Source organism: Nocardia puris (genome assembly GCF_036051655.1).
Taxonomy (GTDB): domain Bacteria; phylum Actinomycetota; class Actinomycetes; order Mycobacteriales; family Mycobacteriaceae; genus Nocardia; species Nocardia puris.
Genome location: NZ_CP107943.1, coordinates 2,691,416 through 2,749,086, shown reverse-complemented (window position 1 = coordinate 2,749,086; position 57,671 = coordinate 2,691,416). Strand labels below are relative to the sequence as shown.

Annotated in this window: 34 protein-coding genes (2 of these 34 running past the window's edge); 14 read left to right on the top strand and 20 right to left on the bottom strand. The window is 69.5% G+C overall.

The features are described 5' to 3' along the window. Both OHB21_RS12210 and OHB21_RS12205 read right to left on the bottom strand, forming a co-directional pair. Positions 1-25,823: the 5' portion of a non-ribosomal peptide synthase/polyketide synthase gene (locus OHB21_RS12210; protein ID WP_195142369.1), read on the bottom strand. Its footprint begins 11,170 nt before the window's first position; only the first 25,823 of its 36,993 coding nucleotides appear in the window; it begins with the start codon at positions 25,821-25,823; its stop codon lies beyond the left edge, outside the window. Positions 25,824-26,406: 583 nt separating this feature from the next. Further along, positions 26,407-27,639: an IS256 family transposase gene (locus OHB21_RS12205; protein WP_054811708.1), complete on the bottom strand. Its 1,233-nt coding sequence runs from the start codon at positions 27,637-27,639 to the stop codon at positions 26,407-26,409. A 431-nt stretch (positions 27,640-28,070) separates the two neighbouring features. Between OHB21_RS12205 and OHB21_RS12200 the strand changes: the two genes are divergently transcribed. Further along, on the top strand, positions 28,071-28,301 hold the full coding sequence (locus tag OHB21_RS12200; protein WP_067513232.1) for a ribbon-helix-helix domain-containing protein: 231 nt from the start codon (positions 28,071-28,073) through the stop codon (positions 28,299-28,301). After that, positions 28,298-28,741, top strand: a complete 444-nt coding sequence (locus OHB21_RS12195; protein ID WP_198161881.1) for a PIN domain-containing protein — start codon at positions 28,298-28,300, stop codon at positions 28,739-28,741. Before OHB21_RS12200 ends, OHB21_RS12195 begins: the two co-directional genes overlap by 4 nt. Before the next feature lie 17 nt (positions 28,742-28,758). Here the strand turns inward: OHB21_RS12195 and OHB21_RS12190 are convergent, their stop codons facing one another. The 4 genes from OHB21_RS12190 to OHB21_RS12175 form a co-directional block, all read right to left on the bottom strand. Beyond that, on the bottom strand, positions 28,759-29,019 hold the full coding sequence (locus OHB21_RS12190) for a hypothetical protein (RefSeq protein ID WP_195142117.1): 261 nt from the start codon (positions 29,017-29,019) through the stop codon (positions 28,759-28,761). 181 nt (positions 29,020-29,200) lie between these two features. After that, positions 29,201-29,788 carry a DUF3558 domain-containing protein gene (locus OHB21_RS12185; RefSeq protein WP_067513230.1) on the bottom strand — a complete coding sequence of 196 codons (588 nt, stop codon included), beginning with the start codon at positions 29,786-29,788 and terminating at the stop codon, positions 29,201-29,203. A gap of 82 nt (positions 29,789-29,870) precedes the next feature. After that, positions 29,871-30,119, bottom strand: coding sequence for a type I restriction enzyme endonuclease domain-containing protein (locus OHB21_RS12180; RefSeq protein WP_067513228.1), 249 nt, complete (start codon positions 30,117-30,119; stop codon positions 29,871-29,873). A gap of 240 nt (positions 30,120-30,359) precedes the next feature. Beyond that, positions 30,360-30,638 (bottom strand): hypothetical protein, encoded by a 279-nt coding sequence (locus OHB21_RS12175; RefSeq protein ID WP_195124678.1) that lies wholly within the window; start codon positions 30,636-30,638, stop codon positions 30,360-30,362. Positions 30,639-30,770: 132 nt separating this feature from the next. Here OHB21_RS12175 and OHB21_RS12170 point away from each other — a divergent pair, with 132 nt between their 5' ends. Beyond that, positions 30,771-31,403, top strand: a complete 633-nt coding sequence (locus tag OHB21_RS12170; RefSeq protein ID WP_067513224.1) for an SMI1/KNR4 family protein — start codon at positions 30,771-30,773, stop codon at positions 31,401-31,403. Positions 31,404-31,581: 178 nt separating this feature from the next. Then, entirely contained in the window at positions 31,582-31,968 is a 387-nt protein-coding gene (locus tag OHB21_RS12165; protein WP_195142116.1) for a hypothetical protein, read from the top strand. Between the two features lie 11 nt (positions 31,969-31,979). Here OHB21_RS12165 and cobM read toward each other — a convergent pair whose 3' ends face one another. Together cobM and OHB21_RS12155 are read right to left on the bottom strand one after the other, a co-directional pair. Next, complete coding sequence (gene cobM / locus OHB21_RS12160) at positions 31,980-32,726, bottom strand: precorrin-4 C(11)-methyltransferase (protein ID WP_067513220.1); 747 nt, start codon at positions 32,724-32,726, stop codon at positions 31,980-31,982. A gap of 61 nt (positions 32,727-32,787) precedes the next feature. Continuing rightward, positions 32,788-33,213, bottom strand: coding sequence for a PPOX class F420-dependent oxidoreductase (locus OHB21_RS12155; RefSeq protein ID WP_067513218.1), 426 nt, complete (start codon positions 33,211-33,213; stop codon positions 32,788-32,790). 120 nt (positions 33,214-33,333) lie between these two features. Between OHB21_RS12155 and OHB21_RS12150 the strand changes: the two genes are divergently transcribed. Continuing rightward, positions 33,334-34,194: a haloalkane dehalogenase gene (locus OHB21_RS12150; RefSeq protein ID WP_067513216.1), complete on the top strand. Its 861-nt coding sequence runs from the start codon at positions 33,334-33,336 to the stop codon at positions 34,192-34,194. Between the two features lie 35 nt (positions 34,195-34,229). Here OHB21_RS12150 and OHB21_RS12145 read toward each other — a convergent pair whose 3' ends face one another. After that, positions 34,230-35,462: a type II toxin-antitoxin system HipA family toxin gene (locus OHB21_RS12145; RefSeq protein WP_195142115.1), complete on the bottom strand. Its 1,233-nt coding sequence runs from the start codon at positions 35,460-35,462 to the stop codon at positions 34,230-34,232. Next, on the bottom strand, positions 35,455-35,694 hold the full coding sequence (locus OHB21_RS12140; protein WP_067513212.1) for a helix-turn-helix domain-containing protein: 240 nt from the start codon (positions 35,692-35,694) through the stop codon (positions 35,455-35,457). Before OHB21_RS12140 ends, OHB21_RS12145 begins: the two co-directional genes overlap by 8 nt. Here OHB21_RS12140 and OHB21_RS12135 point away from each other — a divergent pair. Beyond that, positions 35,648-36,652, top strand: coding sequence for an NAD-dependent epimerase/dehydratase family protein (locus OHB21_RS12135; protein WP_328438714.1), 1,005 nt, complete (start codon positions 35,648-35,650; stop codon positions 36,650-36,652). The two genes, OHB21_RS12140 and OHB21_RS12135, sit on opposite strands and share 47 nt — an antisense overlap. Position 36,653: 1 nt before the next feature. Here OHB21_RS12135 and OHB21_RS12130 read toward each other — a convergent pair whose 3' ends face one another. After that, complete coding sequence (locus OHB21_RS12130; RefSeq protein WP_195142113.1) at positions 36,654-37,247, bottom strand: SACE_7040 family transcriptional regulator; 594 nt, start codon at positions 37,245-37,247, stop codon at positions 36,654-36,656. A gap of 89 nt (positions 37,248-37,336) precedes the next feature. On the opposite strand from OHB21_RS12130, the gene OHB21_RS12125 reads away from it, so the two are divergent. The 8 genes from OHB21_RS12125 (at position 37,337) to OHB21_RS12090 (ending at position 48,357) form a co-directional block, all read left to right on the top strand. Then, a complete protein-coding gene (locus OHB21_RS12125) occupies positions 37,337-38,932 on the top strand; it encodes a carboxyl transferase domain-containing protein (RefSeq protein ID WP_195142112.1) in 1,596 nt (531 codons plus the stop codon). Positions 38,933-38,937: 5 nt separating this feature from the next. After that, on the top strand, positions 38,938-41,235 hold the full coding sequence (locus OHB21_RS12120; RefSeq protein WP_113975156.1) for an acetyl/propionyl/methylcrotonyl-CoA carboxylase subunit alpha: 2,298 nt from the start codon (positions 38,938-38,940) through the stop codon (positions 41,233-41,235). After that, the gene (locus OHB21_RS12115) at positions 41,232-42,392 is read left to right on the top strand and encodes an acyl-CoA dehydrogenase family protein (protein WP_067513204.1); all 1,161 of its coding nucleotides are present in this window, start codon (positions 41,232-41,234) and stop codon (positions 42,390-42,392) included. Before OHB21_RS12120 ends, OHB21_RS12115 begins: the two co-directional genes overlap by 4 nt. Next, on the top strand, positions 42,389-42,877 hold the full coding sequence (locus OHB21_RS12110; protein WP_067513202.1) for a MaoC family dehydratase: 489 nt from the start codon (positions 42,389-42,391) through the stop codon (positions 42,875-42,877). Before OHB21_RS12115 ends, OHB21_RS12110 begins: the two co-directional genes overlap by 4 nt. Then, a complete protein-coding gene (locus OHB21_RS12105; protein WP_328438709.1) occupies positions 42,874-43,689 on the top strand; it encodes an HpcH/HpaI aldolase/citrate lyase family protein in 816 nt (271 codons plus the stop codon). The genes OHB21_RS12110 and OHB21_RS12105 overlap by 4 nt, the downstream gene beginning before the upstream one ends. A gap of 23 nt (positions 43,690-43,712) precedes the next feature. After that, entirely contained in the window at positions 43,713-45,647 is a 1,935-nt protein-coding gene (locus OHB21_RS12100) for an acetoacetate--CoA ligase (protein ID WP_328438707.1), read from the top strand. 82 nt (positions 45,648-45,729) lie between these two features. Continuing rightward, positions 45,730-46,977 carry a TetR/AcrR family transcriptional regulator gene (locus tag OHB21_RS12095; protein WP_195124671.1) on the top strand — a complete coding sequence of 416 codons (1,248 nt, stop codon included), beginning with the start codon at positions 45,730-45,732 and terminating at the stop codon, positions 46,975-46,977. Between the two features lie 144 nt (positions 46,978-47,121). Next, positions 47,122-48,357 (top strand): TetR/AcrR family transcriptional regulator, encoded by a 1,236-nt coding sequence (locus tag OHB21_RS12090; RefSeq protein WP_067513196.1) that lies wholly within the window; start codon positions 47,122-47,124, stop codon positions 48,355-48,357. 8 nt (positions 48,358-48,365) lie between these two features. Here the strand turns inward: OHB21_RS12090 and OHB21_RS12085 are convergent, their stop codons facing one another. The 9 genes in view from OHB21_RS12085 to OHB21_RS12045 are tightly spaced (at most 27 nt apart) and all read right to left on the bottom strand, a layout consistent with a single transcriptional unit that may run on beyond the window. Beyond that, positions 48,366-49,184 (bottom strand): hypothetical protein, encoded by an 819-nt coding sequence (locus OHB21_RS12085; RefSeq protein WP_228815330.1) that lies wholly within the window; start codon positions 49,182-49,184, stop codon positions 48,366-48,368. Between the two features lie 27 nt (positions 49,185-49,211). Then, positions 49,212-50,390 carry an MCE family protein gene (locus OHB21_RS12080; RefSeq protein ID WP_067513194.1) on the bottom strand — a complete coding sequence of 393 codons (1,179 nt, stop codon included), beginning with the start codon at positions 50,388-50,390 and terminating at the stop codon, positions 49,212-49,214. Beyond that, positions 50,387-51,496 (bottom strand): MCE family protein, encoded by a 1,110-nt coding sequence (locus OHB21_RS12075; RefSeq protein ID WP_084538075.1) that lies wholly within the window; start codon positions 51,494-51,496, stop codon positions 50,387-50,389. Before OHB21_RS12075 ends, OHB21_RS12080 begins: the two co-directional genes overlap by 4 nt. Beyond that, a complete protein-coding gene (locus tag OHB21_RS12070; protein WP_195142110.1) occupies positions 51,493-52,599 on the bottom strand; it encodes an MCE family protein in 1,107 nt (368 codons plus the stop codon). The genes OHB21_RS12075 and OHB21_RS12070 overlap by 4 nt, the downstream gene beginning before the upstream one ends. Further along, positions 52,590-53,603, bottom strand: coding sequence for an MCE family protein (locus OHB21_RS12065; protein ID WP_067513233.1), 1,014 nt, complete (start codon positions 53,601-53,603; stop codon positions 52,590-52,592). Before OHB21_RS12065 ends, OHB21_RS12070 begins: the two co-directional genes overlap by 10 nt. Further along, the gene (locus OHB21_RS12060; protein ID WP_067513189.1) at positions 53,600-54,622 is read right to left on the bottom strand and encodes an MCE family protein; all 1,023 of its coding nucleotides are present in this window, start codon (positions 54,620-54,622) and stop codon (positions 53,600-53,602) included. Before OHB21_RS12060 ends, OHB21_RS12065 begins: the two co-directional genes overlap by 4 nt. Positions 54,623-54,624: 2 nt before the next feature. After that, positions 54,625-56,070, bottom strand: a complete 1,446-nt coding sequence (locus tag OHB21_RS12055) for an MCE family protein (protein WP_195142109.1) — start codon at positions 56,068-56,070, stop codon at positions 54,625-54,627. Between the two features lie 9 nt (positions 56,071-56,079). Then, positions 56,080-56,943 carry an ABC transporter permease gene (locus OHB21_RS12050; protein WP_067513185.1) on the bottom strand — a complete coding sequence of 288 codons (864 nt, stop codon included), beginning with the start codon at positions 56,941-56,943 and terminating at the stop codon, positions 56,080-56,082. Beyond that, on the bottom strand, positions 56,944-57,671 hold the 3' portion of the coding sequence (locus tag OHB21_RS12045) for an MlaE family ABC transporter permease (protein WP_067513183.1). Its footprint extends 142 nt past the window's final position; 728 of the gene's 870 nt are visible here — the last part of the coding sequence; its start codon lies off the right edge, out of view — the gene reads right to left on this strand; its stop codon occupies positions 56,944-56,946.

Genomic DNA, 57,671 nt, shown 5'->3' with positions numbered 1-57,671 from the left:
CCCGTCGAACCCGACGTGAAGATCACGTACGCCGTATTCGACGGACGCAGCGGCGCAACACGATCCGCATCGCTCAGCGCCTCGTCCGCGTAGCCCGAAACGTCCAGCGTGTCGATCTCCAGCGCCGCGACGGAACCGGTGTCGAACTCGTCCCGCGAGGTGGTCAGCACTACGACCGGCTGCGCCAGATCCAGCACATAGTGAGTGCGCTCGGCCGGATGATCCGGATCCAGCGGCACATACGCACCACCGGCAACCGACACCGCGTACATACCCACAACCAGATCCAACGAGCGACGCATACCCAACGCCACCAGCGAATCCGGACCAACACCCAACGAAACCAAATGCCGGGCAAGACGATTCACCCGCGAGGCGAACTCACCATAAGTCAGCGTGGCGAAGCCACTCGATGAGGGGCGGTGGTCGGGCGACGGGTGGGCGAGACCCGTCCCCTCGAACGTCAACGCCTCAGCATCAGGTGTCCGCGCGACCTGCGCCTCGAACAACGACACCAACGTCGCCGACGCATCCACCGCATGCCCGGTCGCATTCCAGCCCTCGACGACAGAGGACCGCTCGGCGGCGTCCAGCAACTCCACGTCACCGACCACCACGCCCGGATCGGCCACCACCGCGGACAGCATCCGCACCAGGCGATCCGCGAACGACGACACTGTGCTCGCGTCGAACAGGTCCGTCGCGTAGGCGAATTCGGCACTCATGCCCTGCGGCGCCCCGTCGGCGTCCATGTCCTCCACCAGGATCAGCTGGAGGTCGAACTTGGCCAGTGGAACCGCCATGTCGACGCCGGAGACCGTTAGGCCCGGCAGTTCGAAGGTGTTCGGCGCGGTGTTCTGGAAGGTCAGCGCCACCTGGAACAGCGGGTGCCTGCCCGGCGAGCGCACCGGGTCGAGCACCTCGACCAGCCGCTCGAACGGCACGTCGGCGTGGCCGAAGGCGTCCACGTCCACGCGGCGCACCGCGCGCAGCAGGTCGGTGAAGGTCTCGCCGGGTGCCACCTGGGTGCGCAGCACCAGGGTGTTGACGAACATGCCGATCAGGTCGTCGAGCGCCCGCTCGCCGCGGCCCGCGATGGGTGTGCCGATGGCGATGTCCTCGGTACCCGACAGGCGCGCCAGCAGCGCGGCGAACGCGGCGTGCACCACCATGAACAGCGTCGAATTGTGTTCCTGCGCCAGCTCGCGCAGCGCCGCGTGCACCTCGGCGGGCACGGTGAAGGTCACCGTGTCGCCCCGGTTGGACGCGGTCGCCGGGCGCGGCCGGTCGGCGGGCAGGTCCATCTGCTCCACCAGCCCGGCCAGCTCGCGCCGCCAGAAGTCCAGCTGCCCGGAGATCAGCGACTCCGGATCGTCCTCGGCGCCCAGCACCGCGCGCTGCCACAGCGCGTAGTCGGCGTACTGCACGTCCAGCGGGCGCCACGCGGGCTCCTCGCCGTCCACGCGGGCGCCGTAGGCGATCATCACATCCCTGGTCAGCGGGCCCATGGAGAAGCCGTCGGCCGAGATGTGGTGCACCACCAGCGCGAGCACGTGCTCGGTGGGGCTGATCTCGAACAGCCTGGCGCGGAAGGGCACCTCGGCGGTGACGTCGAACGCGGTCAGCACCACCTCGGAAAGGCGTTGCGGCAGTTCGGCTTCGGTGGTGTCGATCGGGCTCAGGTCCGGGATCACCTGTGCCGTGGGCACGATCCGCTGGAAGCCGACGCCGTCGATCTCCGGGTAGTAGGTGCGCAGCGACTCGTGCCTGGCGAGCACGTCGGCGACCGCGATCTGCAACGCCTGCCGGTCCAGCAGGCCCGACAGCCGCACCGCGGCGGGGATGTTGTCGGCCGCGGCCGACGCGGCGAACCGCTCGCCGCCGCCCATGTTGAAGCGGTTCAGGAACCACATGCGCTGCTGCGCCAGCGAGAGCGGGATCCGCTCCGGGCGGCGCTGCGGCACCAGAGCCGCCTTGCCGCCCGCGCCCGCCTTGGACTCGGTGCGCGCCGCGAGCGCCGCCACCGTGGACGCCTCGAACAGTTCGCGCACGCCGAGGTCGGTCTCCAGCGCGACCGAGAGCCGCGCCGCCACCTGGGTGGCGCTGAGCGAGTTGCCGCCCAGGGCGAAGAAGTCGTCGTCCAGGCCGACCCGGTCCAGGCCGAGCACGTCGGCGAAGGTGCGCGCGACGATCTCCTCCACCGGCGTGGTGGGCGCGCGGAACACCGCGGCCTCGAACACCGGCGCGGGCAGCGCCTTGCGGTCCAGCTTGCCGGAGGCGTTGAGCGGGAACTCCGCCAGCGTCATCACCAGCGCGGGCACCATGTAGGCGGGCAGCTGCCTGGCCAGGTCCTCGCGCACCAGCTCGCCGTCCACCTGCGCGCCCGGCGCGGGCACCACGTAGGCCACCAGCTGATCGCCGGTGTGCTGATCGGAGCGCACCACCACGACCGACTGCGCGACCTCGTCCAGCGCCGTCAGCGCCGACTCGATCTCGCCCAGCTCGATCCGCAGACCGCGCAGCTTCACCTGGAAGTCCGTGCGGCCCAAGTACTCCAGCTCACCATCGGCGGTCCACGCCACCAGGTCGCCGGTGCGGTACATGCGGGTTCCGTCGCCGAACGGATCGGCCACGAACCGGTCCGAGGTCAGATCGGGCCGCGCCACGTAACCGCGCGCCAGCTGGGCGCCCGCCAGGTACAGCTCGCCCGCGACACCCACCGGCGCGGGACGCAGACGCGAATCCAGCACGTACACCTGGGTGTTGAACACCGGGGCGCCGATCGGCACCGTATCGGTGTCGGCCTCGGTCACCTCGTGATAGGTGACGTCGACCGCGGCCTCGGTCGGGCCGTACAGGTTGTGCAGGCGCGCGCCGGTCAGCTCGCGCAACCGGTGCGCGGGCTTCGGCGGCAACGCCTCACCGGAGGCGAAGACCATGCGCAGCGCCGTGCAGCGCGCCGCGGCGCCGTCGGCCACGAACACCGCCAGCATGGACGGCACGAAGTGCGTGACGCTGACCCGCTCGGCCGCGATCACGTCGGCCAGGTACGCCGGATCGCGATGCCCGTCGGGCTTGGCGACGACCAGGCGCGCGCCGATCTGCAAGGGCCAGAAGAACTCCCACACCGACACGTCGAACGTGGCCGGGGTCTTCTGCAACACCACATCGTCGGTGGTCAGACCGTACTCCGACTGCATCCACACCAGACGGTTCACGATCGCCGAATGCGACACAGCCACACCCTTCGGCCGACCCGTCGAACCCGACGTGAAGATCACGTACGCGGTATTCGACGGACGCAGCGGCACACGGCGATCCGCGTCGGTGACCGGCGTGTCCGGCAGGCCGGAGAGGTCGAGCAGATCGATGCGCACCTGCGCGGTGTCGATGTCCAGATCGTCCCCGGAGGTGAGCACGCACACCGGATCCGCCGTCGCCAGAATGTATTCCGTGCGCTCGGCCGGGTGATCCGGGTCCAGCGGCACGTACGCGCCGCCGGCCACGGCGACGGCGTACATGCCGATCACCAGGTCCAGCGACCGGCGCATACCGAGCGCCACCGAGGTCTCCGGGCCCACACCGCGATCGATGAGCCAGCGCGCCAACCGGTAGACCTCTGCCGAGAACTCCGCGTACGTAAGGCTGGTGCCGTCGAAGGTGAGCGCGGTCGCCTCCGGTGTCGCGGCGACCTGCGCCTCGAACATCGAGACCAGCGTCGCCGCGTCGTCCACCTCGTGCGCGGTGTCGTTCCAGCCGCGCACGAGCAGTTCGCGTTCGGCGGTGTCGACGAGCGCGATATCGCCCACGGCCACACCGGGTTCCGCGGTGACGGCGGTCAGCACCCGCACGAGCCGGTCGGCGATGCGGCGCACGGTCTGCTCGTCGAACAGGTCGCGCAGGTAGCCCGCGCGGATGCGCAGCCGCGAATCCAGCTGCGCGATCAGCGTCAGCGGGTAGTGCGTGGCGTCGGCCGCGTCCAGTCCCGCCAGCGCCATCCCGTCGATATCGGCGGCCTGGGACTTGATGCCCTCGGCGTCCACCGGATACGACTCGAACACCACCAGGGTGTCGAACAGCGCGCCCACCCCGGCCGCCGACTGGATGTCGGCCAGGCCCACGTAGTGGTGGTCGAGCAGATCGGCCTGCTCGCCCTGGGTGCGCACGAGCAGCTCGCGCGCGGACTCCGACGGACCGAAGCGCACCCGCACCGGCACGGTGTTGATGAACAGGCCCACCATCGATTCCACGCCGGACAACTGCGCGGGACGACCCGAGACCGTGGTGCCGAACAGCACGTCGTCGGTGCCGGTCATGCGGCCGACGAGGATGCCCCACGCCACCTGGAGCACCGTGTTCGGGGTGACGCCGAGCGAACTCGCCAGCTCGGTGAGCCGCGCGGTGGCGGCCTCGTCCAGCTCGAACAGGTACTCCCCCGACAGCGCGGTGATCTCGCGGCCCGCGTCGGGGCGCGCGAGCAGGGTGGGTTCGCCCACGCCGCGCAGCGCGTCGGCCCACGCGGCCACCGAGGCCGAATGATCCTGGCGCGCCGTCCATTCCAGGAAGTGACGGTAGGAGCGCACGGCGGGCAGCGCCGACGGGTCGGCGTGCGTCGCGTACAGCACCAGCAGGTCGCGCATGAGCAGCGGCATCGACCAGCCGTCGAGCAGGATGTGGTGGTTGGCCACCACGAACCGCCACTCGTCGGCCGCCACTTGGATCAGCGTGAAGCGGATCAGCGGCGGCGCGGCGAGATCGAAGCGCCGCAACCGGTCCGCCTCGATGAGGTCGTCGGCCGCACCGGTCTCGGAGCGGTCGTACTCGGCCCACGCCACGCGCACGCCGTCCAGCACGACCTGCACGGGGCTGCCGTCGTGGTCGCTGACGAACGCGGTGCGCAGATTCTCGTAGCGGTCCACCAGCGCCTGCGCGGCGGCGCGCAGCCGGGCCGCGTCGACCCGTCCGGTGAGCGTGAGCACCGCCTGCGCGGTGTAGACGTCCACCGAGCTCGCGGCCAGGCGGGCGTGGAACAGCAGGCCCGCCTGGAGCGCCGAGAGCGGCCACACGTCAGACAGCGCCGGGAACTGCCGCTCCCAGCCGTCTATATCGCGCTGCGTCGCGCGCACCAGGGCGAAGTCGGACGGGGTGTGCCCGCCCGCGCCGGTCGAATTGGCGTGCCGGGCAACCGCTTCCAGCGCCGTGGTCCACAGGTTCGCGAATTCGCGCACCTCGTCGCCGGAGAGCAGGGTGGCCGGGTAGCCGATATTGGCGGTGAGCTTGTCGCCCACCACGATGGCGTTCACGTCCAGCGGGGCCATGGCGGGCATATCGGCGTCGTACGCGCCGGCCAGCGCGCCGAGTTCACCGGCCGGGGTCCAGCCGTAGCCGCGCAGCGCCTCGGGCACATCGCTGTCGGAGACGCGGCCCAGGTAGTTGAAACTCACCTGGCCGGGCAGCCGCTCGGGCAGTTCGCCCGCGGTGCGCGGGTTCAGGTAGCGCAGCAGGCCGTAGCCGATGCCCTTGTCCGGCACCGCGAGCAGCTGCTCCTTGACCGCCTTCACGGCCTTGCCGAGCGCCGGTCCGCCCGCGAGGGCGGCGTCCACGTCCACGCCGGTGAGGTCCAAGCGCACCGGGAAGATGGCGGTGAACCAGCCGACGGTGCGCGAGAGGTCGGCGCCGGGCACCACGTCTTCCTCGCGGCCGTGGCCTTCCAGGCGCACCAGCAGCGCGTCATCGGGGCGGGCGCCGGTCCTGGCGGCGCGCCACTTCGCGGTGGCCAGGGCCAGCGCGGTGAGCAGGCCGTCGTTCACACCGCCGTGGAACAGGGCGGGCACGGTGGTCAGCAGGGCCTTGGTGACCTCGGCGGACACCTCGACCTTCACCTTCTCCACGGTCCGCGAGGTGTCGACCGCCGGGTCCATCGGGCGCGCGGTGAGCAGCGGGTCGGGGGTGTCGACCACGGCGTGCCAATGGTCGAGTTCAGCGGTGCGCCCGGCACTTTCGGCCTCGCGGGCCAGCGCGTGCGACCAGGCCCGCATGGAGGAGGCGGGCGCGACGAGCTCGGGCTGCTGACCGGCGGTCAGCTGGCCCCACGCGGCGACGAAGTCGGGCACCAGGATGCGCCACGACACACCGTCGACGACCAGGTGGTGCGCCACCACGATCAGGCGGCCCATCCGGGTGGGCTCGTCGGGTTCCAGCCACACGAACCGGATCACCTGACCGGTCGCGGGATCGAGCTTGTCCAGTTCGGAATCCAGTGCGGCCGAAGCGATGTCGAAGAGTTCGGCGTCGGTGGCGGCGGCCGGGAACTCGACCCGCTCGATGAGCGCGTCCACGTCGACGGTGCCGGGCGCGGCGGTCTGCAACACCCAGTCGCCGCCGGCGCGGCGCAGGCTGGAACGCAGCATGTCGTGGCGATCGATCACCGCGCCGACGGTGGCGGCGATGCCGGTGTGGTCGATGCCGAGCGGCAGCTCCAGCGCGATGGTCTGGTTGAACCGGCGGAACGAGCCGGGGCGTTCGGCCATGAACCGCACCACCGGGGTGAGCGGCATGGTGCCGACGCCGCCGCCGGGCAGTTCGGGCAGCGCGGCCACGGCGGGCGCGGCGGCGTCGGCGGTCTCGGCCACGGCGGCCAGGCCCGCGACGGTCTTCTGCTCGAAGACGTGTCGCGGCGTGAACACCACACCGCGCGCCTTGGCGCGGGAGACCAGCTGGATGGAGACGATGCTGTCGCCGCCCAGGGCGAAGAACGAATCGTCCACACCGACCCGCTCGACGCCGAGCACCTCGGCGAACACCTCGGCGATGGTCTGCTCGAGGGGTGTGCGCGCGGCGCGGAAGGTCACCTCGGTCGCGAAGACGGGTTCCGGCAGGGCTTTTCGGTCGAGCTTGCCGACCGGGGTCAGCGGGACCCGATCGATCACCATGATCGCCGACGGCACCATATACGCCGGGAGACGATCCTCCACATGCGCGGTCAGCGCCGCGACGTCGATCGAATTACCCGACGCCGCAACGACATACGACACCAGCGAGACCGCGCCGACGGCGTTCTTGTGGCCGACGGTGACCGCGAAATCGACCGTCTCGTGCGAAGCCAGGGCCGCGTCGATCTCACCGAGTTCGATACGGAAACCACGAACCTTGACCTGGAAGTCCGAACGGCCGACATACTCGACCTCACCGGTACGGGTCCAGCGGACCACGTCACCGGTGCGGTACATCCGCTCACCATCGGCATACGGGTTCGCCACAAACCGCTCAGCGGTGAGTCCCGGGCGCGCGTGATAGCCACGGGCCAACTGGATGCCCGACAGGTACAGCTCACCCGCGACACCCACCGGAACCGGCCTGAGCCGCGAATCCAGAATCAGCGACCGCATACCCCGAATCGGGCCACCGATCGTGACCGTCTCACCAACCACCAGCGGATCACTGATATTGGTCATGATCGTCGTCTCGGTCGGACCGTAACCATTGTGGAACGCACGAAGCTCACCGGAATCACCCAGCGGCACAGCCCACTTCGCCACCAACTCCGGCGGGCACGCCTCACCACCGGCGACCAACACCCGCAGACTGTCCAACCCACTCGGATCGAACGTCGCCAACGCCGCCGGAGTGATGAACGCGTGCGTGACCCGCTCACTGCGAATCAGCTCGGACAGTTCCTCACCGCCGTACACACCCGGCGGCACCACAACCAACGCGCCACCCGCACCCACCGCGAGCAACAACTCCAGAACCGACGCGTCGAAGCTCGGCGACGCGAAATGCAGTGCGCGCGAATCGGAATCGAGACCGTACCGCTCGACCTGCTCCCGACTGAAGTTCGCCAAACCCGCATGGGTGACCACGACACCCTTGGGCACACCCGTCGAACCCGACGTGTAAATCACATACGCCGGATGCTCCGGACGCACCGGCCGCACCCGATCCGCATCCGTGATCGGACCACCCTCGAAGGCGTCCAGATCCAAATCCTCGAACACCAACCACCGCGCCGACTCCGGCAAACCCTCCCGCACCGAAGCCACGGTGATGCCCACCGGCGACCCGGAATCGGTCACCATGTGCGCGATGCGCTCGACCGGATAGTTCGGATCCACCGGCACGAACGCCGCACCGGTCTTCGACACCGCCCACGCCGCGAACACCGAATCCTCCGACCGCGGCACACCCACCGCGACCAGATCCTCGGGACCGATGCCCTCGGCGATCAGCAAACGCGCCAACCGATTCGAACGCTCATCCAACTCCGCATAAGACAGAGTTGCCCCCTCGAACACCACAGCAGCCGCCTGCGGATCAATCGCCGCCGCCTCACCCAACAGCTCCGGCAGCGTCCGCGACGGCACCACCGGCGCACCCGTGCGGTCGAGCAGATCGGTCAGCTCGTCGGCGTCCAGCACGTCGACCGCACCCACCGGCACCGACGGATCGGTGGCGATCGCGTCCAGCACGCGCGCCCAGCGGCGCACGATGTCCTCGGCGGTGGAGGCGTCGAACAGCTCCGTGGCGTAGGTCAGGGCCAGGGTCATACCCGACTCGTCGTTCTCCGACAGGGTGAACTGCAGGTCGAAGCGGGCGACGTTCTCGTCCAGGTCCAGCGCCGCCACCGTGAGGCCGGGCAGCTCCAGCGACGCGCGCTCCAGGTTCTGGAAGGCGAGCATCACCTGGAACAGCGGGTTGCGCGACTGCGAGCGCTCGGGCGCCAGCAGGTCCACCAGCCGCTCGAACGGCACGTCGGCGTTGCCGTAGGCGTCCAGGTCGGTGCGGCGGACCCGCTCCAGCAGATCGGTGAACGGCTCGGCGTTATCGATTCCGGTGCGCAGCACCAAGGTGTTGACGAACATGCCGACCAGATCGTCCAGCGCGGCCTCGCCGCGGCCCGCGATGGGCGTGCCGACGGCGATGTCGTCGGCGCCGGACAGGCGGGCCAGCAGCACGGTGAGCGCGCCGTGCATGACCATGAACAGCGAGGCGCCCTGGCGGCGGGCGATCTCGTCCAGCGCCGCGATCAGATCGGCGGGCAGTTCGTGGCGCACGGTCGCGCCGCGGTGCGAGGCGATGGCCGGGCGCGGCCGGTCGGTGGGCAGGGTCAGTTCGTCCGGCACGCCGTCGAGGGCACGCTGCCAGTACTCGACCTGGCGGGCCAGCAGCGATGCCGGATCGTCCTCGCTGCCCAGCACCTCGCGCTGCCAGACGGCGAAATCGGCGTACTGCACGGGCAGCGGGGCCCAGCCGGGCGCGCTGTCCTGGGTGCGGGCGGTGTAGGCCACCATCACGTCGCGGGTGAGCGGGCCCATGGAGAAACCGTCGGCCGCGATGTGGTGCACCACGACGACGAGCACGTGCTCGTCGGGGCCCGCCGCGAACAGCCGGGTGCGCAGCGGAACCTGTTCGGCCACATCGAATCCCGTGCCGACGAACTCGGCGACGGCGGCCGCGAGACCGGACTGTTCGACGGGGACCGGGTGCAGGTCGAGCGCGATCTGCTCGGCGGGCACGATCACCTGCACCGGAGTGCCGCCGTGCTCGGGGTAGCGGGTGCGCAGCGATTCGTGCCTGCGCACCACGTCGGCGACGGCCAGGCGCAGCGCCTCCACGTCGAGCGCACCGGTGAGGCGCAGCGCGATGGGCAGGTTGTAGGCCGCCGAGGCGGTGTCGTACTTGTTGAGGAACCACATGCGCTGCTGCGCGAACGACAGCGGCACCAGTTCGTCGGCGGCGCGCCTGCGCGCGACCAGGCGCGCGCGGGCCGGGCCGTCGGCGTGCGATTCCACCCGCGCGGCAAGGGCTGCCACGGTGGACGCCTCGAACAGCACGCGCACCGGCACGCTGGTGCCGAGCGCCGCGCCGATGCGCGACACCACCCGGGTGGCGATCAGCGAGTTGCCGCCGAGATCGAAGAAGTCGTCGTCCACGCCGACCCGGGGCAGGTCGAGCACCTCGGCGAAGACCGCCGCCACCGTCTCCTCGACGGGGGTGACCGGCGCGCGGAATGCCTTGGCCTGCACCGCCGGTGCGGGCAGCGCCCGGCGGTCCAGCTTGCCGTTGACGGTGAGCGGGATCCATTCCAGGCGCACCAGCGCCGCGGGCACCATGTAGGACGGCAGCCGCTCGGCCGCGCCGGAGCGCACCGCGTCCAGATCCGGGGTGACGCCGGGCTCGGACACCACGTAGGCGACGATCCGCTGATCGCCGGGCTGGTCCTCGCGCACGATCACCGCGGCCTGCGCGATGCCCGGCTGCGCCAGCACGGCGGCCTCGATCTCGCCGAGTTCGATGCGGAAACCGCGCACCTTCACCTGATCGTCGGCGCGGCCCAGGTATTCGAGTTCGCCGAAGCGGTTCCACCGGGCCAGGTCGCCGGATCGGTAGAGGCGCGAACCGGGCTCGCCGAGCGGGTTGGCGACGAAGCGCGCGGTGGTGAGGTCGGGGCGGCCGAGGTAGCCGCGCGCCAATTGCGTTCCCGCGACATACATTTCACCCGCGACACCCACCGGCACCGGCTGCAGCCGGTCGTCCAGCACGTAGACCCGCAGGCCCGCGATGGCGCGACCGACGATGCTGCCGGAGGCGGCCTCGATGGTCGCCGCGTCCAGCGCGCGGTAGGACACGTGCACGGTGGTCTCGGTGATGCCGTACATGTTCACCAGCACCGGTGCGGCGCCTGCGGACCCGCCGGTCACACCGTCGCCGTGCCGGGCGACCCAATCCGAGAGGCGGCGCAGTTCGAGCGCCTCGCCGCCGAACACCACGTACCGCAGCGCGAGCGGGGCCGCGCCCACGGCCGCGTTGCGGTCGGCCTCGGCCAATTGGTAGAAGGCCGAGGGGGTTTGGTTGAGGACGGTCACCTTCTCATCGCGCAGCAGTTCCAGGAACTGCTCGGGCGAGCGCGAGGTGTAGTAGTCCACCACGACCACCGAGCCGCCGAACAGCAGCGGGCCCCACAGCTCCCACACCGAGAAGTCGAACGCGTACGAGTGGAACAGCGTCCACACGTCGTCGGCGCCGAAACCGAAGTCCCGATCGGTATTCGCGAAGAGTCGCACCACATTCCGGTGCGCCACCGCCACGCCCTTCGGGCGGCCCGTCGAGCCCGACGTGTAGATCACGTAGGCGACGTTGCCCGGGGTGAGGGCGGCGCGGCGGTCGGCGTCGGTGACCGGCGCGTCGTCGGCGTCCTCGACATTGCCCGTCTCGACGGCGAATCCGTCGACCACCACGGTGGGCAGCCCGGCGGGCACCGGCACCTCGACGGTCGAGTCCACGATCACGCTGGTGGGCCGCGAATCCGAGAGCACGTAGGCGATGCGGTCCGCCGGGTAGGTCGGGTCCACCGGCACGTAGCCCGCGCCCGACTTCACCACGGCCAGCAGCGCCACGACCAGGTCCAGCGAGCGCGGCAGGATCACCGCGACCAGCGACTCCGGGCCCGCGCCCTCGGCGATCAGCCTGCGCGCCAGCACATTCGCGCGCCGGTCCAGCTCCGCGTAGGTGAGCGAGTCGCCGCCGAAGCGCGCCGCGACGCGCTGCGGGTGGGCTGCCACCATCTGATCGAACAGGTCCACCAGGGTCAAACTCGGGTCGGCGAAGCGCCCGCCGCCGTCCTCGAGGCCCGAGGACACCCAGCGGTCCGAGACGTCCAGGCGCTCGGCCTCGCCCAGCAGGTCGATATCGCCGACGATCACGGCCGGGTCCTCGGCCACCCGGCGCAGGATGCGCACCAGGCGGTCGGCGAACGCGGCCACCGTCTCCGGATCGAACAGTTCGGTGGCGTAGTTCCAGGACAGGGCCAGGCCGCCGTCGCGCGCCTCGCCCACGGTCAGCTGCACGTCGAACTTCGCGGTGCCCGCGTCGAATTCGACCACGTCGAGCTCCAGGCCGGGCAGCGACACCGCGCCCGTGTCCGAGGCGGAGGCCGCCTCGAAGGTGAGCGCCACCTGGAACAGCGGGTGGTGCGCCTGCGAACGCGCGGGGCTGAGCACGTCGACCAGCCGCTCGAACGGCACGTCGGCGTGGGCGAAGGCCGCCAGGTCGGTGCGGCGCACCTGCTCGAGCAGATCGGCGAAGCGGCCGCCGAGGTCGATCTCGTTGCGCAGCACCAGGGTGTTGACGAACATGCCGACCAGATCGTCGAGCGCGCGTTCGCCGCGGCCCGCGATCGGGGTGCCGATCGCGACGTCGGCGCTGTTGGACAGCCGCGCCGCCCAGGTGGCCAGCGCCGCGTGCACGACCATGAACAGGGTGACGCCGTGCGCGCGCGCCACATCGGCCAGCGCCCGGTGCAGGTCGGCGTCCACCGAGAAGTGGTGCAGGCCACCGGCGTTCGACGCCACCTCGGGGCGCGGCCGGTCGGCGGGCAGCTCGATCTGGTCGGGCAGATCGCGCAATTGCTCGGTCCAGTAGGCGATCTGCCGCGCCGCGACCGACTCGGGATCGGCTTCGTCGCCCAGCACCTCGCGCTGCCACAGCGCGTAGTCGGCGTACTGCACGGCCAGCGGCGCCCAGGTGGGCGCCTCGCCCGCGACGCGCTCGGTGTAGGCCACCACCACGTCGCGCAGCAGCGGGCGCAGCGAGAAGCCGTCCGCGCCGATGTGGTGCATCACCAGAACGAGCACATGGCTCTGCTTACCCACCCCGTCGGCTCCGCCGACTGCCGTCCCCCTGGGCTCGTCGGTGGTGAGCAGCGTGGCGCGGTAGGGGATCTCGGTCGTCACATCGAAATGCGTGCTGGCGAGTTCCACGATGCGCGAGGGCAGTTCGGCGCCGGGCACCCATTCGGTCTCGAGGTCGAAGCTCACCTCGTCGACGGAGAGCACGCGCTGGTAGCCCTCGCCCTCCACCTCCGGGTAGATGGTGCGCAGCGACTCGTGCCGGGCCAGCACGTCGCGCACCGCGGCCTGCAGGGCCGCGGCGTCGAGACGGCCGGACAGGCGCACGGCGACCGGGATGTTGTTCACGGCGGTGCGGCTGTCGAAGCGGTTCAGGAACCACATGCGCTGCTGGGCGAGCGAGAGCGGCACCAGCTCCGGGCGCGGACGCGGCGCGAGCGGGGCGCGCCCGCCCTGCCCGGTGGCCGACTCCACCTTGGCGGCCAGCGCCGCGACGGTGGACGCCTCGAACAGCGTGCGCAGCGGGATCTGGGTGTCCAGCGCATCGCCGAGGCGGGCCGCGACCTGGGTGGCGACCAGCGAGTTGCCGCCGAGGCCGAAGAAGTCGTCGTCCAGGCCGACCCGCTCCAGGCCGAGCACGTCGGCGAACGTGCTCGCCACGATCTGCTGCACCGGCGTGACCGGCGCCTGGAAGGCCTTGGCCTCGAACACGGGCTCCGGCAACGCCTTTCGGTCCAGCTTGCCGGAGGTGTTGAGCGGGAACGCGTCCAGCACCACGAACGCCGCGGGCACCATGTAGGCGGGCAGCTGCTCGGCGAGCGCGGACTTCACCGCGGCCACGTCCAGCGCCGCGCCGCGCTGCGCGATCAGGTAGCCGACCAGCTGATCGCCGGTGTGCTCGTCGGTGCGCACCACCACGACCGACTGCGACACCCCGGGCAGCGCGGTGAGCGCGCCCTCGATCTCGCCCAGCTCGATGCGCAGGCCGCGCAGCTTCACCTGGAAGTCGGTGCGGCCCAAGTACTCCAGCTCACCCGCCGGGGTCCAGGCCACCAGGTCACCGGTGCGGTACATCCGCACGCCGTGGCCGAACGGATCGGCCACGAACCGCTCGGTGGTCAGGTCGGGGCGCGTCACGTAGCCGTAGGCCAGCTGCGCGCCGGCCAGGTACAGCTCGCCCGGCACACCCACCGGCACCGGCCGCAGGCGCGAATCCAGCACGTACACCTGGGTGTTGAACACCGGCGCGCCGATCGGCACGGTGACGGTGTCGGCGTCGGTCACCTCGTGGAAGGTCACCTCGACGCCGGCCTCGGTGGGGCCGTACAGGTTGTGCAGGCGCGCGCCGGTCAGCTCGCGCAGCTTCTGCGCGGTGACGGCGGGCAGGCCCTCGCCGGAGGCGAAAACGTTGCGCAGGCCGGTGCATTCGGCCGCGCGCGGCTCGACCACGAACAGCGACATCATCGACGGCACGAAGTGCGCCGTGGTGATCCGCTCCTCGATGATCAGCTGCGCGAGGTAGGCGGGATCGCGGTGCCCGTCGGGCTTGGCGATCACCAGGCGCGCGCCGACCTGCAAGGGCCAGAAGAACTCCCACACCGACACGTCGAACGTGGCGGGCGTCTTCTGCAACACCACGTCGTCGGCGGCCAGGCCGTACTGGGCGTGGCCCCACACCAGGCGGTTGAGGATGGCCGCGTGCGAGACGGCCACGCCCTTGGGGCGGCCCGTCGAGCCGGAGGTGAAGATCACGTACGCGGTGTTGCCGGTGCGCAGCGGACGGTGGCGGTCGGCGTCGGTGAGCGGTTCGCCGGAGAAGCCGGAGAGATCGAGCTCGTCGATGCGCACCTGACGGGCCAGCGCCACGTCCAGGTCCGCACCCGAGGTGAGCACGCACACCGGGCGGGCGGTGTCGAGGATGTGCTCGATGCGCTCGGCCGGGTTGTCCGGGTCCAGCGGCACGTACGCGCCGCCGGCCGCGGTGACGGCGTACATGCCCGCGAGCAGATCCAGCGAACGCCGCATGCCCAGCGCCACATAGGATTCCGGGCCCACGCCGTTCTGCTTGAGCCACCGCGCCAGGCGATGCACCCGGTCGGCGAACTCGGCGTAAGTGAGACTTGTCCCCTCGAAAGTGAGCGCGACCGCGTCGGGGGTGCGCGCGACCTGCGCCTCGAACAGCGCCACCAGGGTCGCGGCGTCGTCGCCCACCGGGGAGGTGAGCGCGGCGTCGACGGCGAACTCGGTGTCGTTCCACTGGCGCAGCACCAGCGCGCGCTCGGCGTCGTCGAGCAGGTCGATGTCACCCACCGCGACCGACGGGTCGGCCGCGACGCCGCGCAGCACGCGCAGGAAGCGCGCCGCGAACGTGTCGGCGAAGCCGGCGTCGAAAAGATCGGTGGCGTAGACGATCTCGGCGTCCATCTCGGACTCGCCGCCCGGCACCTCGCTCAGCGTGAGCTGCAGGTCGAACTTGGCGGTGGCCTGGTCGACCTCCAGCTCCGAGACCGTCAGGCCGGGCAGCTCCAGCGAGGTGCGGCCGAGGTTCTGGAACGAGAGCATCACCTGGAACAGCGGGTGGCGCGCCTGCGAACGCGCCGGGTTGAGCACCTCCACCAGGCGCTCGAACGGCACGTCGGCGTGCGCGAACGCCTGCAGGTCGCGCTCGCGGACCTGCGCGAGCAGGTCGGTGAACGGTTCGGCGGTGTACACGCCGGTGCGCAGCACCAGGGTGTTGACGAACATGCCGACCAGATCGTCGAGGGCCTGCTCACCGCGGCCCGCGACGGGGATGCCGATGGCGATGTCGTCGGCGCCGCTCAGGCGCGACAGCAGCGTCGCGAACGCGCTGTGCACCACCATGAACAGCGTGGTGCCGTGCTCGTGCGCCACCCGGTTGAGGTCGTCGATCAGCTCGCCGGGCACCGCGAACCGGTGCGTGCCCGCCCGGTAGGAGGCCACGGTGGGGCGCGGCTTGCCGGGCAGGCGCAGCTCGTCGGGCAGGTCGGCCAGCGCGGTGCGCCAGTAGTCGAGCTGCTCGGAGATGAGCGAGGTGGGATCGTCCTCGTCGCCGAGGGTTTCGCGCTGCCACAGCGCGTAGTCGGCGTACTGCACGGCCAGCGGCGGCCAGCCGGGCTCGGAATTCGAGGTGCGCGCCACGTAGGCGGTCATCAGGTCGCGCACCAGCGGGCGCAGCGAGAAGCCGTCGGCGGCGATGTGGTGCACCACCAGGGCGAGCACGAAATCGCGTTCGCCGAGTTCGTAGACGCGCAGCCGCACCGGCGGCTCGGCGGTCACGTCGAAGCCCTCGGTGACGAATCCGTAGAGCGCGCCGGGCAATTCGCCCTCGTCGACCTCGGCGATCTCCAGCTCCGGGATGGCCCGCGTGGACGGCAGCACTCGCTGGTAGGGGGTGCCCTCGTGCGAGGGGTAGACGGTGCGCAGCGATTCGTGCCGCGCGATCACGTCGGCGACGGCGCCGCGCAGCGCGACCAGGTCGAGCAGGCCCTGCAACCGGACCACGGCCGGGATGTTGTAGGTACCGGCGGCCGCGGCGGTGTCGGCGTCGAAGCGGTTGAGGAACCACATGCGCTGCTGCGCGAGCGACAACGGCGGATGTTCGGGGCGGGCGACGGCCGTGAGCGCTTGGCGCACACCGGTTCCCGCGTGCGATTCGACACGCGCGGCCAGGGCGCCGACGGTGGGCGCCTCGAACAGGGTGCGCACGCCGACCTCGGCGTCGAGCGCCTTGCCCAGGCGCGCGGCGACCTGGGTGGCGACCAGGGAGTTGCCGCCGAGCTCGAAGAAGTCGTCGTCCACGCCCACCCGGGTCACCCCGAGCAGATCGGCGAAGATCTCGGCCACGATCTCCTCGATCGGGGTCGAGGGCGCGCGGAACGCCTTCGCCTCGAACACCGGCGACGGCAGCGCCTTGCGGTCCAGCTTGCCGCTGGCGTTCACCGGGAACGCATCGAGCACCACCAGCGCGGCGGGCACCATGTACCCCGGCAGCGTGGCGGCGACGCCGCTCTTGACCGCCGAGACGTCGAGGGTGGCCTCGGGTTCGGCCACCAGGTAGCCCACCAGCTGGTCACCGGCGTGCGCGTCCGAACGCACCACGACCACCGACTGCGCGACACCCGGCTGCGCCAGCAACGCCGCCTCGATCTCGCCCAGCTCGATCCGCAGACCACGCAACTTCACCTGGAAGTCCGTGCGCCCCAAGTACTCCAGCTCGCCGTCGGCGGTCCAGGTGACCAGGTCACCGGTGCGGTACATCCGGGAACCCGCCGCACCGTAGGGATTCGCGACGAAGCGATCCGCCGTCAGGTCCGTGCGCTCGAGGTAGCCGAGGGCGAGCTGATCGCCCGCCAGGTACAGCTCACCCGCGACGCCCACCGGCACCGGGTGCAGACGCGAATCCAGCACGAACACCCGCGTGTTCCACACCGGACGCCCGATCGGCACCGACACCTCGTCGGCGTCCACGACCTCGTGATACGTCACGTCGACCGCGGCCTCGGTGGGTCCGTACAGGTTGTGCAGACGCGCGCCGGTCAGTTCGCGCAGTCGCTGCGCGGTCGGCGCGGGCAGGGCCTCGCCGGAGGCGAACACCTGGCGCAGGCGCGGCGCGGCCGCCGCCGAATCACCGTTGCCGTTGCCGAGGGTGGAGACGAACACCGACAGCATCGACGGCACGAAATGCGCGGTCGTCACACCGTGTTCGGCGATCACCTGCGCGAGGTAGACAGGATCGCGGTGGCCGTCCGGCTTCGCGACGACCAGCTTGGCACCGGTCTGCAAGGGCCAGAAGAACTCCCACACCGACACGTCGAACGTCGCCGGAGTCTTCTGCAAGACCACATCATCCGCGCCCAGCGGATACGAATCCTGCATCCACAGCAAACGATTCACGATCGCCGAGTGCGACACCGCCACACCCTTCGGGCGACCCGTCGAACCCGACGTGAAGATCACGTACGCGGTGTTGCCCGGGCGCAGCGGGCGCACCCGCTCGGCGTCGGTGACCGGGGAGCCGTCCGCCTCCGCCGACGCGGGCAGGTCCTCCACGAACAGCGACTCGACGCCCTCGGTCGTGAAATCGTCACGGCGCGTGGTCAGCACCAGGCTCGGCCGCGCCGTCGCCACGATATGGCCGATGCGGTCGACGGGCTGATCCGGGTCCAGCGGCACGTACGCGCCACCGGCCTGCAGCACCGCGTACATGGCCACCACGAGCTCGGTGGACCGGCGGATCGCCAACGCCACCAACGATTCCGGGCCAACACCCGCGGCGATCAGTTCGCGCGCGATCTGCGCCGACCGCTCCCGCAGCTCGCGGTAGGTCAGCTCCTCCGCCCCGTACACCAGCGCGACCGCGTCGGGCGTGGCCGCCACCTGCGCCTCGAACAGCGACACCAGGGTCGCCGGCGGCACCGCGTGCGCGGTGTCGTTCCAGTCCACCAGCACCTGCGCGTGCTCTTCGGGCGCGAGCAGGTCGATATCGCCCAGCGGCACATCCGGATCGGCGATGACCGCCGCGAGGATGCGGTCCAGGCGGCGCGCGAACGCCGCCACCGTCGGCTCGTCGAAAAGGTCCAGCGCGTAGGAGAATTCGGCCGACATGCCCGCGGCCTCGCCCATGCTGTCCTGGGTGTCGCGCAGCGTGAGCTGGAGGTCGAACTTGGCGAGTTTGGCGTCGTAGTCGATGCCGTCGACGTCCAGGCCCGGCAGGCGCAGCGTGGCCTGCTTGGTGTTCTGGAACGACAGCATCACCTGGAACAGCGGGTGGCGCGCCTGCGAGCGCGCCGGGTTGAGCACCTCCACCAGGCGCTCGAACGGCACGTCGGAGTGCGCGAACGCCTGCAGGTCGGTCTCCCTGGCGCGGTCCAGCAGCTCGGCGAAGCTGCGGGCGCCGTCCACCTCGGACCGCAGCACCAGGGTGTTGACGAACATGCCGATCAGGTCGTCGAGGGCGGCCTCACCGCGCCCGGCGACCGGGGTGCCGATGGCGATGTCGGAGGTGCCGCTGGCGCGCGCGAGCAGCACCGCCAGCGCGCTGTGCATCACCATGAACAGCGAGGCGTTGTAGCGGCGGCCCAATTCGATGAGGGCACGCTGGGTTTCGCCGGAGATGACGAACGCGTACGTGCCGCCCCGGTAGGAGGCGACGGGCGGGCGCGGCCGGTCCCACGGCAGCACCAGCTCGTCGGGGAGGTCGGCCAGTTCCTTGGTCCAGTACCGGATCTGGCTCGAGATGAGCGAGCGCGGATCGTCCTCGGAGCCGAGCACCTCGCGCTGCCACAGCGCGTAATCGGCGTACTGGACCGGCAATTCGGACCAGATGGGCGCTTCCCAGGTGGTGCGCGCGGCATAGGCGACGATCACGTCGCGCGCCAGCGGGCCCATGGACCAGCCGTCGGCGGAGATGTGGTGCACCACCATGCCGAGCACGAACTCGGTCTCGCTGATCTCGAACAGGCGCGCGTGCAGCGGCACTTCGCTGGTCACGTCGAAAGCCATGGAGGCCAGGTCGATCAGGTGGTCGAGCAGGGTGTCCTCGGTGACCCGGTAGGGGGTGAGGTCGGGCACGATCTGCGCCGCGTCCAGCACCACCTGCACGGGACCGCGACCGGTCTCGGGGAACACGGTGCGCAGCGACTCGTGCCGGTCGATCACGTCGATGACGGCGACCTGCAGCGCGGCCACGTCCAGTTCGCCGGAGAGGCGGATGGCGACCGGGATGTTATTGACCGCCGAGGAGGTGTCGAAGCGGTTGAGGAACCACATGCGCTGCTGGGCGAGCGAGAGCGGCACCTCGTCGGGACGTTCGCGCGCGACGAGCGCCTTGCGCGCGCCGTCACCGGCCTGGGTCTCGACGCGGGCGGCGAGCGCGGCCACGGTGGGCGCCTCGAAGACCGTCCGCACGGGGACGCGGGTGTCCAGCGCGATGCCCACGCGGGAGGCGACCTGGGTGGCGATGAGCGAGTTGCCGCCGAGGTCGAAGAAGTCGTCGTCCACGCCGACCCGGGGCAGGTCGAGGACGTCGGCGAAGACCTGGGCGACGATCTCCTCGATCGGGGTCGCGGGGGCGCGGAACTCACGCACCTCGAAAACAGGAGTGGGGAGGGCTTTTCGGTCGAGCTTGCCGACCGGGGTCAGCGGGACCCGATCGATCACCATGATCGCCGACGGCACCATATACGCCGGGAGACGATCCTCCACATGCGCGGTCAGCGCCGCGACGTCGATCGAATTACCCGACGCCGCAACGACATACGACACCAGCGAGACCGCGCCGACGGCGTTCTTGTGGCCGACGGTGACCGCGAAATCGACCGTCTCGTGCGAAGCCAGGGCCGCGTCGATCTCACCGAGTTCGATACGGAAACCACGAACCTTGACCTGGAAGTCCGAACGGCCGACATACTCGACCTCACCGGTACGGGTCCAGCGGACCACGTCACCGGTGCGGTACATCCGCTCACCATCGGCATACGGGTTCGCCACAAACCGCTCAGCGGTGAGTCCCGGGCGCGCGTGATAGCCACGGGCCAACTGGATGCCCGACAGGTACAGCTCACCCGCGACACCCACCGGAACCGGCCTGAGCCGCGAATCCAGAATCAGCGACCGCATACCCCGAATCGGGCCACCGATCGTGACCGTCTCACCAACCACCAGCGGATCACTGATATTGGTCATGATCGTCGTCTCGGTCGGACCGTAACCATTGTGGAACGCACGAAGCTCACCGGAATCACCCAGCGGCACAGCCCACTTCGCCACCAACTCCGGCGGGCACGCCTCACCACCGGCGACCAACACCCGCAGACTGTCCAACCCACTCGGATCGAACGTCGCCAACGCCGCCGGAGTGATGAACGCGTGCGTGACCCGCTCACTGCGAATCAGCTCGGACAGTTCCTCACCGCCGTACACACCCGGCGGCACCACAACCAACGCGCCACCCGCACCCACCGCGAGCAACAACTCCAGAACCGACGCGTCGAAGCTCGGCGACGCGAAATGCAGTGCGCGCGAATCGGAATCGAGACCGTACCGCTCGACCTGCTCCCGACTGAAGTTCGCCAAACCCGCATGGGTGACCACGACACCCTTGGGCACACCCGTCGAACCCGACGTGTAAATCACATACGCCGGATGCTCCGGACGCACCGGCCGCACCCGATCCGCATCCGTGATCGGACCACCCTCGAAGGCGTCCAGATCCAAATCCTCGAACACCAACCACCGCGCCGACTCCGGCAAACCCTCCCGCACCGAAGCCACGGTGATGCCCACCGGCGACCCGGAATCGGTCACCATGTGCGCGATGCGCTCGACCGGATAGTTCGGATCCACCGGCACGAACGCCGCACCGGTCTTCGACACCGCCCACGCCGCGAACACCGAATCCTCCGACCGCGGCACACCCACCGCGACCAGATCCTCGGGACCGATGCCCTCGGCGATCAGCAAACGCGCCAACCGATTCGAACGCTCATCCAACTCCGCATAAGACAGAGTTGCCCCCTCGAACACCACAGCAGCCGCCTGCGGATCAATCGCCGCCGCCTCACCCAACAGCTCCGGCAGCGTCCGCGACGGCACCACCGGCGCACCCGTGCGGTCGAGCAGATCGGTCAGCTCGTCGGCGTCCAGCACGTGGATATCGCCCACGGCGACACCGGGATCGGCGGTCACGCTGCGCAGCACGCGCACGAACCGCTTGGTGAAGGAGACCACCGTCTCCTCGTCGAACAGGTCGGTCGCGAACTGCACGGCGGCCGACATGCCTTGCAGCTCACCGTGATTGCCGCGTTCCTCGGTGATCGTCCACTGCAGGTCGAACTTGGCGATGTCGACCTCGAGCTCGGTGGCGGTGACCGAGAGGCCGGGCAGTTCCAGCGCCGCGTGCGACATCTCTTGGAACGACAGCATCACCTGGAACAGCGGGTGGCGCGCCTGCGAGCGGGTCGGGTTCAGCACCTCGACCAGTCGCTCGAACGGCACGTCCGCGTACGCGAACGCCGCGAGGTCGGTTTCCCTGGTGTGGCCGAGGAATTCGCGGAACAAGCGGCCGCCGTCCACCTGCGAGCGCAGCACCAGGGTGTTGACGAACATGCCGATCAGGTCGTCGAGCGCCTGCTCACCGCGGCCCGCGATGGGTGTGCCGACGGCGATGTCCTGGGTGCCGGACAGGCGCGCCAGCAGCACGGCCAGCGAGGCGTGCACGACCATGAACAGGCTCACGCCCTCGGCGCGGGCCAGCGCGGCCAGGGCCTTGTGCAGGTCGGCGTCGATCGTGAAATGCACCGTGCCGCCGCGGAAACTCTGCACCGGCGGACGCGGGCGATCGGTGGGCAGCTCCAGCTGATCGGGCAGGCCGGCCAGCTGGCGGCGCCAGTAGGAGATCTGGCGGGCCGCCATCGACCCCGGATCTGCCTCCGAGCCCAGCAACTCGCGCTGCCAGACGCTGTAGTCCTGGTACTGCACCGGCAGCGGCGGCCATTCGGGCTCGGTGCCCGCCGCGCGCGCCAGGTAGGCGGTGGCGACGTCGCGGGAGAGCGGGCCGAAGGAGAAACCGTCGGCGGCGATGTGGTGCACCACGAAGGCGACCGCGTGATCGGGCGTGCCGTTGCTGGAGCCGCCGGTCACCTGGTAGATGCGGACCCGGATCGGCAGCTCGCGCGCCACGTCGAAGCCGGTGGAGGCGAATTCGGTGAGCACACCGGGCAATTCGGCCTCATCGATGGACTGCACCGAGATCGCGAGGTTCACCTCGTCGTCGGGGACCACCTGCTGGTAGCCGCCGTCGCCGGATTCCGGGAAGACGGTGCGCAGCGATTCCTGGCGCGCCATCACGTCGTTCAGCGCCGCCTTCAGCGCGCCGATATCGGCGTGGCCGCGCAACCGCACCACGAAGGGCAGGTTGTAAGTCGGTGCGGTGGGGTCGAATTGGTTGATGAACCACATGCGCTGCTGCGCCAGCGACAGCGGCACCCGGGCGGGCAGCTGCTGGGCGACCAGCGGCGGCCGCGCCGCCTCGGCCGGGCTCGCCGACTCCGCGCGCGCGGCCAGCCCGGCCACGGTCGGGGTCTCGAACAGCGCGCGCACCCCGATGCGGGTGCCGAACGCCGCACCCACCCGCGACACCACCTGGGTCGCGACCAGCGAGTTGCCGCCGAGGTCGAAGAAGTTGTCGTCGATGCCGATGCGCTCCTGGGAGAGCACGTCGGCGAAGATGCCCGCGACGATCTCCTCGGCGTGCGTGCGCGGTGCGCGGTAGCCGCCCTCGGCGGCGAACACCGGCTCCGGCAACGCCTTTCGATCCAGCTTGCCGGAGGTGTTGAGCGGGAACGCGTCCAGCACCATCACCGAGGCGGGCACCATGTAGCTCGGTAGCTGATCGCTCGCGAACCTTGTGAGCTCGACCGGGTCGATGGACTGGCCGGGCACGGGCACCACGTAGGCCACCAGCTGCTGACCGGTCGCGGTGTCGACCACCAGGACCGCCGACTGGCTGACCGCCGGATGGGCCAGCGTGACCGCCTCGATCTCGCCCAGCTCGATGCGCTGGCCGCGGAACTTCACCTGGAAGTCGGTGCGGCCGATGTATTCCAGCGTGCCCGCCGGATTCCAGCGCACCAGGTCGCCGGTGCGGTACATGCGTTCGCCGTTCGTGCCGAACGGGTTGGCCACGAACCGATCCGAGGTCAGATCCGGCCTGCCGCGGTACCCGCGCGCCAGCTGGCGCCCACCCAGGTACAGCTCGCCCGGCGCGCCGATCGCGGCCGGACGCAGCCGCGAATCCAGCACGTAGACTTCGACATTCCACTCCGGGATGCCGATCGGCACGGTGACCGTGTCGGCGGCGGTGGCCTCCCAGTAGGTCACCGAGACGGCAGCCTCGGTGGGGCCGTACAGGTTGTGCAGACCGGCTGAGGTGATCGCGCGGAAACCCGCGGCGGTCTCTGGCGGCAGCGCCTCACCGATCACGAAAACCCCGCGCAGCGTGGCACATTGGGCCTCGGTGGCGTGCGCGACGAACACGGTGAGCATGGACGGCACGAAGTCCGTCAGGGTCACGCGGTGCTTCTCGATCATGTCCGCCACGTACAGCGGATCGCGGTGCCCGTCGGGCGTCGCGACGAGCAGCTTCGCGCCCACCATCAGCGGCAGGAAGTAGCCCCACAGCGAGACGTCGAAGGTGGTGGCCGTCTTCTGCAGGTAGACGTCGTCGGCGGTGATCCGGTACTCGTCCAGCATCCACAGCTGCTGGTTGACGATCGCGTGGTGGGTGACCGCCACGCCCTTCGGGCGGCCGGTCGATCCGGAGGTGTAGATGACGTAGGCGGTGTTGTCCGGGCGCAGCGGCGCGCGACGGTCCGCGTCGATAACCGGCGCGTCGGAGAATGCCGAGGTGTCGAGGGTGTCGATCTCGACGCGGCGCACCGACTCGGGCAGTTCCAGCTCGTCGCCGGACACCGTGAGCACGCACACCGGGTCGGCGCTGTCGAGGATGTAGGCGGTGCGATCGGCCGGGTGGTCCGGGTCGATCGGCACGTACGCGCCGCCGGCCTTCAGCACCGCGTGCATGCCGATCACCAGCTCCAGCGACCGGCGCATACCGAGCGCGACCAGCGATTCGGGGCCCACACCGTCGGCGATCAGGAACCGGGCCAGCCGGTTCACCCGCGCGCCGAACTCGGCGTAGGTGAACGACTCGCCCTCGAACTCGACGGCGACGTTGCCGGGGGTGCGCGGGATCTGCGCGTCCAGCAGGGCCGAGAGGGTGGTGACCGGCACGTCGTGCTCGGCGTCGTTCCACTCGGTGAGCGCCCGCTCGCGTTCGGTCTCGGTGGTGACCGGCAGGTCCCACACCCGCGCCTCGGCGTCGGCGGCCAGGAAGCGGTCGAAGAACTCCAGGAAACGCGCGTGGTGGGCGCGGGCCTCGGCCTCGGTGTAGAGGTTCGGGTTGGTCTCGAAGTCGATGTGGGAGTGGTTGCCCGCCGACTGGTAGAAGTTGACGCCCAGGTCCTCGATGCTGCCGGTGGACAGCACGTTGAGCCTGCCCACCATCGGGCCCAGCGTCATCTCGCTGTGGAACAGCATGATGTTGACCCACGGGCCGAAGAACTCCGTGGTGACCACGCCGTCGCCCGCGCTGTCGCGGCGAATGTCCTCGTGGCGGTAGCGCTGGTGGCGCAGCGCGCCCGACACCTCCACCTGCACCGACTTGAGCAGGTCGGCGACCGTCGTCTCGGGCGAGACCCGCAGCCGCAGCGGCACGATGTTCGAGGTGACGCCGCCGGAGCGGCGCATCGCGGCGGTGGTGCGCGCGGTGACCGGCAGGCTCAGGATCACGTCCTCGGCGCCCGTCAGCTGCGCCAGGTAGCCGGCGAAGGCGGCGATCAGCAGGCCCGCGGGCGAGTTGTCGTGGCGCGCGACGGCCGCGGTGAGCAGCGCGTCCTGCTCCTCGGAGAGCGCCGCGCTGGCGATGCCGTTGACCGGGGCGGGGGGCGCGGAGCGGCCCGCGAGGCTGGAGCCCTCCTCCAGGCCCGCGACGCGCTCGGCCCAGTGCCGCTTGTCGGTCTCGAAGCGGGAGCTCTCGCGGTAGGCGATCTCCTGCTCGTAGAGGGTGCGCAGATCGGTCGCCTTGGCCGGGTTCGGCTCGGTGCCGGTGACGGCGGCCGTGTAGTGCTCGGCGATGCGGTTCATGAACGTCATCGCGCCGAAGCCGTCCAGGGCGATGTGGTGGGCGCGCGAATACCAGTACCAGTGGTCGTCGGCCAGGCGCAGCGCGGCGGCGCGGATCAACCGGTCCTCGACGATGTCGAGCGGGCGGCTGTACTCCGCGCGCATCCACTCGGCGGCCGCGGCCGCCGGATCGGCCTCGCCGCGCAGGTCCACGTACTCGAGGGTGGAGTCCAGCGACGGGTCGACGGTCTGCCACGGTTCGCCGTCGCGTTCGACGACCTTCAGGAAGCCGGAGCCCATCTCCAGGGCGGCGGCGCGGCTGGCCCGCTCTAGTACGTCGACGTCCAGGTCACCCCGGAGGTCGACGTACTGGGCGATATTGATCGGCACCTGCGGATCGACGTGCTGGGCATACCAGATGCCCAGCTGCGCGGGCGACAGCGGGAAGTACTCGCCACCAGCTTCGCCGTTCCCGCCGAAATCCAGCCGGTCCAACCGTAACCTCGCTTCCGGAACACCACGCAAGCGCTCCCCGACGACACCCGGACGCCGACGCACACCTATCCGAGCGTGGCGCCTGCGTCCCCGGGTTCAGTTCTCATATCAATCAGGCAAAAAAGTTCATTGGCACTATCTGTCCGCCGGACCGCTGTCGTTACATGGGCCCGCCAGCACCCAACACCCACCGACCGGCCGAACCGGGACACTCTTCGCTGATCACCGGAACAATCTACCGTCGCCTCCCACACCCGACCAACCACGATCCATAGCTCTGGGGTATCACACCAGGCAGCGCCACCGCGCGCCTTTCCCCGATTCGCTGTCGTTGTCGTCACACCGGGGGGTGCGGGGTGCGGGTTGCGGGGTGAGCCGGGCCACAACCGTCGGCGGCGGGCACGATGGCGTTCACCCCCGGACTCGGGGTGCGCGGAGGGTGATCCGGACATTCGCGGCATAGAGATAAGGAATGACCAACGGCAGCGCCCAGAGCCGCGAACGGAAGCGCACACCGGGACTCCGCACCGGTCAAGTCCAAATGCGTGGTGTATCGAAGTGATCGCCGCGTGACCGCTGCCGGTCAGGCGGTCAACGCTGCGGGATCCTCCTGTTCATCGCTGGGTTCGGTGTGGTTGCGGGAGCGGGCCAACACGTCGAGGCCGAGGTAGCGGCGGCCTTCGATCCATTCGTCGTGTTGTTCGGCCAGGACAGCGCCGACGAGGCGGATGATCGCGGTGCGGTCGGGGAAGATCCCGACGACGTCGGTGCGGCGCCGGATTTCCTTGTTCAACCGTTCTTGGGGGTTGTTCGACCAGACCTGACGCCAGATCTGTTTCGGGAAGCTGGTGAACGCGAGCAGGTCGGCGCGGGCCGCGTCCAGGTGCGCGGCGACTTTCGGAAGCTTCTCGGCCAATGCGTCGAGCATCCGATCATATTGAGACCCAACCGATTCCGGGTCGGCTTGATCGAAGACCGAGTGGAGCAGAGTCCGAACCCACGGCCACGACGTTTTCGGTGTGATCGACATCAGGTTGACGGTGTAGTGGGTCCGGCAACGCTGCCAGGACGCGCCGGGCAGGGTCGCTCCGATCGCCGCGACCAGCCCGGCGTGGGCGTCGGAGGTGACCAACTCGACCCCGGACAAACCCCGCGCGACCAGATCACGGAAGAACGCCAACCAGCCGGCACCGTCTTCACCACTGGTGACCTGCAAGCCCAGGATTTCGCGGTAGCCGTCGGCGTTGACACCGGTCGCGATCAGGGCATGGACGTTGACCACCCGCCCGTTCTCGCGCACCTTCAACACCAGGGCGTCCGCGGCGACGAACGTGTAAGGGCCTTGGTCGAGTAAGCGGGTCCGGAACGCTTCGACCTGGGCATCGAGGTCGGTGGCCATGATCGAGACCTGCGACTTCGACAGCTGCGTGACGCCGAGGGACTCGACGAGTTTCTCCATCCGCCGGGTCGAGACACCGAGCAGGTAGCAGGTCGCGACCACGCTGGTCAGGGCTCGTTCGGCGCGTTTGCGGCGTTCGAGCAGCCAGTCGGGGAAGTAGCTACCCGACCGCAGTTTCGGGATCGCGACGTCCATGGTCCCGACGCGGGTGTCGAAATCGCGGTGGCGGTATCCGTTTCGGGAGTTGACCCGGTCCTCGCTGCGTTGCCCGTAGTCGGCGCCGCACATGCTGTCGGCTTCGGCGTTCATGATCGTGTGGACGAAGCTGGACAGCAATTCTCGCAGCAGATCAGGGCTGGCCGCGGCGAGTTGGGTGTCGAAGGGCTTGCTCGGGTCGATACGCTGGATATCGGTCATCGCGTGATGTCTCCTTCAAGTGACTTTGGACGGTCTCTTCAAGGGTCACGCGGTGACCACCTCGTTTCCGGCTACGACACGCTCGGAACAGGGGGCTGCTCGGGTGGTCGGGCCGTACACCACGCTATTGGACGCAACCCTCCGCACCCGCGGGCGCGGAGTCGATCGCATACTCATGCACCCGAACCGGCTCACATGCGCGTTGGCGCATAACTTATGCATATCTTGCGTATACCCATGTTGTGCGCACACTGGGCGAGATCGTGGCGCCGGGTTCGAGCGGTGCTTGCGCTATGACGCAGCCAGGGTCCACCACTCCCCGACCACCTCGAAGCATTCGGCCAGGTGCGCCCGAATGGCGACCGGCCGTCGACCGTTCGACTCCGCCAGGGGTCGATGCAGGGCACCACCCTACGTAGTACCCTACATTCATGAAGAGCAAGACGAGCGTGTACCTCGAAGCCGAACAGGCCGCGCGCCTCAAGGCCGCCGCCGAGGAATCCGGACGGTCGGAAGCCGAGTTGATCCGCGAGGGGATCGACCTCGTCCTGCTCCGGACCCACACCGTGCGCCGGACCAGGCCGTGGCCGAGCTTCGATTCCGGCGACCCGCGCTTCGCCGCCGACTCGGAAGAGCTGCTCGGCGAGGCCTACGAGCGGTGAGCTTCTTCATCGCCGACACGTCCGCGATCATCGCCGCCTACGACCGCGCCGCCGACCTGCACGACCGTGCGCGCGATCTGCTGGCCACCTCGGTCGCCGTGGTCTCGCCCATGGTGCTCGACGAAATCGATCACCTGCTGATCGCACGGTTCGGCAAGGACCGCCGGATCGCCGACCTGGTCCTCGATGACCTGCTGACCTCGGCGGAGGAGGGCGCTGTGCTGATCCCGGCCGTCGATCGAGACGACGTCCGCGTCGCACAGAAGGTCATCGGGCAGTACCGGGGCCTGCGGCTGGACCTGGCGGACGCGGTCAACGTCGTCCTCGCCGAGCGCTACCTCACCAACGACATCCTGACGCTCGATGAAAAGGACTTCCGCGCCCTTCGCCCACTCACCCCCGCCCACAACGCATTCCGGCTACTTCTCCAGGACGCGTAACGCCCTCGGAGCATCAGCTACACCTGAGTTTGGTTGAGGCCGTTCGCATTTGCCTGATCCTGATCGGTGAGCTTGCGGATCGCCAGCGCGTAGGTGTCGCGCATCAGGGAGACCAACTCGATGTGCTTCATCAACTGATTGACCGCCGAGTCGGCGTCGCTGACTGCCTTGTTCTGGAACTTCTGCCGTAGCGCCTCGGCGGAGGGAAGCGTTCCGAAACCACTCAGGTGGCCGAGGTCACCCGCCATGCGGAGCAGATCTTTCTCCAGGCCGCTCAAAAAAGCGTATCGCACCGCTTTTTCAGGGCTCCACCCAATTGCTCATCCATCCGGAACTCACCGGATTCGGCGCTCTGCTTGTACTGCCGCCATTGCGACAGGCTGGCCTCCATCGAAGATTCTTGCGTCACGTCATTCCAATCGTCAGGTCGAAACCGAGGGACAATACCCAGCCGTGATGTCAGTCCGGCAAGTTCTTCTCGAAATAGATCGCATGCTCGACCGCGATGCCACACGGGGGCGACTCCACCAGCATGTCGCGCTCGCTGTGCATCCAGCTCACCCCGATTTCGAACATCCCGTGAGCGGCGGGAAAGCTCACATAACAGGTGAGGTCATAGAGCGGATTGGACTCCCGTTTCGTTGTCACGATTCCCGCGCGGTCGCCGACCATCATGTCACGAACGAAAAGGCTCTCCGGATTGGCCCGCCGCTCCGGCACCGTCCGCCGAGTCGAGAAAACGCTCACACCGTACGGCCCCTCGGTGGAATCCCAATTGCATATCTTCCACCAGGCCTCCACCCCCTCATCACGGCTGTCCACCGATACCCGCTTCGTCGAAGGGTCCAGATTATCTCCGCTCAACACCTCATCCGACAGATCAGTACAGGGATTGAACAGCGGCAGACTCGTGTCCACACTCGTCGGCACACTCCCCTCTTCCGTCGCCCGCCCATCCACAGTGGACGAACACCCCGCGGCCACCGCGGCCACCGCAACCCCGGCGGCAATCACCCCCACCAAGCCCCGGCCTGCCCTGCCAGCCATCAACGCCTACACCCCTCCTGCTCTCGAGCCGACCATGCGCCCGGAGCTGGACATCCCACGCGCACCGGACCGCCCACCCAGGCTAGCCCACGACTCCCGACTCACCGATCGGACAACTCGGGCCGGACGAGCATTCGAGAGCATCCTCGTCACCCCCACTCGCAACAAAGTGTGGGGCGAGCGCGTCCATCTGTTCGATCACCAACCGGATCGCCTGTGGCTGATTGTCCGGTGGGTACTTGTGCTTGATCAGCAACCGATTCTCCGAAAAACGCAACTTGACACGGACGTCGTCACGAACGGTCCAGTCGGTCTTGACCTCACGGCGCATGATCGCTACAAGCGATATTACCGAGCACCTACTCGCTCATCTCCCGCACCGTGGATTCGTTCTCACCTACCGCGTCATAGAAAGCGGACTCGTCTTCAGAGAGGGCGGGCGCGAATTTTTTGCGACGATCGCGTTCGGCTGCCGGATTCGGAGTGTGATGCGGTCAGCTTCGGCTCGCGTGCGCATCCATCAGGCAGAAGCCCGCAATTGCGGGAACTGCCTCTCCCAGAGCGCCCGCACTTATCGCGCCGGACGCATCTGCCCCCACACCGCGGCGAGCAGGCGCCCGCTGATCAGTTCACGCAAGTGGCGGCGAGTGCCCTCCTCGAGCACGATCTTGTACACCGCAGTTCGGTCATAGGCGTCATCGAGGTCGAATTCGGTACGCCCGCCCCACGCCAGCTCGGTCGGCAGGTGCAGCACTCCGTGTTCGGGCCCGCGAAGTTCCCCCAAGGTCTCGACGACGTCGTATGGCTTGACCTCGGAAAAGCTGACGGGCGCACCGGACTGATCGGACATGACCCAAGTCTGCCCGATGCCGCCGGTCTCACGGCTCGGGCCGGTCCGGCTGGCAGGCGGTGTCGATGCCGGGCAGTAGGTTGCTCGCATGCGAGCTGTCGATGTTTCGGGGAGTACACCGAGTGATTGCGGGTGAATGTGCCTCTGGCGCATGAGAATTTGGCGCCCGGGGCGAGCGAGGCGGAGTTGCGGGAGTTGGAGGAGGGGGTGGGGTTCGCGTTGCCCGAGGAGGTGCGGGCGGTGCTGTCGGTGCACAACGGTCAGCGGGTGACGATGACGGCCTCGCGGACCGAACCCGCCGTACCGTGCGTGCCGACGCTGTCGTTTCTCTCCACCGCGCTGATCCGTGAGTGCTGGGAGGACGGAGCCGAGCTGCGGCGCGATCCGGACCTGGCGGGATTGCAGCAGGTGGGCGACGTATTCCCCGGCGCGAGAGGGAAAGTCAAGCCGCTCTACACCAGCGCGGGCTGGATCCCGCTGTGGTCGGATCCGGTCCGATCGGACTACACCGGGCTCGATCTGGATCCCGACACCGGCGGAACCCACGGCCAGATCATCAATTTCGGTCGCGACGAGGAGAAACACTTCGTGTGCGCCACGGATTTCACCGACCTCCTGACCATGCTGCTCGAGGAAGTCCGCACCGGCGCCTGGCGCGCCTCCCAGATCCCCCATGGCGCCCAACAGGTCCCGTGGTTCGGCGACCCGGAGGAGCACTTCTTCAACGCCCTGTACGACCGGTTCGAGAGGCGCACTGTGCAGTAGGTCGTCACGATCATCCCGCCACCCGGGAGGGGGCAGGATTCCCGGGGACAACGAGGCCTGGGGCGGGAGGCCGGGCCGATCTTCTGGATGTGCACGAGCCTTCGGCATTGTGAGTACCGAGCGGGTGGGTAGGCTCGGGGCCGGAAGTTTGCATGGTTCGACAGTTGAGGGGGGCCGTATGGCCGGGTTGGGCACCGTCGGGATCTACCGGGAGATGTACAGCGTGCCGAAGGAAGGGCTGCCGTCGTTGCGGGAGGCGAGCAACACGCAGCCGCTCACCGACCGGCAGGCGATTCTCGACTACATGCGCGCCGCACCACCGGTGTTCGACGTCCTGGAAGACGTGGTCGACCTGTTCGACAACACCACGGTCATCCCCGGCGGATCGTCGCTCCTCTCGGACGGCCAGTGGATCTGGCGCGTCGACTCCATCCACTACCTCGCCACCTACCGCCTCGCCTTCCCGGAGCCGTTCCTCTACCACGTGCGCGGAGCCAACTACCAGCCCCCGGCGGCGGCGCCGGACAACGACGAATTCGACGCGGCAGTCTTGACCTACTTCTGAGGACTTGCCCCTCACATGCGGGCGCGGGCGGGGTCGTAGAGGTGGGAGCCGGCGCAGTGGGGAGTGGGGGTGAGAGCGGGGCCGATGAGGATGACGGCGGCTCGGCGGAGGGCGGCGGATTCCACTTGGTCGGCGATGTCGGTGAGGGTGCCGCGCAGGACGAGTTGGTCGGGTTGGGAGGCGCGGTAGACCACGGCGACGGGGCAGTCGGCGCCGTACTCGGCGACCAGTTCCTCGGCGAGGGGGCGGATGCGGGTGATGGCCAGGTGCAGGACCAGGGTCGCGCGGGTGCGGGCGAATGAGCTCAGCGCTTCGGAGGCGGGCATGGCGGTGGAGCGGGCCTGGGTGCGGGTCAGCACCACCGACTGCACGAGTTCCGGCACGGTCAGTTCGGTGCCGAGCAGGGCGGCGGCGGCCGCGTAGGCGGGGACGCCGGGCGTGACGTCCCAGGGGATGCCGAGGGCGTCGAGGCGGCGGGTCTGCTCGGTGAGCGCCGAGTACAGCGACGGGTCGCCCGAACACAGCCGCGCCACGTCGTGCCCGGCCGCGTGGGCGCGGGACAGGTGGGCGGTGATCTGCTCGATGTCGAGGTGCTGGGTGTCGATCAGTTCGGCGCCCGGCGCGCAGTGCGCCAGCACGTCGGGGTCCAGGTAGGTGCCCGCGTACAGGCACACCGGCGACGAGCGCAGGAGCTCGACCGCGCGCACGGTCAGCAGGTCCGCGGCGCCGGGCCCGGCCCCGATGAAGTGCACGGTCATGGACGTGAGTCTAGGCCCGGCCTCGAAGGGTGTTCGTGGCCGGAGAGCGCGGTCCGATGAATCAGGCCGTCGCGTCGAAGTGCGCGAGCACCTTCGTCGGCCGCAACCGCACCACCAGCTCACCGGGCACGCCGTTGCGCTTGCCGAACTCCTCCGCGCGGTCGGCGCCCATGTACCGGGCGCCGAGCGCGGTCGCGGTGCGCAGCAGCTCCGCCGGGTCTTCCGACAGCCTGACCGTCCCCTGCACCTGAACCGACGGATACGGCGGCGCCTCCCCGTCCACGCACAGCGCGACCCGGGGATCCCGCGCGAACGCCTTCCCCTTCGCCGACGACTTGCCGGTGTTGAAGACGATCTCCTCGCCCTCCACCAGGAACCACACCGGCGTGACGACCGGCCGCCCATCGGGCGCCACGATCGCCACCTTCCCCGTCCGCGTGCCGTGCTCCAGGAACTCTCGAACCTTCGGATCCGTCAGCGATGTCATATCCCCACCCTAGGCCCGGACCCCGCCTGTTCCGCCCATGACAAACCAGTGTCTGCCCGATCACAGGGACTGTCGCGCCGGGGAACGGCGCGCGTACCGTGAGCGCCGGAGGGAGGGGCAATGCTGATCAATTTCGTTCCGGACCGGTCGCTGTACCCGTTCGAGTCACGATGGTTCGACTCGTCGTCCGGCCGGGTGCACTACATCGATGAGGGTTTCGGGCCCACGATCCTGTTCCTGCACGGCGCGCCGGCGTGGAGTTTCCTGTACCGCCGGATCGTCGCGGACCTGCGCGACCGGTACCGGTGCGTCGCCGTCGACTACTTGGGTTTCGGGCTGTCCGAGCGCCCAACGGATTTCGGCTACACCGTGGCCGAACACACCGAGGTCGCCGGCGAGTTGATCGACCACCTGCGGCTCGAGGACTTCGTGGTGATGGGACACGACTGGGGCGGCCCGATCGGCCTGGGCGCGGCCCTCACCCGCGCCGACCGCGTGCGGGGAATCGTGTTGGGCAACACCATGTTCTGGCCGATCGACGCGCTGGCCAACCGGGCGTTCAGCGCGGTCCTGAGCAGCGGGCCCGTGCAGCGGCGCATCCTCGAACACAACTTCCTCATCGAGCGCGTGCTGCTCGGCGAACTCGGGCGCACCCTCACCGCCGACGAGGCCGACCACTATCGCGCCGTGCAGCCCACCGCGGCGGCCCGGCGCGGACTCGCGGTGATGCCCAAGGAGATTCGCGCCGCCCGCCCTCTACTGGACCGGCTCGCCCGCGACGTGCCCACCCACCTCGGCGACAAACCGACCCTCGCGCTCTGGGGCATGCGCGACATGGCCTTCCGCCCTCGCGCCTGCCTCCCCCACCTGCGCACCGCCTTCACCGACCTGGAAATCGTCGAACTCCCCCACGCCCGCCACTACATCCAGGAACACGCCCCGACCGAAATAGCCGCCGCCATAGCCGAACGATTCCCCTAGTCCTCGCCGCAATCGCTCGACCGGCGACACGGCCGCTACTTATCACCCACGGCTCGCCCGGATATCAGGTTCGCGGTGAATCGCGAGATGTCCTCGTCGAGGCTCTTGTGAGCGCGTGGGTGCGGTCGTTCGGCAGCCGCGGTCGCCCGGATAGTGTCGAGCGTTTCGTCAATGATCCGCTCGACGTCGGGAAGACCCCAACTTCGTCCTTCGCTCACCAAATGAGCGCGCGTAATCGCGGCATGGCGGTACACGCCGTCGACCGCCAGCGCCAGCTCACCGTCACTCGGTTGATGTGCCTGCGGGACCGTGTCGTAGGCCGGCGCCAGCGTCATCGAACCGTCAGGGCGGTGTAGAAGCGAGAGGTTCTTCGCGTGCATGTCCAGATTGCCGACAGCCACGGCCAGCACGGTCATTCGCAGTAGCCGTTGCCTCGACTCCAGGTCACCGATCGCCTCCAGTACGCCGGCGATGCGAGCAAGGGAGACCTTGCCGCCGAGCCTCTGATACTTCTGCGTCCCGACGGCACCGAGTGCTTGGTTGAAATCCTCCTGGTGAATGCGGCCAGCCGGCGCATCCGCCGACCGGTCGTACCGCTCTACTATCAGAGTCGGCACTCCATCGAAATCCTCTATCCACGTGTGGAATTCGGTAAGGCCGATCGCTCGGGCGAAGCGAGCGCCGTACTCTTCGTCATAGATGACCGTCGGAAAGTCCTGCAAGACCGGCTTGAGGATATGCGTGGACGGGTATCCGTCGATCACGCGATTCCATCCCTCCGCGGTACGTGCAAGCACGATCTTGTCCTGCACGCCCGCCAACGACGTCTTGCCGCCGATCGGCTTGTTGCCCAGCGGATTGTCGTGCACATTGGTCAGCATTCGCGCGACATCGGCCGCGGACAGCAACTCGATCTGGGGCTGTTTCGGCTCGCCCGGCACGTCAGGATCCCAGATCTGCAGCGCCCCTGCTGTGTCCCGGCCGAATCGGCGAAGCAACCCGATCGAATCCTGTTCGGCGACACCTGCTTCCGCAGCGAGACGAGTCAGCATTCGCCCCTCCGGTAGCAACTCACGAAAGAACGCCTGCCGCCGAGCTTTGCGCGCACGGGTGGTGACCGCCACCAAGGGAATGGCGACGGACAGGATCGGACTGTCGATCCCGAACTGCTCGACGGCTCCCGGATCGGAGACGAAGTCGAAGTTTCGCCAGGTGCCGGTGAGCACGCCGACACGGGTGCCGTACAGCTCTACGACCAGGTCAGCCACGGGCATCCTTAGGTTCGATGGTGGCGGTCAACTCCATTCCGGTTTCGCGCATCATGGCGAACAGGCGGTCGGTGTAGATCGACGGTTTCCCCGCTTCGATCTCCCAGATGTAGCGCTGGGTGGTGCCGAGGCGCTCGGCGAGTTCACGCTGACTCAACCCGCTCAGCAATCGCGCCTGCTGCAGGATGCGACCCAGCGACTCCGCGCTGGTGACCTTGCCCGTATACGCCACGGCACCTCCTGACTACTTTTTCGTAGTCAAGATACGTGACTACCTTTTCGTAGTCAACCGCCGTGACTACGAAAAGGTAGTCACGGGCGGGGTGGCTGGCAGGATTGGGTGGGTGCGGGTACTGGTCACCGGAGCGGGTGGATATCTCGGGCGCGTGGTGGTTCGGGCCATGCGGGGTCGAGGGTGTGAGGTGGTCGCGATGGGGCGGGGTGTGGATTTGTTCGATGCGGGTGGGGTGCGGCGAGTGATGGAGGGGGTGGATGCGGTGTGTCATCTCGCCGGGGTGGGGCAGGCGCGGGAGTCGGTCGCGGATCCGGTGCGGTACTTCCGGGTGAATGCGGGTGGGACGGTCGCGCTGCTGGAGGCGATGGAGGACGTCGGGGTGGGGCGGTTGGTGTTCGCGTCCACCGGTGCGATCTACGGGAGTCCGGAGCGGCAGCCGATGAGTGAGGAATTGCCGGACGCGCCGCCGCATCCGTATGCGGCGAGCAAGCTGGCCGCCGAGTGGGCGATCGAGGCGCAGGTGGCGGCGGGGAAGGTGGCGGCATGCGTGCTGCGGCTGATGAATGTGGCGGGTGGGGAGGATCCCGATCCGACGCGGCTGATCCCGAGAACGTTGGCCGCCGCCGCGTCGGGGTCGGCGCTGGAGATCAACGGTGACGGCAGCGCGGTCCGCGACTACCTTCACGTCGAGGATGCCGCCGCCGCTTTCGTGGCGGGAGCCGAGCCGGCGACGGGCTTCTCGCGCTATGTCGCGGGTAGCGGGCGGGGCACCAGCGTGCTGGAGGTCGTCGCGGCGGTCGAGCGGATCACCGGCAGGCGGATCGCGGTCACGCACCGACCCGCCGTTCAGGAGCCGAGCGCGCTGGTGGCCGATTCCTCCCGGGCTGTCACCGAATTAGGCTGGAAACCAATGAAATCCGACATCGACACCATCGTCCGCGACACTCGCGGATAAATCACCCCAACGCCGACAGCGCCATCTCCCGGAGAATCGGCCGCGCCCGATTAGCCGTCGCCGGCGTGGCGCTGTGCGGGGTGGAGTTCAGCAACCCGAACGCCGCGTGCGCCCGCACCCGCGCCGCGTCCTCGGGGAGGCCGGGATGCAGGCGGCGCAGCGTCTCGACCCAGATCTCCACGTACTGGCGCTGCAACCGGCGCAGTTCGCGGCGCGGCCCGGCGGGCACGCTGTCGAGGTCGCGGTCCTGGATGCGGATGAGTTCGGGCTCGCCGAGGGCGAAGTCGAGGTGGAACTCGATGAGCGCCGACAGCGCCTCGGCATCAGAGCCGGTTTCGGCGACCACCGCGCGCCCGCCCGCGAGCAGCCGCTGGCTGACGCCGACCAGCAGCTCCACCAGCAGCGCCTCCTTGTTCGGGAAGTGCCGGTAGACGGCGGGGCCACTGATGCCGACGGCCGCGCCGAGGTCGTCGAGGCGCACCCCGAGGAACCCGCGGTCGGCGATGAGCCGCGCGCCCGCCTCGAGCAACTGCTGCCTGCGCTGCGCCTTCAACTGCTCGCGACGGGTCGGCGCGACGGTCTCCGTGCCGGTCACACGCGCTCCTCCCACCCGGTCTGGACATCTCGGTTAATACAGATTAACCTAACTCTCAGTTATTGGTGACTAACTGAACGGCGGACGTGATGACGGTTACCCAGGAGGTCGGCAACCGCGCGGCGCACCAAGCGCTGGTGGACGAGCTGCGCGAGAAGCTGGCCACCGCCGCGCTCGGCGGCCCGGCCAAGGCGCGCGAGCGCCATGTGGCGCGCGGCAAACTGCTGCCCCGCGAGCGCGTGGACCAGCTGCTCGATCCGGGCAGCCCCTTCCTCGAGCTCTCCCCCCTCGCCGCGAACGGCATGTACGGCGACGAATGCCCCGGCGCGGGCGTGATCGCCGGCATCGGGCGGGTGTCTGGGCGCGAATGCGTGATCGTGGCGAACGACGCCACCGTCAAGGGCGGCACCTACTACCCGCTCTCGGTCAAGAAGCATCTGCGCGCGCAGGAAGTGGCGCTCCAGAACCGACTCCCCTGCATCTATCTGGTGGACTCGGGCGGCGCGTTCCTGCCCCACCAGGACGAGGTCTTCCCCGATCGCGAACACTTCGGCCGCATCTTCTACAACCAGGCCACCATGAGCGCCAAGGGCATCGCGCAGATCGCGGCGGTGATGGGGTCGTGCACCGCGGGCGGCGCGTACGTGCCCGCGATGAGCGACGAGGCGGTGATCGTCCGCGATCAGGGCACCATCTTCCTGGGCGGCCCGCCGCTGGTGAAGGCCGCGACCGGCGAGGTGGTGACGGCGGAGGAACTCGGCGGCGGCGCACTGCATTCGCGCACCTCGGGCGTCACCGACCATCTCGCCGAGGACGATCGCGACGCGCTGCGCATCGTCCGCAAGATCGTCGCCACCCTCGGCCCGCGCCCCGAATCCCCTTGGCAGGCACTGCCTTCGGTGGCACCCGCCGCGCCGGAATCCGAACTCTACGACGTGGTCCCGGTCGATCTGCGCACCCCGTACGACGTGCGCGAGGTCATCCACCGCATCGTGGACGGTGATCCCCTCGGCGGCAACGGTTTCCACGAGTTCAAGGCGGAGTACGGCAAGACGCTGGTCACCGGCTTCGCCCGCATCCACGGCCACCCGGTCGGCATCGTCGCCAATAACGGCGTGCTGTTCAGCGAATCCGCCATGAAGGGCGCGCATTTCATCGAACTGTGCGACAAGCGCGAGATCCCACTGCTGTTCCTGCAGAACATCACCGGCTTCATGGTGGGCCGCGACTACGAGGCGGGCGGCATCGCCAAGCACGGCGCGAAGATGGTCACCGCGGTGGCGTGCGCGCGGGTGCCCAAGCTCACGGTGGTGATCGGCGGCTCCTACGGCGCGGGCAACTACTCCATGTGCGGGCGCGCGTATTCGCCGCGCTTCCTGTGGATGTGGCCGAACGCGCGGATCTCGGTGATGGGCGGCGAACAGGCCGCCTCGGTGCTGGCCACGGTGCGCGGCGACCAGCTCGACAGCGGCGGCCGCCCGTGGTCGGAGGCGGATCAGGAGACGTTCAAGGCCCCGATCCGCGACCAGTACGAGCGCCAGGGCAACCCGTACTACTCGACGGCGCGCCTGTGGGACGACGGGGTCATCGACCCCGCCGACACCAGAACCGTGCTCGGCCTTGCCCTTTCGGTGTGCGGGCAGGCGCCGCTCGAACCCGTCTCCTACGGCGTCTTCCGGATGTGATCGCGATGCTGAACAAGTCACAACCCGTCGGTTTCGACACCGTGCTGGTCGCCAATCGCGGCGAGATCGCGGTGCGCGTGATCCGCACATTGCGCGCCATGGGCATTCGCTCGGTCGCGGTGTACAGCGACGCCGACGTGAACGCGCGCCACGTCGCCGAGGCCGACACCGCCGTGCGCCTCGGCCCGGCGCCGGCCCGCGAAAGCTACCTCGACATCGGGAAAGTCGTCGCGGCGGCCGTGCGCACCGGCGCGCAGGCCGTGCACCCCGGCTACGGATTCCTTTCCGAGAACGCGGCTTTCGCGGCGGCGCTGGCCGAGGCCGGGATCGTGTTCCTCGGCCCGCCCGCGCGCGCCATCGAGATCATGGGCGACAAGATCGCGGCCAAGAACACCGTGGCCGCGTTCGACGTGCCCGTGGTGCCCGGCATCGCGCAGCCCGGCCTCACCGACGCGCAGCTCGTCGCGGCGGCGGCCGAAGTGGGCTACCCGGTGCTGGTGAAGCCCTCGGCGGGCGGCGGCGGCAAAGGCATGCGCCGCGTGGACGATCCGGCGCTGCTGCCCGACGCGCTGGTCAGTGCGCGCCGGGAGGCGGGCGCCGCGTTCGGCGACGACACGCTGTTCCTGGAGCGGTTCGTCACCCGTCCCCGCCACATCGAGGTGCAGATCCTCGCCGACCAGTTCGGCAACGTGGTGCACCTCGGCGAACGCGAATGCAGTTTGCAGCGCAGGCATCAGAAGGTGATCGAGGAGGCCCCCTCACCGCTGCTGGACGCCGAGACCCGCGCCCGCATCGGCGCGGCGGCCTGCAACACCGCCCGCAGCGTCGACTACGTGGGCGCGGGCACGGTGGAGTTCATCGTCTCCGCCGACCGTCCCGACGAGTTCTTCTTCATGGAGATGAACACCCGCCTACAGGTGGAGCATCCGGTCACCGAGCTGGTGACGGGCGTGGATCTGGTGGAGTGCCAGGTGCGGGTGGCGGCGGGCCAGAAGATCACCGTCCGCCAGGAGGACATCCGCCTCACCGGCCACGCCGTCGAAGCCCGCGTGTACGCCGAGGATCCGGGGCGCGGCTTCCTGCCCACCGGCGGCACGGTGCTGGACCTGGTGGAGCCGGAAGGCGAAGGCGTGCGCGTGGATTCGGGCCTGCGCGTGGGCACGGTGGTGGGCAGCGACTACGACCCGATGCTGTCCAAGGTCATCGCCCACGCCCCCGATCGCACCGCCGCGCTGGCGAAACTCGATCGCGCGCTGGGTGATACGCAGCTGCTGGGCGTCACGTCCAATATCGAGTTCCTGCGCTTCCTGCTCGCCGACCCCGACGTGCAGGCCGGAAACCTCGACACCGCACTGCTGGATCGCCGGGTGGGCGACTTCGTTCCCGCGCCGCCCACCGACGAGCAGTTCATCGCCGCGGCCGCCTACCACTGGCTGCGGCGCTGGCCGACCGGCCCGGCCGACCCGTGGGACGTCCCGTCGGGCTGGCGGGTCGGCGGCACCGCGCCCACGACCATCCGGCTCGCCGGCGGCGATCGTACCGAGCACGTCCATCTCACCGGTACTCCCGACGCCGCACGCGCGCGTATCGGCGACGAGTCCGACACCGCGCCGAACGCGACCTCCGGCACGGTTCGGAGCAGCACCCTGACTGCTCGAGCGGCCGGTGACAGCGCGGGCACCGCGATCCCCGGTCACGATTCCCCGCCGGACCAACCGCCCGCGACCAGCCACGGCGCGACACCGGATTCGACCGTGGCCCACGCGGAAGGCGGGTTCTCCGCGCCTCGCGGCGGTACGGCCGGTGGATCGGTTCCACCGCGCGCCACGCCAACGACGGCATCAGCGGATCATCAGCCGACGACCGAATCCCTTTCACTGACAGCCACTTTCGCTGAAATCCCGAACACCCTCACCCTCACCCTCGACGGCCTCCGCCGCGACTACCTCGTCGCCGAGCACGACGACCAACTCTGGGTCGCGGGCCCGACCGGTGTCGTCGCGCTGCGCGAGGTCGCCGAGGTGAACGTCCGTGGCGGCGGCGAGCACGTCGGCGACGCCGAGATCCGCAGCCCCATGCCGGGTTCGGTGATCGCGACGCCGGTCGCCTCCGGCGCCACCGTGGCCGCGGGCGACGCGGTCGTGGTGGTGGAGGCGATGAAGATGGAGCACACCCTCACCGCGCCCGTGACCGGCACCGTCGAGATCCTCGTCGAAGCCGGCACCCAGGTGCGCCTCGATCAACCGCTGGCCCGCGTCATCGCGTCCGCGAAAACCCCAGAGTCAGAAGGAATCCCCGCATGACCGACTTCCTCTCCACCGGCTCCCTGCCCGAGGACTACCGCGATCTCGCCCTCACTGTGCGGGATTTCGCGCAGCAGGTGGTCGCGCCGGTCGCCGCCGAGCACGACGCCAACCACACCTTCCCGTACGAGGTCGTCAAGGGTATGGCCGATATGGGCCTGTTCGGCCTGCCGTTCCCGGAGGAGTTCGGCGGTATGGGCGGCGACTACTTCGCGCTGTGCCTGGCGCTGGAGGAGCTCGGCAAGGTCGACCAGAGCGTCGCGATCACCCTGGAGGCGGGCGTCTCGCTGGGCGCGATGCCGATCTACCGCTTCGGCAACGACGAGCAGAAGCGGGAGTGGTTGCCGCGCCTCACCAGCGGCCGGGCGCTGGCCGGTTTCGGCCTCACCGAACCCGACGCGGGCAGCGACGCGGGCGGTACCCGCACCACCGCCGTGCTGGACAGCGGCGAGTGGATCATCAACGGCCGCAAACAGTTCATCACCAACTCCGGCACCGACATCACCGAACTGGTCACCGTCACGGCGGTCACCGGGACGACCGGCGGCAAGAAGGAGATCTCCACCATCCTGGTGCCCACGAGCACACCGGGTTTCGTGGCCGAGCCCGCCTACAACAAGGTCGGCTGGAACGCCTCGGACACCCACCCGCTGAGCCTCACCGACGTGCGGGTGCCCCAGGAGAACCTGCTCGGCGAGCGCGGGCGCGGCTACGCGAACTTCCTGCGCATCCTGGACGAGGGCCGCATCGCCATCGCGGCGCTCTCGGTGGGCGCGGCGCAGGGCTGCGTGGACGAGTCCGTCCGCTACGCCAAGGAGCGCTTGGCGTTCGGGCAGCCGATCGGGCGCAACCAGGCCATCGCATTCAAGATCGCCCGCATGGAGACCCGCGCGCACGCCGCCCGCACCGCCTACTACGACGCGGCCGCGCTGATGCTGGCGGGCAAGCCGTTCAAGAAGCAGGCCTCCATCGCCAAACTGGTGGCCAGCGAAGCCGCGATGGACAACGCGCGCGACGCCACGCAGATCTTCGGCGGCAATGGCTTCATGAACGAATACGCTGTGGCCAGGCACTATCGGGACAGCAAGATCCTGGAAATCGGTGAGGGCACGACGGAGGTGCAGCTGATGCTGATCGGCCGGGAGCTGGGCCTGTGACGACGCCGGAAGAGCCGCGCCGGATCGTGCAGCGCGGGCTGTGGTTCGAGGAGTTCGAGACCGGCGTGGTCTACGAGCACCGACCGGGGCGCACCATCACCGAGGCCGATAACGTCCTGTTCACCACGCTCACCATGAACACCCAGGCGCTGCACCTGGACGCCGCGTTCAGCGACGCGCTGCCGCCGTTCAACAAGCGCCTGGTGAATTCGATGTTCACGCTGTCGACGCTGGTGGGGCTGTCGGTGGCGCAGCTGACCCAGGGCACGCTGGTCGCCAACCTGGGCTTCTCCGAGATCGCGTTCCCCAAGCCGCTGTTCCACGGCGACACCATCTACGCCGAGACCGTGGTCACCGAGAAGCGCGAATCCAAGTCGCGCCCGGGTGAGGGCATCGTGGCGCTGGCCCACACCGCCCGCAACCAGCACGGCGAGGTGGTGGCCACGGCGGGCCGCAAGACGCTGGTGCGCAAGGCCCCCGCATGACGTGGGAGATGCTGGGCCCCGGCTGGCTGTTCTGCCCCGCCGACCGCCCCGAGCGCTACGCGAAGGCCGCGGCCGCCGCCGATGTGGTGATCCTCGACCTCGAGGACGGCGTCGCGCCTGCCGACAAAGCCGCGGCGCGCGCGGCGCTGGTGGCGGGACCGCTCGACCCGGAGACCACGGTGGTGCGCGTGAACGCCGCGGCCACCGAGGACCACGCGCTGGATCTCGCGGCACTCGCCGACACCGGCTACCGGCGGCTGATGCTGCCGAAAACCGAAAGCGCCGAACAGATCACGGCGCTGTCCGGCTACGAGGTGATCGCGCTGGTGGAATCGCCGCTCGGCGCGCTCGCGGTGGCGCGGGCGGCCATGGCGCGCAACGCGATCGGCGTGATGTGGGGTGCGGAGGATCTGATCGCGGGTCTGGGCGGCAACGCGAGCAGGCACGCCGACGGCACCTACCGCGACGTCGCGCGCCACGTGCGCTCGAGCGCCCTGCTGGCGGCCAAGGCCTACGGTAAGTTCGCGCTGGATTCGGTGTATCTCGACATCCGCGATCTGGACGGGTTGCGGGCCGAGACCGACGACGCGGTGGCGGTGGGCTTCGACGCCAAGGTCGCCATCCACCCGAGCCAGGTGCCGGTGATCCGCGCCGCCTACGCTCCCGCCGACGACGAGGTCGCCTGGGCGCGGCGTCTGCTGGACGAGGTGCCGAACCATCGCGGCGTCTTCGCCTTCGAGGGCAGGATGGTGGACGCACCGGTGCTGCGCCACGCCGAACGCATCCTGCGCCGCGCCGCCGCCCGAGACTGACCACACGAACCAGGAGGACCACGGTGGAACCACAGTGGGTGCCGACCGATCGGGACATCGCCGGAGCCAGGATCACCGATTTCGCCCGCTTCGCCGCCGCGCGCACGGGCGTGGAAACCTCGGACTACCAGCAGCTCTGGCGCTGGTCGGTGGAAGATCTGCCCGGCTTCTGGCACGCGGTGTGGGACTACTTCGCGCTCGGCGAGATCGACGGCGAGGTGCTCGCGAGCGCCGAGATGCCGGGCGCGCGATGGTTTCCCGGGACCAAGCTGAACTACGTCGACCAGATCATCCGGCAGGTCCGCACCGACCGGCCCGCCGTCCTCGCGGTGCACGAGGACGAACCGGTGCGCGAGGTGTCGTGGATCGAATTGATCGACGCCACCGCGTCGTTCGCCCGGTACTTGCGCTCGGCGGGCGTGGGACCAGGTGACCGGGTGGTCGGCTACCTCCCGAACATCCCCGAGGCGATCGTCGCGTTCCTGGCCACCGCGAGCATCGGCGCGATCTGGAGCGCCTGCGGACAGGACTACTCGCCCAAGGCCGCGCTGGACCGGCTCGGCCAGCTGGCACCGGTCGTGCTGGTCACCGCCGACGGGTACCGCTTCGGCGGCAAGACGCACGACAAGCGCGCCGATATCGCCGCGCTGCGTGAGGGATTCGGCACACTGCGCGCGACGGTCGCGGTGTCGCGGCTCGGCCTCGAGGTGCCCGGCGCGACGCCGTGGGCCGAGGCCATCGCCCCGGACGACAGCACCGTGATCGAGACCGAGGCCGTGGCCTTCGACCACCCGCTGTGGATCGTGTTCTCCTCCGGCACCACCGGCCTGCCGAAGGGCATCGTGCACGGCCACGGCGGCGTGCTGCTGGAACATCTGAAAGCCGTTGCCCTGCAATCCGATATCGGCCCCGACGACACGTTCCTCTGGTACACCAGCCCCAGCTGGATGATGTGGAACTTCCAGATCGCGGGCCTGCTGGTGGGCGCGACCGTCGTCACCTACGACGGCAGCCCCACCTACCCGGCGCCGGATGCGTTGTGGCGCATCGCTTCCGACGTGCGCGCCACCGTGCTCGGCACCAGCCCCGGCTACGTGCTGGCCTGCATCAAGGCGGGCACGGTGCCGCGCGCCGACCACGACCTGTCGGCCCTGCGCTCGGTCGGCATCACCGGCTCGGCCCTGCCGCCGAGTTCGGCCCTGTGGTTGCGCGACAACGTGGGCGAGCACATTCCGGTGAACTCGATCAGCGGCGGCACCGATGTGGTGTCGGCCTTCATCGGCGGCGTCCGCGCGGTCCCGGTGTGGCCGGGCGAACTCTCCGCGCCCTACCTCGGCGTCGCGCTGGACGCCTACGACACCGAGGGCAAACCGGTGCGCGGCGAGGTCGGCGAACTCGTCGTCACCGCGCCGATGCCGTCCATGCCGGTCCAGTTCTGGAACGACCCGGACGGCCGGCGCTACCACGACGCCTACTTCGACATGTTCCCCGGCGTGTGGCGGCACGGCGACTGGATCACGATCACCGATCACGGCAGCATCGTCGTGCACGGACGCTCCGACTCCACCCTCAACCGCCACGGCATCCGCATGGGCAGCGCCGACATCTACCAGGCCGTGGAACGCCTGCCCGAGGTGGCCGAAGCGCTGGTCATCGGCGTCGAACGCCCCGACGGCGGCTACTGGATGCCGCTGTTCGTCCTGCTCGCGCCCGGCGCGGATCTCACCGACGAGCTGCGCGCGCGGATCAGCGCGGTGATCAGGACCGAGGTGTCCCCGCGCCACGTGCCCGACGAGATCATCGCCGCGCCCGGCATCCCGCACACCCGCACCGGCAAGAAGCTCGAGGTGCCGATCAAGAAGCTGTTCCAGGGCGCCGACGCCGCGCGGGTGGTGGAGCGCAGCGCCGTCGACGATCCCGATCTGCTGGACTGGTACGCCGGGATCGGACCCAGGTAGGCGCGGTCGCGTCGCACGGCCCCATCCGCCTCCGGTGACCTGGGCAAATCACCCGGCGGTCCCGGTCGTTACCATGGCGGGCATGAGTGTCGACAATCGCCGTACGGCGCGAAAGGCAGTCAGCGGCGAGGAGGCACCCCGGGAGATCAAGCGCAGGCCGAAGAATCGCCGGGCCCAGATCGCCGCGGCGTCGGCCGCCGCGTTCGGCGCGCTCGGCTACCACGGCGTGAGCATGGAGGACATCGCCTCCGGGCTCGGCATCAGCTCGGCCGCCCTGTACCGGCACTACCCGAGCAAATACGCCCTGTTCCGCGAGGAACTGCTGCGCGTCGGCCGCGCGATGACCGACTCGGTGCGGCTACCCGAGGCGGCCCCGGGCGACGATCCGGCGCAACGGCTCGGCCGCGTACTGGGCGCCCTGATCGCCGCGACCATCGAGAACCGGCCCAGCGTCACCCTGGTGCGCTGGGAGGTCCGCTACCTCGAGCCCGAGGACCGGGCGGTGCTGGCCGAGCAGCAGTCCACCGTGCTGGCCGCGCTCGGCGATGAACTGCGCGCGCTGCGCCCCGGCCTCGCCGACGACGACGTGCGCGTGCTGCGCGCCGCCCTGCTCAGCGCCATCACCAGCATCGCCGACCACCACGCCTCGCTGCCCGTGAAACCCCTTGCGCGCCTGCTGGAATCGGCCTGCTGGTCGATCGCCCGCGCCGACTTGCCGCCGGCCGGGGCCACCGCCGAGCGGGCGGCGGCGCCGGAGATCCCGGACTCGTTCAAACACGAACTGCTGCTACACAAGGCCGTGGAGCTGTTCCACGATCGCGGCTACCCGAATGTGAGCGTGGAGGAGATCGCCTCCGCCGCAGGGCTTTCCGCCGCGTCGGCGGTCTACCGCTTCTACCGGGGCAAGAGCGATATTCTCGCCGCCGCGTTCCGCCGTGCCGCCGACCGCGTGTCGGCCGCGATCGGTCCCGCCGTGGCCGCGGCGGATTCCCCGAAGGACGCGCTGACCACGCTGATCGAGCATTACGTGGCGGGCTCGTTCGCCGAACGCGCCCTGACTTTCGTCTACTACACCGAGTTCGGGCACGTGCCCGCCGAGGAGCGCACGGTGCTGCGCAATATCCAGCGCCTCAGCGTCGAGGAGTGGGCGAAACTGCTGCGCGAGGTGCGGCCCGAGCTCTCCCCCGCCGAGGCCCGCTTCCTCGTGCACGCCGCCTTCGCGTTGGTGGTCGATCTCGGGCGGTCGTTCGGCAGCGAGCCGATCGCGTCCCAGGAGCGGGTGCGCGCGCTCATGCAGACGGTGCTCTTCGGACGCGCCGACGCCGCGTGAATGTTACTGAGCATTCTCGGGCGTAACGATGCAATCGTCGCGGTGAACAGCACTGTTACGCCACACTTGTGATCTATTGTTCAGTTCTGTCTCGGAGCCGGAAAGGGCACTCGACCGAGCGTCCGGTTGGGCTACCATCGCCGCATGGACGCGCAGAATCGCCGCACCTCGCGCACCGCAGCGGACGGCGCGGCGCGCCCGGTCCGGCGGCGGCCGCGCGACCGGCGGGCCCAGATCGCGGCGGTGTCGGTGGAGGCGTTCGGCGCGCTCGGCTACCACGGCGTGAGCATGGAGGAGATCGCCTCGCGCCTCGACATCAGCTCGACCGCCCTCTACCGCCACTACCCCAGCAAGTACGCGCTGTTCCGGGAGGAGGCGCTGCGCCTGAGCGCCCTCGCCGAGCAGATGGTGCTGGTGCCCGCCGCGCTCACGGACGCACCCGCCGAGCGGCGCCTGGCGCACGTGCTCGACACGATGGTGCGCGAGTCGATCGCCAACCGCAGCGGCGCCGCGATGCTGCGCTGGCAGAGCCGGTATCTGGAGCCCGAGGACCGGCAGATCCTGGTGGATCAGCTGGTGCGGATCCACGGCGTGCTGGGCGGGCTGCTGGTGGCGACCCGGCCGGGCCTCGGCGGCGCGGAGCGCACCGTACTGGCCGCCGCGCTGCTCAGCGTGACGGGCAGCATCTCCGACCACCACGTCTCGATCCCGGTGCGGGCGCTCACCGCGCTGTTGCACGCGGCGGTGCGGGCGGTGGCCGGGAGCGAACTGCCGCCACTGACCGGCGAGACGGAAGTCGTTCGCGCCGAGGAGATTCCGCGGGCGTTCAAGCACGAACTGCTGCTGGAGCGCGCGATCGCGCTGTTCCACGAGCGGGGTTATCCGAACGTCAGCGTGGAGGATATCGCGACCGCCGCCGGGCTGCCCGCGTCTTCGGCGGTGTACCGGTACTACCGGGGTAAAGGCGATATCCTGGCCGCCGCGTTCCGCCGGGCGGCCGACCGGGTCTCGGCCGTCATCGGCCCGACCATCGCGGCCGCCGACGGGCCGGAACAGGCACTGTCCACGCTGATCGACCTGTACGTGGCCGGGTCGTTCGCGGAGCGGGAACTCACGTTCGTCTACTACGCCGAGATCGGCAACGTGCCCGCCGAGGATCGCACGGTGCTGCGCAATATCCAGCGGCTCAACGTGGAAGAGTGGGCCAAGCTCGCCGCGGGCGCGCGCCCCGAACTCTCACCCGCCGAGGCGCGGGTGCTGGTGCACGCCGCGTTGGCACTGGTGGTGGACCTCGCCCAGTGGCTCGGCCCGGACAACCCGATCTGCGGCCGCGACCGGGTCGCGCACCTCATGCGGGTCATCCTGTCCGGCTGCGGCTGACGCCGGTGCTACTGCTGCGGCCCTTGCGCCAGTGGGGAATTCACGTTGTTCACCAGCCAGGTTCCGTCCACCTTCTCCATGCGCATGACCATCGAGAGCTGGCCGGGAGCTGGCTGGCCCTGCGTGCCCAGGCTGGTGATGGTCTGCCCGATCACCACGATCGCCTCGGCGGAGGTCTCGTCGCCGGTCTTGACGGCACACTGCACGTCCTCGACCTTCGACACCACCTCACCCTGCGTGAGCACCTCGCGCAGTTCCTTGCTGGTGTCGTCGAACTGCGTCTTCCAGTCGCCGGTCGCGCCGTCGAGCACCGCAGCGAAGTAGGGATCGAGGTTCTTGGCGTCGTAGTTGGCGAGCACCGGCGCGTATCGGCACGCGGCCGCGGCCGCCTCCTCGTGGGCATCGAGGAGGGCGCGGTTCTCGCGGTTCTGGATGAAGAAGTAGAAGGTCGAGGCCACCGAGGCCACCACGATCAGCGCGACGGCGGCGCGCAGGAGGTGAATCCCCTTGCCGCCGAGTGCGATCCGGGACCGGAGGGCCGGGCCGGTTTCGGCCTTGGCATCCTTCCGCGCCTCTGCACCGCCGTCATCGGCGCCGCCCGACTCACTGACAGGGACCGCCGCCGAGGCGACTGGTCTCGATTTCCCCTCGCCCGCAGACTGTTCCGGGGAAGCGCCCGCACCCTCGGCACTTGCCGCATCCTCCACAGCGTCAGCGCCTTTCGCTCCGTGCGCATCGTCGGCGCCGTCTTTCCCTGCGCCGACAGCGCTCTCGGTAGCAACCTCCGGCGCGGCCGCTGCTTCTCCCTCGACATCCTTGTCGCTCATGCCTTTTCCTTCCTTGCTCGCCACGGCTCACCGGCCGGGCGCGGGTTGGGACAGTTCGTCGCCGGTGACGCCGGGCGGCGGGCCGGAGCCGTTGTCGGGGACGTCGGGCCGTGGCGCGTTCGCCGAGCCGCGCACCTGGAGCGCGGGATTGTCAGTGACGCAGTAGTTGTAGAGCCGCACCCGGGTGTCGGCGGTGGCCAGCGTCGGCACGATGGGAATGGTGGCGTAGTCGCAGCTCGGGCGCGGCCACGGGTCGACGAGGGTGTGGAAGGCGCCATCGTGCGCCGGGATGCCCAGCGCCTCCGAGCCCGACCGCAGCGCGGGGAACAGCGCCGCGATGGCGGGCTGGCGCAGCTTCGCCGACTTGGTGATCGCCACGAAGTTCGTGACCAGGTTGGTGACCGGGTCCTCGGTCTCGGCGACGAACCCGCCGAGCGTGGCCAGTTGGCCGGGCGCGAGGTCCAGGAACCGGCGCACCTCCTGATCGGCGGCGGTCAGCTGCTCGAACAGCGCGCCCGCCCCGGTGGTGAGCGTGGTCAGATCCGGTTGCGCCAGCGACGTGGTGGACGAGATGACCCGCAGATTCTCGATGAGCTGCCGGGTCTGCGGCAGCAGATCCGACAGACCCGCCATGGCGCGACTGATCCCGGAGATCATGTCGCGCAACCGATCCGGGCCACCGGCCAGCGCGCGGTCGAGTTCGTCCACGATGACGCTCAACCGCTCCGGGTTCATGCCGCCGATCAGTCCGCTCACGTTGGTGAGCACCGACTGCATGGTGGCCGGGGCGGCCGTGCGCGCCCGCTCGACCACCGCGCCGTCGGCCAGGTATGGCCCGCTGTCGGAGTCGGGCCGGAAGTCCAGGTACTGCTCGCCGGCGGCGGAGAGTCTGCCCACCGCCACCGTGCCGCCGACCGGAATCCTTACCGCGGAGTCGATTTCGGCGACCGCGGCGATGCCGGTCCCCGACACCCGCACCTCGCTCACCCGGCCTACCCGGGTGCCGCGATAGTTCACGTCGCTGTTGAGCATGAGGCCGCCGGAGGTCTCCAATTCCACCGTCACCGAGTACGTCCGGGCCAGCGGATCGAACCGCAGCACCGCACCGGCGAGGTAGGCCGAGCCGGCCAGCAGCACCAGCACCAATCCGATATTCGCCACCGCGATCCGGTGCCGCACCACATAGTTCCAGAGCGGGATGTTCATCGTCCGCCCTCCTGCCGCGGCGGGCTGGTGAGCCTGCCGATGACCTTCTCGATCACCTGGGCCAGGCTGCCGATGAACAGCGGCACGTCGTTGAGCTCGGGTGCGCGGCTGCCGGTGGGATCGGTGAGCGCGCCGATGCTCAGGTACGACACCGTGGCCGCCACCGAGAGATTCGGTCCCTCGAACGAGGCCATGATGGACGGGTACAGCTGGTCCAGCCGCTCCAGCGTGAGCCGCAGGTCGTCGCCCATCTGGGTGAACCCCGACATCAGCCGGCCGACGGAGTCGAACAGGCTCACGAACTCGCCGCCGCTGGTCTCGGTGAAATCGCCCAGCGCGGCCATGGTGACCGCCACCTTGGCGATGAGCGCGGAGATGTCCTGATTGTTCTCGGCCAGCAACCCGAGCAGATCCGGGAACGTGTCGGCCGCCTGCCCCAATTCCGCTTTGCGCGCGGCCAATTCGCCGGTGAGCACGTTGACGCCGGCCAGCACCGCGTCGATGTCGGCGGTGCGCTCGTTCAAAGCCGTGATCGCCGCGGTCATTTCGGAGAGCAGGTGGGCCAGCTGCGGGGCGCGCCCGCCGAACATGGAGTTCATCTCGGCGGTGATCTCGGCGGCCTGATTGAGCCCGCCGCCGTTGAGCAGCATGGAGATCGACACCATGAGCTGTTCGACCGACGCGCCCGCCGAGGTGTTCTCGACGCCGATGGTGTCGCCCGGACCGAGCAAAGGCGCCCCCGGGTCCTGCGGCGGCAGGGTCATGGCCACGAAGATGTCTCCGAGCGGGGTGGCTTGGCGCAGTTCGGCCGTGGTGCCGCGCGGCAACCGGATGTCGTGGCGGATCTCCATTTCCACGTCGGCGATGAAGTTGGTGGTGCTGATGCCGGTCACCACCCCGATATCGGTGCCGCCGATCCGCACGTGCGCGCGGTCGGGCAGATTGAGGGCGTCGCGGAAGGTCGCGTGCAGGGTGTAGCCGGGGGCGTCGAGGCCCGGCTTCGGCAGCGGCACGTTGTCGACGGTGACCGCGCACCCGCTCGCCGCGCCCACACCGAGCGCCGCGACCAGCGCGACCACGCCCCTGCGCACGCTCCGCCCGCTCACTTCGCGATTCCCAGCAGCGCGGCGGTGAGCCCGAAATCGGGTCCCATGTCCTGGATCTTGCCGGTGCGGCAGCCGTCGAGGCGCATCTGCACGCGCTCGCAGAACAGCGACAGCGCCTCGCCGTCGAGGACCGCCTTGTCCAGCAGGCCGTGCAGGCGGATCGCGCGGTGCTCGCGGCTGACGGCATTGTCGATGTTCTCGAACATCAGCGGTGTCACGTCCACGATCTCGGTGAGGTTGCGCGCGTTGGCGCGCATCTGCTCGGTGATGGTGACGAAGCGGGTCAGCGCGCCCGCCAGCTGATCCCGGTTCTCGCCGACCACCGTGGAGGTGTTGGCGACGAACTCGTTGAGTTGCGCGATCACCGCGTGCAGGCCGGGTGACTGCTCGCCCATCAGACGCACCAATTCGGTGAGCCTGCCGCTGAAGTCGCGCACGGTCTGGTCGTTGGCGGCGATGATCTGGGTGATCTCGTTGAGTTTCACGATGGTGTTGGCGATCTGGTCGCCGTTGGCGAAGGTGACCTGGAATGCCGAGGAGAGCGCGTCGAGCGTCTCGCGCAACCGGTCCCCGTTGCCGTCGAGCAGCGGGAACAGCACCCGGCTCGCCATCGGGCCCTCGGTGTTGTCGCCTTTGAGCGCCGCGCCGAGCTGGTCGAAATTGTCCAGGATGCGGTCGAGTTCGACCGGAGTCCTGGTGCGCTCCAGCGGAATGTGCGCGCCGTCTTCGAGCGCGGGACCTTCGGTGTAGGCGGGCGCGAGTTCGACGTGCCGGTTGGTGATCAGCTGCGGGGAGATCAGCGCGGCCACCGCGTCGGCGGGGATCCGCACGCTCTTGTCGATCGCCATGGTGACCTGCACGAAACCGCCCTTGGGCGTGACGGTTTCGACCCGTCCCACGGGCACGCCGAGCACCGCCACCTCGTTGCCCGCATACAGCCCCGCCACGTTCTCGAAATCCGCGCTGATGCGCAGTCTTTCGCCGAGGTACTCGCCCGGCAGCGACGACACGCTCTCGGGCAGCAGCGAACACGCCGAGGTCACGGCGGCCGCCACACAGAGGGCCGCCAGTTTCAGCGAGCCACGAAACCTTCTCAGTTGCATCCGGGTACCGCCTGTGCGAAGCAGAGCCAGTTGTCCGGGAAGACCCACGGCGCCCACACCTCGCCGTAGGGACCGTTGCCGAGCGCGTTATTGAACTGCCGGATGGTCACCGGCATGATCTCGTACAGGCGGTCCAGGTTCTCCCGGTTCTTCTCCAGCCCTTCGGTCATGGTGTTGAGGTTCTGGATGAGCGGGCCCAATTGGCCCTCGTTCTCGAGGCCCATCTCTTGCAGCAGCCCCGACAGGGCCGCGACGTTGTCGAGCAACTGCCGCAGCAGGTCCTGGCGCAGCGCGACCGCCTCGCCGATGGCCTCACCCCGGGTGAGCAGCAACAGCACGCTGTTCTGGTTGTCGGCCACCAGCTGCGAGACCTGGTCGAGGCCCTTCAGCAGCGAATCCACCTCGTCGCGGCGCTCGTTGATGACCTTGGCCAGCGCGCCGATGCTGTCCAGCGCGGCGATGGTGAGCTGCGGGGAATCGCCCATCTGCCGCTCCAGGGTGTCCAGGGCCTGGCGCAGCTTCTCCGGGTCGATGCGCTCGATGCGCTCGAAGGAGGAGGTGTACACCGGGTCCTGGATGACCTTGGCGAGGTTGTACGGCACGGCGGTGTTCGCCAGGCGAATCGTGTCGTCCGGCAAGCCTTTTCCGTTGCCAGGCACGAGTTCGACGTGCAGCCTGCCGAGGATGGTGGACATCTTGATCGCGGCGCGGGCGTCGGGGCCCAGCCGCAGGTCGCGGCGGACCCGCAGATCGGCGACCACCTTGTCGCCCACCAGCCGCACGGCCCGCACGGCGCCCACCTCGATACCGGACACATCGACGGTCGCGCCCGCGCGCAGCCCGGCGGCCTGCGCGAACTCGGCGTGAATCGTCTTGTCCGCCAAGCGCGCTTCGGACAGCGCGCTGGACCCGACCACCAGCAGCGCCACGGCCGCGCCCGCGAGCAGGCCCAGCCACAGGAACCGGTTGTCGGCGTAGCGCGGGAGGGGAATTCGCCGCCTCATCGGCACACCTCCGACTGTGATTCGCCGCCGACCTGGGAGAACAGTCCGGGCGGCAGCAGCACGCCCCACAGCGACACGTCCAGGCGGCAGATGTAGGCGTTGGCGTAGGCGCCGTAGCTGGTGGCGCGCGCCAGCGCGTTGAGCACCCCGGGCAGTTGCACGGCGGCCTTGTCCAGCGCGGCGCCGTTCAACAGCAGCAGCGCCACACCGGTGGTGGCGTCGTTCTGCGCCTGCGCCAAATCGGGTTTCACCTGCGTGATGAGCCCGGCCAGCGCGTCGGTGGAGACGGCGACCTGGGCCACCGAACTCTTCAGCGATTCGCCTTCGGCGTACAGCGCTTCGACCAGCGCCCTGGACTGGGTGATGAGGGTCTCCAATTCCGCGGAGCGATTGGCCAATCCGGCGATGACGCTGCTCAGGTTGGTGATCACGTCGGCGAGGATGCGGTCGCGCTGCCCGAAGGTGCCCGCCAGTTCGGCGGCCTGGGTGATGAGCAGACTCAGGGAGACGTCGTCACCCTGCAACGCCTGGATCATGGTCTCCGACAGCGAGTTCACCTGATCGGGCTGCAACACGCCGAACAGCGGCTCGAACCCGGACAGCAGCGCCGACACGTCGAACGACGGTTCGGTGTTCTCGACCGGGATGTGCCCGCCCGGGGGCAGCGCCTCGCCCTCCTCCGGGCCGGGCAGCAGCGCGATGTAGCGCTGCCCGATGAGGTTCTGGTAGCGGACGACCGCCTCGGTGGTGGTCGTGAGCCGTTGGCGCGCTTGCAGACTGAAGTCGAGGCGGGCCTTGTAGTCCTCCTCGAAGGAGATGCGATCGACCCGGCCCACGCGCACGCCCGCCATGCGCACGTCGTCGCCGACGCGCACCCCCATCACGTCGGCGAACGTGGCGGAATACGCGTGGGTTTCGCCGGGCACCGCGCGTTGCAGTGTGGACCAGATCGTGTAGGTCAGCGCGATCGCGACGATCGCGAACAGGCTGAACCCGGCCAGTGCCTTCCTGGATCTCACGGCTACCGGCCCCCTTCCGGATCGGTCTCGTACACGGTCACCTCGCCGCCCGCGAGCAGCGGTGTGAGCAGCAGGAGCTGGGCGGCGGTGGGCTGTCCGCCGACCACCGCCGCGACGCCGGCGAACCCGCGTCCGCCCGCGACCGGACGCATCGGCGCACCCCGCGGCGTCGAATACGAAGCGGGCGCGGTGATTCCGGGAATGGCGGGCAGGCCCGGGATCGCGGGCAGAGTGGGCAACCCCGGCAACGCGGGCACCTGCGCGGCTCCCTCGCCCGGCGCCCCCTGCGGGCCGGGCACGGCGATGATCGGCGCGGGGCCCGCCGCGTCCAGCCAGCCCGGCCGCAGCTGCTCCGGGAACTCCTGCGGCGGTGCGACTTCCGGCACGGTGCCGTTGGCGCAGCGCGGTCCGGAGAGTCCGCCGTAGCGCGGGCAGTCCGCGAGCGTGTACTGCTGGAACGGCGTGAAGCTCACATCCATCTTCCACACCATCTGCCGGCTCGGCCCGAAGTGGAACACCGACGCCATCCGCTCCAGCGCCACGCTCAGATTCCGCACCGTGTGCGGGATGGCCTGCGGATCGTCGGCGAGGCTGCCGAACAGGCCGCCGAGTCCGGGCACCAGTTCCTTGGCGGCGTTGGGATTTCGCGCGAACAGACTGTTCACCGAGTCGACCGCGCCGCTCGCGTTGGTCAGCAGCGCGACCAGATTGGCGCGCCGTTCGGTGAGAGTGCGCGCCGTGGTGACGGATTCGGCGAGCACGCCCACCAGGTCGGGCGCGGATTCGCTCAACCGCGTGGTGGCCCGGCCCAGGTCGCCGAGCAGGTCACCGACACCGGGAATGGCGCGCACCTCGGTGACCCACGCGTCGAGCCGTTCCACGGTGGAGCCCGGCACCCGGGAACCCGGGTCGAGCGCCGCGGCGAGCGTGGCCAGCACGCGGCCCAGCTTCTCGGGCTGGATATTGTCGAGTACATCGCGCAGCACGGTGAGCGTGGTCTGCAACTGCACGGTCTCGCCGCCGGTGTCCTCGGGGATCACCGCGCCCGCGCGCAGTCCGGCCCCGCCCGCGTCGCCGCTGCCGACGAGTTCGACCGCCGTGACGCCGAACAGGTTGTTGGGCACCACCCGCGCCGTGACATCCGCCGGAATCGTGTGCGCGACTTCCGGTTTCAGGTGCAGCGTGGCGCGCTGGCGCTGGCCGGCGGCGACCACGTCCACGGCGTCGACGGCGCCCACCACCATGCCGCGGAACTTCACGTCCGCGCGGGCGGGCAGCCCGTCGCCGGTGCTGGTGAGCTCGGCGGTGACGGCGATCTTGTTCTCGAAACGGCCGTCGTAGCGCATCATCAGCAGGCCGAGCAGCAGGGCGACGGCGGCGATCATGGCCAGGCCGGCCAGGGTGAGCTGACGGGCGGTGGGTCCGCGGCCACTGGGATCGAGCAGCATGTCCGGCCCCTATCCCGAGATCCGGAAGCCGGGGTCGATACCCCAGATGGCCAGGGTCATGAAGAGATTCGCGAAGACCATTACGACGATCACCATCTTGATCGCGCGCCCGGCCGCGACGCCGACGCCTTCGGGCCCGCCGGTCGCGACGTAGCCGTAGTAGCACTGGATGAACGTCGCGAGCAGCACGAACACGACGACTTTGAGCAGCGAGAAGAAAACATCTGTCCCGATGAGGAATTGGAAGAAGTAGTGGTCGTAGGTGCCCGCCGAGGTGCCGCCGAGAAACAGCACCGACAGCTTGGTCGCCAGGTACGCGGTGGCCAGGCCGATGGTGTAGAGCGGGATGATGGTGAGCGTGGCCGCGATCATCCGGGTGGTCACCAGGTAGGGCAGCGGCCGGATGGCGATCGATTCCAGCGCGTCGATCTCCTCGGAGATGCGCATGGAGCCCAACTGCGCGGTGAACCGGCAGCCCGCCTGGATGGCGAAGGCGAGCGTGGCCAGGATCGGGGCCAGTTCGCGGGTGGTGGCGAAGCCGGAGATGGCGCCGGTGAGCGGGCCCATGGTGAGCAGGTTCAGCGCGGTGAACGACTCCATGCCGACGGTGATGCCGCCGAACGCGCAGAGGATGACGACCACGCCCACGGTGCCGCCGCCGACCACGAGAGAGCCGTTGCCCCAACCGATGTCGGCGGTCAGGCGCAACACCTCGGACCGGTAGTGGCGCAGCACGTAAGGCACCGCGCCCAGCGCGCGGAAGAAGGTGATGACCTGGTGGCCCAGGCGCTGGTTGGCCTGGTAGGGCACGCCGGCGACGAGGCCCACCGCCCGGAACGGGCGCAGCGCGGGCGGTGTATATCGGCTGCCCACTCAGATCACCTTCGTGGGGAACAAGGTGTTGTAGACCTGGGTGAGGATGATGTTGGTGGCGAACAGCATCAGCGCCGAGGTGACCACGGCCGAGTTCACCGCGTTCGCGACGCCGCCGGGGCCGCCCTTGGCGTGTAATCCCATGTCGCAGGCGATGATCGCGGTGAGCGCGCCGAACACCGCCGCCTTCACCAGCGCCACCAGCAGGTCGTTGGCCACGGCGAACGAGGCGAACGAGCCGATGAACGAACCGGGCGTGCCGGACTGGGCGTACACGTTGAACATGTAGGCCGTCGCGAAGCCGACGAACACGATGAACCCGCACAGCAGCATGCTCACCAGCACCGCCGCCACCAGCCGCGGCGCGACCAGCCTGCGCACCGGGTTCACGCCCATCACCTTCATGGCGTCGATCTCCTCGCGGATGGTGCGCGAGCCGAGGTCGGCGCAGATGGCCGAGCCGACCGCGCCCGCGATCATCAGCGAGGTGACCAGCGGCGCGCCCTGGCGGATGATGCCGAGCCCGGCGACCGCGCCGACGAATGTGGTGGCGCCGACCTGATCGACCAGCGCGCCGACCTGGATCGACACCACCACCGCGATCGGGATGGCGACGAACACCGTGGGCGCGGCGGAGACACTGGCCATGAACGCGCACTGCCGGATGAACTCGTGGTACGGGAAGCGCCGGGCGGCGAGCGCGCGGAACAGCTCGACGACGGCGTCGC

Excerpts from the sequence above, each read along its gene's own strand:
- OHB21_RS12055 (WP_195142109.1), bottom strand. The coding sequence starts at position 56,070 with ATGCTGCTCGATCCCAGTGGCCGCGGACCCACCGCCCGTCAGCTCACC.
- cobM (WP_067513220.1), bottom strand. The coding sequence starts at position 32,726 with ATGACCGTGCACTTCATCGGGGCCGGGCCCGGCGCCGCGGACCTGCTG.
- OHB21_RS12115 (WP_067513204.1), top strand. The coding sequence starts at position 41,232 with ATGACCGACTTCCTCTCCACCGGCTCCCTGCCCGAGGACTACCGCGAT.
- OHB21_RS12105 (WP_328438709.1), top strand. The coding sequence starts at position 42,874 with ATGACGTGGGAGATGCTGGGCCCCGGCTGGCTGTTCTGCCCCGCCGAC.
- OHB21_RS12155 (WP_067513218.1), bottom strand. The coding sequence starts at position 33,213 with ATGACATCGCTGACGGATCCGAAGGTTCGAGAGTTCCTGGAGCACGGC.
- OHB21_RS12065 (WP_067513233.1), bottom strand. The coding sequence starts at position 53,603 with ATGAGGCGGCGAATTCCCCTCCCGCGCTACGCCGACAACCGGTTCCTG.
- OHB21_RS12180 (WP_067513228.1), bottom strand. The coding sequence starts at position 30,119 with ATGCGCCGTGAGGTCAAGACCGACTGGACCGTTCGTGACGACGTCCGT.
- OHB21_RS12135 (WP_328438714.1), top strand. The coding sequence starts at position 35,648 with ATGCGACCCAGCGACTCCGCGCTGGTGACCTTGCCCGTATACGCCACG.
- OHB21_RS12070 (WP_195142110.1), bottom strand. The coding sequence starts at position 52,599 with ATGCAACTGAGAAGGTTTCGTGGCTCGCTGAAACTGGCGGCCCTCTGT.
- OHB21_RS12165 (WP_195142116.1), top strand. The coding sequence starts at position 31,582 with ATGGCCGGGTTGGGCACCGTCGGGATCTACCGGGAGATGTACAGCGTG.
- OHB21_RS12125 (WP_195142112.1), top strand. The coding sequence starts at position 37,337 with ATGACGGTTACCCAGGAGGTCGGCAACCGCGCGGCGCACCAAGCGCTG.
- OHB21_RS12205 (WP_054811708.1), bottom strand. The coding sequence starts at position 27,639 with ATGACCGATATCCAGCGTATCGACCCGAGCAAGCCCTTCGACACCCAA.
- OHB21_RS12200 (WP_067513232.1), top strand. The coding sequence starts at position 28,071 with ATGAAGAGCAAGACGAGCGTGTACCTCGAAGCCGAACAGGCCGCGCGC.
- OHB21_RS12090 (WP_067513196.1), top strand. The coding sequence starts at position 47,122 with ATGGACGCGCAGAATCGCCGCACCTCGCGCACCGCAGCGGACGGCGCG.
- OHB21_RS12095 (WP_195124671.1), top strand. The coding sequence starts at position 45,730 with ATGAGTGTCGACAATCGCCGTACGGCGCGAAAGGCAGTCAGCGGCGAG.
- OHB21_RS12185 (WP_067513230.1), bottom strand. The coding sequence starts at position 29,788 with ATGGCTGGCAGGGCAGGCCGGGGCTTGGTGGGGGTGATTGCCGCCGGG.
- OHB21_RS12085 (WP_228815330.1), bottom strand. The coding sequence starts at position 49,184 with ATGAGCGACAAGGATGTCGAGGGAGAAGCAGCGGCCGCGCCGGAGGTT.
- OHB21_RS12120 (WP_113975156.1), top strand. The coding sequence starts at position 38,938 with ATGCTGAACAAGTCACAACCCGTCGGTTTCGACACCGTGCTGGTCGCC.
- OHB21_RS12150 (WP_067513216.1), top strand. The coding sequence starts at position 33,334 with ATGCTGATCAATTTCGTTCCGGACCGGTCGCTGTACCCGTTCGAGTCA.
- OHB21_RS12175 (WP_195124678.1), bottom strand. The coding sequence starts at position 30,638 with ATGTCCGATCAGTCCGGTGCGCCCGTCAGCTTTTCCGAGGTCAAGCCA.
- OHB21_RS12080 (WP_067513194.1), bottom strand. The coding sequence starts at position 50,390 with ATGAACATCCCGCTCTGGAACTATGTGGTGCGGCACCGGATCGCGGTG.